We start from the raw sequence: 41146 nt of genomic DNA, 5'->3' as shown, positions 1-41146 counted from the left end.
CGCCGGCCGTGCCCGCGCCCCCGGCGCAGGCGCCCCGGGCGGAGGAGCCGGAGGACGAGGAGCGCCGGCCCAAGGGCACCCCGGTGCGGGTCCCCCCGCCGGACTTCAACCCCTTCGCCCCGCAGCCGACCACCGAGGACGCGCCGGCCGAGGAGGCCGACGCCGAGGACGCGCAGCCGCCCGCGCCGCAGAACAGCCCCTTCGGCTGAGCCGGCGTCCGGGGCGGCCACCCGGCCGCCCCGGACCCGTTCTCCCCGCGCACTTCCCGCCCGTTCCCCTACCTGGCCCCCTGCCCGCCGGCCCCGCGCCCCGCCCCTCGTCGGCATGCACACGGCGCCAACTGGTACAGACCTATTGCCAGTTGCCGACCGGCTCCCTACCCTCGGGAAGCACCGGATCCTCCGCGGCACCCCCGACGGCCCGAGGCTCCGCTCCGCGCCGCCCCACGGCCGGAGCGCCGCACGCCGCTCCACGCACCTGACACCTGCACCTGACACCTCCCCACAGGTACGGGGCGATCCGGCCTGCCCGGAGGCCCCAGGACAGGAGCCACATCCATGCGCCGACGTCGGATCAGAATGCCGCTGCTGGCGGCCGGGACGCTGCTCGTCCCGCTGCTCGCCGTGTCCCTTCCCAGCACCACCGCCCACGCCGCCGGCTCCCCCACCGCGACCTTCACCAAGGGCAGTGACTGGGGCAGCGGGTACGGGGGCGGCTACACCATCACCAACGGCTCCACCACCGCGCTCAACGGCTGGACCCTGGAGTTCGACCTCCCGCCGAACAACACGGTGGCCTCGCTCTGGAACGCCACGTACACCACCGCGGGCTCGCACGTCACCGTCAAGAACCCGGGCTGGGCGAGCAGCCTGCCGCCGGGCGCCTCGTACAACCTCGGCTTCAACATCGCCTACTCGGGTGCCTACCAGGCGCCGCTCAACTGCAAGTTGAACGGCAAGCCGTGCGACGGCAGCGGGGACGACACCGTCGCGCCGACCGTGCCGGGCGGCCTCTTGGTCACCGGCAGCACGGACACCACGGTCGACCTGGACTGGACCGACAGCACCGACAACGTCAAGGTCACCGGCTACGAGGTGTTCCGGGACGGCGTGAAGGTCGCCACGACGAACGGCACGACCACGGCCGCCACCGTCGAGGGCCTGACCGCCTCCACCACCTACCAGTTCACCGTGAAGGCCTTCGACGAGGCGGGCAACCGCTCGGCCGCGGCCGGCCCGGTCGCCGGCACCACCAAGGGCACCGAGCCGGACACCGAGGCGCCGACCAAGCCCGGCACGCCCGTGGCCGCCGGCGTCGACGCCACCGGCGTCACCCTGACCTGGACCCCGAGCACCGACAACCGCAAGGTCACCGCGTACGACGTCTACAAGGGCGGCGCGCTGGCCGTCACGGTCACCGAGCCCACCGCGTACGTCGGCAGCCTGACGCCCGACACCGAGTACGCGTTCACCGTGCGGGCCCGCGACGGGGCCGGGAACACCTCGGTGTCCTCCGACCCGCTGACGGTGCGGACCAAGGACGGCAGCACCCCCGCGCTGAAGATCGGCTACTTCACCCAGTGGTCCATCTACGCCCGCGGCTACAGCGTGAAGAAGCTCGACACCTCGGGCTCCGCGGCCCGGCTGACGCATCTGAACTACGCGTTCGCCAACATCCACCCGAACACCAAGCAGTGCTTCATCACCAACAAGGCGGCAGGACCGGACAACGACCCGAACGCGGGTGACGGCGCCGGTGACGCCTGGGCCGACTTCGGCAAGGGCTGGGACGCCGGCAACTCGGTGGCCGGCACCACCGACACCTGGGACCAGAAGCTGGCCGGCAACTTCAACCAGCTGAAGCAGCTCAAGGCCAAGTACCCCAACCTCAAGATCCAGATCTCGCTGGGCGGTTGGTCCTACAGCAAGTGGTTCTCCGACGCGGCGCTCACCGACGCCTCCCGCAAGGCGCTGGTCAGCTCCTGCATCGACATGTACATCAAGGGCAACCTGCCGGTCATCGACGGCCGCGGCGGCGCGGGCAGCGCGGCAGGGATCTTCGACGGCGTCGACCTCGACTGGGAGTGGCCGAACTCCGAGGGCCACACCGGCAACATCATCCGGCCCCAGGACAAGGCCAACTACACCCTGCTGGCGCAGGAGTTCCGCCGCCAGCTGGACGCGCTCGGCGCCACCACCGGCAAGCACTACACGCTGAGCGCCTTCCTGCCGGCCGACCCCGCCAAGATCACCGCGGGCATCGACGTCCCCGGGCTGTTCGGCGCCTTCGACTTCGCCACCATCCAGGGCTACGACTACCACGGCGGCTGGGAGAACGTCACCAACCACCAGTCCGGCATCAAGGTCGCGGCCGGTGACCCCAACACCCCGGACCGGCAGTTCAGCTCCGAGATCGCCATCAACGCCTACGTCAACGGCGGCGCCCCGAAGAGCAAGCTGACCCTGGGCATCCCGTTCTACGGACGCGGCTGGACGGGCGTGCCGCGCGGCACCACCAACGGTCTCTTCCAGACCGGCACCGGACCGGCGCCGGGCAGCTACGAGGCCGGGTTCGAGGACTACCACAAGCTCAAGACCATGGCCACGAGCGGCGGTTACACCCTCTACCGGGACCCGGTGGCCGGCCACGCGTACATCTACAACGGGACCGTCTTCTACACCTACGACGACCCGACCGAGATCGCCCGCAAGACCGCCTGGATCAAGTCCCAGGGGCTGGCCGGCGCGATGATCTGGGCCTTCGACGGGGACACCCCCAACGGCGAGCTGATGGCCGCGGTGGACAACGGCCTGAAGTGACCCACCGTACGGGCGGGGGCGACGCGCCCCCGCCCGTACCGCCCGTACCGCCCGTACCGCCCGTACCGCCCGACCGTCGCGCGGGCCGACCGCTCAGCCCGCGCGACGGGCCAGGTGCACCACGTCCGGGACCCCGCGGGCGACCGGGATCTCCAGGGTGACCACGTCCGAGAAGCCCGCCGCGCGCAGCGCCTCCTCGAACTCCGGGGACGGCTGCGCGCTCCACACCGCCAGCACCCCGCCCGCCCGGAGCCGGTACCGGAGCACGGCCAGGCCGTCGGCGCCGTACAGGCCGGCGTTGGAGTCGGTGACCGTCCAGTCCGGGCCGTTGTCGATGTCCAGGCAGAGCGCGTCGTAGCGCTCGCCGTCCGCGCCGGCCAGGTACTCCAGCAGGTCGGTGTGGAGCACCTCGACCCGGGTGTCGTCCAGCGCGCCCGCCGAGAAGGCCGCGAGCGGCCCGGCCCGGTGCCAGTCGATGATCGCGTTCTCGCGCTCGACGACGGCGATCCTCCCCCAGCGCGGCTCGGCCGCCGCGTACGCCAGCGAGAAGCCGACACCCAGGCCGCCGATCAGCACCGAGGGCCGCCCGGCCGCCGCGCCCAGCGCGTCCAGGGCCGCCTGGATCAGCAGCCGCTCGGAGCGGCCGTCGGCGGTGTCCATCAGGAAGCAGCCGTTGGCGATGATCTCGAAGTGCTGCCCGCGCCGGCGCAGAACGACCTCGCCGTAGGGGCCCTCCCGCCGGTCGAGCGTGACGACGGTGTCGAAACCGTCCCGTTCGGGCAGTGCGGTGGACATGCGGCGTTCCTTCGGGCGCTCGGGTTCGCGGGGTACCCGCACGACTGTAGCGGAGGTGGCCGCCGGCCCCGCTCAGGCCGTGATCATCACCCCGGCGTACGAGACGCCCGCGACCACCACCCAGGAGCCCAGCCCGAGCAGGGCGAGCCGGCCGCCGGTGCGCATCATCGTGGGCAGGTGGACGGCGCTGCCGAGCCCGAAGAGGGCGGCCGCGAGCAGCAGCTCCTGGGCGTGCCCGGCCAGGTCGAGGGCGGGCTCGGGGAGCAGCCCGGTGGTGCGCAGCGCGATCATCGCCAGGAAGCCGGCCACGAACAGCGGCAGGACCGGCGGCCGGGCGGCCGGGGTGGCGCCGGTGGCGGACGTGGTGGCACCCGCCCGGCGCGAGCGCCGTACGGTGAGCGCGACCCCGGCGACCAGCGGGGCCAGCAGGGCCACCCGCATCAGCTTGACCAGGACGGCCTCGCGCAGCGCGCCCGCGCCGCCGCTCTGCGCGGCGGCGACCACCTGGCCGACGTCGTGGACGCTGGCGCCGACCCAGCGGCCGAAGCCGCTCGCGTCCAGGCCGAGCGGCTGCTGGAGCAGCGGCAGCACGGCGATGGCGAGGGTGCCGCAGAGGGTGACCAGGGCGACGGAGGCGGCGACGTCCTCCTCCTCGCTGCCGGCCGCCTGGCTGACCGCGCCGATCGCCGAGGCGCCGCAGATCGAGTAGCCGGTGGCGACCAGCAGCGGCTGGTCGCCGGGCAGGCCGAGGCGGCGGCCGAGCCAGCAGGTGCCGGCGAAGGTGGCGGTGACCACGGCGAGGACCACGGCGACGGTGCTCCAGCCCAGGCCGAGGACGTCGTCGAGGCCGAGCTTGAGGCCGAGCAGCACGATGCCGATCCGCATCAGCCGCTTGGCGGCGAGCGAGAGGCCGGGCTTGGCGACGCCTCGCACGATCGGGCGCAGGCCCGGCAGGTGGGCGGCGGCCATGCCGAACACCACGGCGGCGGTCATCGCCGGGACGGCGGGCAGCAGCCGGTGGACGGCGAGCGCGGCGCTCACCCCGAGGGCGGCGAGCAGCAGCCCGGGGGTGTTGCCGCGGCCGAACGGCGAGAGGGTGCGGGTGGGGCCGGGCCGCAGCGCCGTGAGGGCGCTCATCGCCGGCCGTCGGCGGCCGGCGGGCCCACCGGGGCGGTCGCGGCGGCGGTGGGGGCCATGGCGGCGGCGGAGGCCGACGCGATGGCGGTGGCGCTGGCGGCGGGTGAGGCGGGCAACCGGTAGACGCGCCGGATGCTGGTACCGAGACGGGAGATGTCCGCGCCGTAGACGTGGATGGAGATCGCGGTCGAGGTACCGGCGTTGCGCACCAGGTGGATGTCCCCGGGCGGGGCGAAGGCCGCGACGGTGCCGGCCGCGGCGACCGCGTGCTCGGTCTCGACCAGACGGGCGGCGCGCCCGTCGGAGACCAGCCGGTAGCGGGTCTCGCTCTCCTGGCCCTCGTGGACGCCGGCCACGCACCAGGAGACGTGGTCGTGGATCGGGGTCAGCTGGCCGGGCAGCCAGACCACCGTGACGATCGAGAAGCTCCCGTCGCCCTCGGCGTGCAGCACGTGCTGGCGGTAGTGCCCCGGGTCACCCTCCCGCTGGGCCGGGGTGAGCAGCTCCGGGTCGCCGAGGTGCGGGGCCAGCCGCTCGCCGACCAGGTAGGCGGTGAGCTCGGGCGGCAGTCCGCGGTCGACGACGGCGCGGATCTCGCCGACGAGGACGGCCATGCGCGCGGTGAGGTGGTCGCCGCCGATCGTCGCTGAGGGTGTCATGGCAGCAGGTTCGGCCCCGGCGACCCATCACGTCCAAGGAGGGTTTTTTCACCCCACCCCCATTCCCGCTTATGGATCGGTGCCCGGGGCGGCGTACAGCGCACGGCGATCACGCGTCGACGTCCACGCGTCGACGTCCAGGCGTGGGCGCCCGGGGGTCCGCGTCCACGGGTCCGCGTTCCCCGGACGGCCCGCCCGGACCCCGTGCGTCAGCAGCCGGTACGGGCGGCCGCCGCCGACCGCAGCTGGTCCAGCACCAGCGCGGTCGCGGGGATCCCGCGGTGCTCGCGCAGCACGTACGCGCTGACCTGGCGCCGCAGGTGCGGCTCCACGGCCCGGCCGGTGACCTTGCGGTGGCACATGAAGGAGAGCACCAGCGCCGGCATCAGCGCGATGCCCACCCCGGCGGCGACCAGGGACTGCACGGCGAGGTTGTCGTCGGTGGAGAACACGATGTCGGGGGCGAAGCCCTCCTCGGCGCACACGTGCAGCAGGTTGGCCCGACAGCGCGGGCAGCCGGCGATCCAGCGCTCCTCGGCGAGGTCCACCAGCCGTACGGCGTGCCGGCGGCCCAGCGGGTGGCCGACCGGGAGCAGCACCGTGAGCAGGTCCTCCATCAGCGGGATGACGTCCAGCTCCGGCGGCACGTCCACGGTGGCGCCGGGGTAGCTGAAGGCCAGCGCGATGTCGCACTCACCGCGCAGCAGGCGCTGGACGGAGTCCGGCGGCTCGGCCTCCAGCAGCTCGACCCGGACCCCGGGGTGCTCGGCCAGCAGCCGGGCCATCGCCTCGGGGATCAGCGTGGCGTTGGCGCTGGGGAAGGCGCAGACCCGGACCCGGCCGGCCCGCAGCCGGGCGAGCGAGGCGAGCTGCTGCTGGGCGGCGGAGAGGCTGCCGAGGATCACCTCGGCGTGCCGGGCGAGCGCCTCGCCGGCCTCGGTGAGCCGCAGTCCGCGTCCGGCCCGGGTGAACAGCGGCACGCCGACGACCCGCTCCAGGGCCTTCATCTGCTGGGTGATGGCCGGTTGCGTGTAGCCGAGCTCGCGGGCGGCGGCGGAGTAGGAGCCGGCCCGGACGACCTCGTGGAAGGTCCGGATGTGCCGTGAGTCGAACACCCGGCAATCATAAGCAGACATTGGGGGCGCGAGGGATTACCCCGCTCGCACCTATGGTTTCGGACGGAGCATCAGCCCCAGGGGGCGCTGCCGCCACGCTCCGGGCGCGGCCCCGGCGGGCCGGGCGGGCCCGGCAGCCTCGGCGACTCCGGCGGCCCGGCGACGTCGGCGGCCGCCTCAGTGTTTGAGGATCTTGGACAGGAAGTCCCGGGCCCGCTCGCTGCGGGGCGAGGCGAAGAACTCCTCGGGTGTCCGGTCCTCGACGATACGCCCGTCGGCCATGAACACCACCCGGTTCGCCGAGGCCTTGGCGAAGCCCATCTCATGGGTGATCACGACCATGGTCATGCCCTCGTGGGCGAGCTGGCGCATGACGTCCAGCACCTCGTTGATCATCTCGGGGTCGAGCGCCGAGGTCGGCTCGTCGAAGAGCAGCGCCTTGGGCTCCATCGCCAGCGCCCGGGCGATGGCGACCCGCTGCTGCTGCCCGCCGGAGAGCTGCGCCGGGTACTTGTCGGCCTGCGAGGCCAGCCCCACCCGGTCCAGCAGTGCCCGGGACCTGGCGTCGGCGTCGGCCCTGGAGCGGCCGCGCACCTTGACCTGGGCCAGCGAGACGTTCTGCAGCACGGTCTTGTGCGCGAACAGGTTGAAGGACTGGAAGACCATCCCGACCTCGGCCCGCAGCCGGGCCAGCCCGCGCCCCTCCTCGGGCAGCGGCTCGCCGTCGATCAGGATGGTGCCGCTCTCGATCGGCTCCAACCGGTTGATCGCCCGGCAGAGCGTGGACTTGCCCGACCCGGACGGCCCGATGACCACGACCACCTCGCCGCGGCCCACGGTCAGCTCGATGTCCTGGAGGACGTGGAGCTGGCCGAAGTGCTTGTTCACCCCGTGCATCTCGATCAGCGGGGTGAACTCCGGGGCGGCCGCGGCCGGCGGCCCGGGCTCGCCGGTCACCGTTCGCGCCGCCCCTTCAGCAGCCAGCCGAGCACGGCGCCGGCCAGCAGGGTGGCCAGCAGGGCGATCCAGAGCGGCGCCGTGACGGTGAAGACCCAGAACTGGATCTGCACCCTGTCGAGGTTGGCGAACAGGAACCACACCGCGAGGATCACGAGGACGGCGATCCCGATGTACCGGGTGGGGATCCCCGCGATCTCGCTCTTCCGGGAGCCGGACGAGCCGTCTGAAATCTTGGTCACACGCGCAGTCTGCGGGCCCGCCGGAGGATTCGCCCGGCCACGCGCCCGGGACTCCCCCGCACGGGCGACCCCCGCACGTGGCGGTCCCGGGCGCACCGGCCGGCGGGGGTCACCGCACAGCGCGCCGGCCCCCGGGAGCCCCCGCGCGCACGCCTCCCGGGCCCGCCGGCCCGCCCGCCGCTACCGCTCGTCCCGCCAGGAGCGCCAGAGCGCCGCGTACGGGCCGCCGGACGCGACCAGCTCGGAGTGGCTGCCGTACTCGCTGATCCGTCCGCCCTCGACCACGGCGATCACGTCCGCGTCGTGCGCGGTGTGCAGCCGGTGCGCGATGGCGATCACCGTCCGGCCCTCCAGCACCCGGGAGAGCGAGCGCTCCAGGTGCCGGGCGGCCCGGGGGTCGAGCAGCGAGGTGGCCTCGTCCAGCACCAGGGTGTGCGGGTCGGCCAGCACCAGCCGGGCCAGGGCCAGTTGCTGCGCCTGCGGCGGGGTCAGCGCGGTACCACCCGAGCCGACCTCGGTGTCCAGCCCCTCCGGCAGCGCGTCCGCCCACTCGTCGGCGTCCACCGCCGCCAGCGCGGCGCGCAGCTCGGTGTCGTCGGCCCCGGGCGCGGCCAGCCGCAGGTTGTCCCGCAGGGTGCCCACGAAGACGTGGTGCTCCTGGTTGACCAGCGCGACCTGGGAGCGCACCCGCTCGGCGGGCATCCGCGACAGGGCCGCCCCGCCGAGGGTGACGCTGCCCCGGCCCGGCGCGTAGATGCCGGCCAGCAGCCGCCCGAGGGTCGACTTGCCGGCCCCGGAGGGCCCGACCAGCGCCACCCGGCTGCCCGGCGCGACGTCCAGGCTGATGCCGTGCAGCACGTCCGAGCCCTCGCGGTAGCCGAAGCGGACGTCCTGGGCCTCCAGCCGGTGGCCGTCCGGGCGGGCGTCCTCGTCGGCGAGCGCCTCGGGCACCTCGCGCACCCCGACCAGCCGGGCCAGCGAGGCCTGGCCGATCTGGAGCTCGTCGTACCACCGCAGGATCAGGTCCACCGGGCCGGTCAGCATCTGGGCGTAGAGCACGCCGGTGGTCAGCTGGCCGACGGTGATCCAGCCCCGGAGGGTGAACAGCCCGCCCAGCACGAGGGTGCCGAGCACGGCCAGGGCGTACACCCCGTCGATGGTCGGGAACCAGACCGAGCGCAGCCAGAGCGTGTACCGCTCCCAGGCGAGCCACTCGGAGAGCTTGCGGTCGGTCAGCCGGATCCGCTCGTCACCCAGCCGCAGCGCCTCGACCGTCCGCCCGGCGTCCACCGTCTCGGCGAGCACGGTGTTGACCGCGGCGTAGCCGGCCGACTCGTTGCGGTACGACTGCGGGGCGCGCCGGAAGTACCAGCGGGAGCTGGCCAGCAGCAGCGGCAGGCCGATCAGCGAGGTGAGCGCGAGCAGCGGCGAGGTGACCACCAGGGCGCCCAGCACCAGCAGCAGCGACACCACGGCGACCGCCAGCTCGGGCACCGCCTCGCGCACCGACTTGTCCAGGCGGTCGATGTCGGTGGTGCCCCGGGAGACCAGGTCGCCGGTGCCGGCGCGCTCCAGCACCCCGGGCGGCAGCGCCACCGAGCGGACCAGGAAGTCCTCCCGGAGGTCGGCCAGCACCCGCTCGCCGAGGACGCTGCCGCGCAGCCGCGACCACCAGGTGAAGGCGGACTGCACCACCAGCGCCAGCAGGTACCAGGCGACGGCCGTGCCGATGGCGGAACCGGCGGTGTCGGTGGCCAGGTCCTCGACCAGGGTGCCGAGCACCCACGGCCCGACCAGCCCGGCCACGGTGGCCACCGAGTGCAGGGCCACCACCGAGGAGAACGCGCCCCGGTGCCGGCGGGCGAGCAGTCCCAGGTACGCGCGCACGGCGGCCGGGGAGCCCACCGGCAGGGTGGTCGCCGGCCCCTGCTCCTGATGGACGGGGGGCTTCATCGGGTCCTCCTCGGTGTTCCCGGTGTTCCGGGTCGGTGATCCGTCCGGCCCGGTCCTGCCCCGGGGCGGTGTTCCGGCGGGATCGATCCCGCGCCGGGCAGGGGCGCCGACGGGATCGTGCCCGCGCCGGGCCGGTGTTCCGGCTGTTCCGACGGGATCGCGCCCGCCCCGGGGCGGCGTGCCCCGGCCGTACGGTGTCCGCCGATCACACGCCCTCCCCCACCGGTGCGGGCTCCTCGTCCCGGGTGACCACGGCGCGGTAGCCGGGCTCGCCGTCCATCAGCTCGCGGTGGCTCCCCGAGGCGGCCACCCGGCCGTCGCTCACCAGCACCACCCGGTCGGCCCGGTCCAGCAGCAGCGGACTGGTGGCCAGCACCACCGTCGTGCGGCCCTCGCGGCTGCGGCGCAGCCCGGAGGCGATCCGGGACTCGGTGTGCGCGTCGACGGCGCTGGTCGGCTCGTCCAGCACCAGCACCGGCGGGTCGGCGAACAGCGAGCGGGCCAGCGCCAGCCGCTGGCGCTGGCCACCGGAGAGCGAGCGGCCGCGCTCGGTGATCCTGGCCCGCATGGCGTCCCCCTCGCAGTCCGGCGAGCCGTCCACCAGGGCCTCCAGCACGTCCTCGGCGCGGGCCGCGGCCAGCGCGTCGGCGGCCGTCACCCGTCCGGAGGCCGGCACGTCGAGCAGCGCGGCCAGGGTGCCGGAGAGCAGCACCGGCTCCTTGTCGTGCACCAGCACCGCGGCCCGCGCCTCGGCCAGCGGCACGGAGTCCAGCTCGGTGCCGCCGAGCCGCACCGAGGGCCGCGGCCGCTCGCCCTCGGCCAGCGGGACGTGCCCGCCGAGCCGCTCGGCGAGCAGGCCGGCGAAGTCCGGGTCGCCGCAGACCACCGCGGTCAGCTCGCCGGCCCGGGCGGTCAGCCCGGTCACCGGGTCGTGCAGGTCGGCCCGCTCGGGCCGGGTCAGCTCCGCCGCGGCGACCGAGGTGGTCCGGGTCAGCGACAGCACCCGGACGGTGCGCGCCGCGGAGACCCGGGCGACGCTCCAGGCGTGCGCGGCCTCGCCGAGGATGCGCAGCGGCGCGGCCAGGAAGGCCGTGGCGCCGTACACGGCGACCAGGGTGCCGACGCCGATCCGCCCGGTGGCGGCCAGGTGCGCGCCGTACCAGGTGACCCCTACCACGAAGAGGCCCGGCAGCAGCACCTGCTGCGCCTGCATCAGGGACCACAGCCGGGCCGAGCGGACGGCGGCGGCGCGGACCTTCTGGGAGGCGACCCGGTAGCGCTCCAGGAAGAGCTCCTCGCCGCCGATGCCGCGCAGCACCCGCAGCCCGGCCACCGTGTCGGCGGCCAGCTCGGTGGCCTTGCCGCCGAGCTGGCGCTGCTCGGAGTAGCGCCGCTCGAAGGGGCCGAGCAGCGGCCACACGGAGGCCGCCAGCACCGGCACGCCGAGCAGCACGGTCAGGCCCAGGAAGGGCTCGGTGAGCAGCACCGCGGCGCTGACCGCCAGCCAGACCAGCACGGCCGCGCGCACCCGGGCGACCAGCTCGACGTACCAGCCGATCTTCTCGACGTCGCCGCTGCTGACGGCGACGATCTCGCCGGTGGCGATCCGGCTGGAGAGCCCGGCGCCGAGCCGGGAGGCCTGCCGGGCGACCAGCTGGCGGACGTGGGTGGCGGCGTGGATCCAGTTCCACACCGCCTGGCGGTGCAGGAGGACGGCACCGAGGGCGGTGAGCGCGGCCAGCGCGAGCGCGGCGCCGCCGGCCCGCAGGACGCCGTCCCCGTCACCGTCGGCGGCGGCCTGGACGCCGAGGCCGATCGGCACCGGCAGGGCCGCCTGGGAGCCCATGTGCAGCAGCGCCCAGCAGGTGGAGAGCACCTGACCGCGCCGCTGGGCGCGTTGCAGCCAGCGCAGGAGGGCGAGCGGGGAGGAGAGGTCGGGGCTGCCGGGATCGGCCAACGGCAGGGCTTTGAGCGGCATGACGCTCCGTTGCGGATGGTACGGGCGGAAGGTGCGTGGGCCCGGCTCGCGGGCACGGCACGACGCCCGGCTCGCGGCGGCGGCCGGGGCGACGGAGGGACGGGACGGAAACGGCCGGCGTGGTCACGGCGGGTGCGGTCAGGACGTCATGGCGTCGAGACTGCCAACGGAGTGTGATCTGCGCAACAGGTTTTCCGGTCGCCGCCGCCCCGCCTGCGGCTGCGCCCCTCCGCTCCCGCGCCCCGCAAGTTTTCTTGTCCGAACGGGAACAAAGACCCGGCCCTGCGGGTTGGCCATTCGGAACCACCGGACGACCTGAAGGGCACCCCTTCTCGTGAGCAACATCCCCAACGTCACCCTGAACAACGGCCTGCGGATCCCGCAGCTCGGCTTCGGTGTGTGGCAGGTCCCGGACGCCGAGGCCACCGCCGCCGTGCGCGCGGCCATCGAGGCGGGGTACCGCTCGATCGACACCGCCGCGATCTATGAGAACGAGGTCGGCACCGGTGCCGCTGTCACCGGGGCGATCGCCGCCGGCGTGCCGCGCGAGGACCTCTACATCACCACCAAGCTGTGGAACTCGGGCCGCGCCGACTGGTCCGGCGAGCAGGGCCGCGACGCGGTCCGCCGTGAGTTCGACGCCTCGCTGGAGAAGCTCGGCCTCGACTACGTCGACCTCTACCTGATCCACTGGCCGCGGCCGGCGCACGGCAGCTACCTCAACGTCTGGAAGGCCTTCGAGGAGCTGCTCGCCGACGGCCGGGTGAAGTCCGTCGGCGTGTCGAACTTCGGCACCGAGCAGCTGCGCCGGGTGCTGGACGAGTCCTCGGTCGTGCCCGTGCTCAACCAGGTCGAGCTGCACCCGTACTTCCCGCAGGAGGAGCTGCGCGCCTTCCACGCCGAGCACGGCATCGCCACCGAGGCGTGGAGCCCGCTGGGCCAGGGCAAGACCCTGCTGGCCGAGCCGGCGCTGGCGCGGATCGCCGAGAAGCACGGCCGTACGGTCGCCCAGGTGGTGCTCCGCTGGCACCTGCAGAGCGGCGTCATCGCGATCCCGAAGTCGGTCACCCCGGCCCGGATCAAGGAGAACCTGGACGTCGCCGGCTTCGAGCTGGACGCGGAGGACCTCGCCGCGATCGCCGGCATCGCCACCGGTGAGCGGATCGGCCCGGACCCGCAGGAGTTCGACTGGAACTGATCTCCGGTCAAACCCGAGGAGGCCGCCGTCCCGCGTGGGACGGCGGCCTCCGAGGGACGCCTTCGTCCACCCGGACCTCCGCGACGGCGGACGCTCGGATGGTGACCGTGCCATGGCGTGACCCTGGCGCAGCCATGGCGAATCGTTTTGGCTGGACTCCGGGCGGAAGCCTAGAGACGAGCCGCCTTGGCGATCAGCGCGAGTGCCGCCTCGTGCTCGACCTCCTCCAGCGGGGACAGCAGCAGCCGCTGGACCTCGGCCACGCCGGCGGCCGAGCGGTGGAGCAGGTCCTGGCCCGCCGGTGAGAGCGAGAGCAGGTTGCGCCGCCCGTCCGAGGGGTCGCGCCGGCGCTGCACCAGACCGCGGCGCACCAGCCGGCTGACCATCTCGGCCATCGTGGCCTTGTCGAGCGAGGCCAGCTCGCCCACCGTGCGCTGGTCGGCGCCCGGCTCCAGCTCCAGCGCGTCGAGCACCGCGTACTGCGGAGCCGTCAGCTCGGCACCCACGTGCTCCGACCAGAGCTTGGTGTGCACCTGCTGGCTGACCCTGATCAGGTAGCCGATCGCCCGCTGGGCGTCCAGCATCGGCCGCGCGTCGGTGAGGACGGCGACCGCGGCGGGCTCCAGCCTGGCTATCTTGGCCATGACCCGCACGATCTCCAGCTGCTCCTCGGCCGTCAGCGGCTCGAAGAGCGTGCGCTGCACTCGGACCACTCCGCCGGTGGCCTCGCGCACCGCCTGTGCGCCGCTCTGCGAGAGAGCGAGCAGTTTGCGCCGGCCGTCGGCCGGGTCGCGGCGCCGAAGCACCAGGCCGCGCCGGACCAGCCGGGCGACCATCTCGGCCATCGTGGCCTTGTCGAGCGAAGCGCGCTCGCCCACCGTGCGCTGGTCGGCGCCCGGCTCGAGGGCGAGTACCAGCAGCACGGCGAACTGCGGAGCCGTGAGGTCGGCTCCGACATGCTCGGACCACAGCCGGGTGTGAACCTGCTGCGCAACGCGAATGAGGTGACCGGGCGACTGCTGCAGTCGCGCGGACACGCGGGTCGTCGGGATCTCCCCCAGCACCATGTATCCGTCCCGATGTCACACCCGGTGTGTGTGGGACACCCGGGTGGGGCAGTAACGGCGAGTGGGCGTCCCGCTGTGAGGGAGGGCGCTCCAGCCGTGCAGCCGGTGGCTGCTGGCGCACACTATACAAACGGCGGGCCCGTGCTGGCAGGCAGGGGCAGATAGTAGACGCAGGTTCGGCAAAGTTGGCATATTTACACGCCCTGCCGACCCGCCGGTAACCCGTTCGCAGCAGAAAGCCGACCGGTCGGTCCTTACCCTCGGTCACCTGCGGCTCTGTCCTCTGGCCGATGAACCTACCCATGAGTAGGGTGTGGCCACCCAGCGGTCCACCCCACCGAGAGAGACGAGAGCGAGCATGACCGAGCAGAACAGCGCCCCCCGGGTCGCGGTCGTCACCGGCGCCGCACGTGGTATCGGCGCCGCCACCGCCGAGCGGCTGGCCGCCGACGGCTTCGCGGTCGCCGTGGTCGACCTGGAGGAGGCGGCCGGCAAGGACACCGTCGACCGGATCACCGCCGCGGGCGGCCGGGCCCTGGCCGTCGGCGCCGACGTGTCCGACGCCGACCAGGTGCAGGCCGCGGTCGACCGGATCGCCGCCGAGCTCGGCGCGCCGGTCGTCCTGGTGAACAACGCGGGCGTCCTGCGCGACAACCTGCTCTTCAAGATGTCCGAGTCCGACTGGGACACGGTCATGAACGTTCACCTCCGCGGCGCCTTCCTGATGACCCGCGCGGTGCAGAAGCACATGGTGGACGCCGGCTTCGGCCGCGTCGTCAACCTGTCCTCCTCCTCCGCCCAGGGCAACCGCGGCCAGGCGAACTACTCCGCCGCCAAGGCCGGACTGCAGGGCTTCACCAAGACGCTCGCCATCGAGCTGGGCAAGTTCGGAATCACCGCCAACGCGGTCGCCCCCGGATTCATCGCCACCGACATGACGGCCGCCACCACCACCCGGGTCGGCATGGAGTTCGACGACTTCAAGCAGGCCGCCGCCTCGCAGATCCCGGTGCAGCGCGTCGGCGTCCCCGAGGACATCGCCCACACCATCTCGTTCCTGGTGAGCGAGGGCGCCGGATTCGTCTCCGGCCAGGTCATCTACGTGGCCGGCGGCCCGCTGGACTGAGCATGCCAACCTACGCAGGGTGACCGGGGTGGACGGCCGGGGCACGGCCGCCCACCCCCCGCACATTTCCGGTACCACCGGAATTCCATTCGACAATCGCCCCGCCATTCGATCGGGAAATGGCCGGGTGACCACCCGGAACGCTTCGCCATAACCCGGAACAAACCCTTCCGCGTAGAATTCGCAATACCTCCCGGAATGGTGCGGCCCGGGTCGGTAGGGTCACCACCGTGCAAGCGCCGAGTGGATCACCGCAAGACCTGAACTCACCGCAGGACCTGAACTCACCGCAGGACCCGACCTCACCGTACGACCCGAGGTCGGCGCAGGACCCGACGTCACCGCAGGGCCCGGACACGCCTCCGGCCGGCGTCCCGTCCCCGCGCCCGGACACCCACAGCACGCGCCCACGCCCGCGCCCCCGCCCCGGCCCCGGCGACCCCGGCTGGCCCCCCATGAGCCGACGGCAGGCCGCGCTGCTGGCCCTCACCTGCTTCGGCTACCTGCTGGTCGTCGCCGGCGTGTTGCTCGACTCCGTGCTGGTGGACCTCGACTGGTGGGTGCGCCTGCGCCGCCCGTACGAGCGGTGGCCCAGCCTGGAGCCGTTCCTGGACAACTGGGTGGTCGCCGGGCAGCGCGGGCCCAGCGCGATCGCCGCCTGCGCCTGGCTGGCCTGGCGCGCCCACCGGCTGGGCCGGCTGCGGCCACTGCTGGTGATGGGCGCGGCGCTGCTGCTGCTCAACATCACGGTGGGCACGGTCAAGATCGTCACCGGCCGGCTCGGGCCGCACTACGCCCACTACGTCGGCTCCCCCGAGCTGTTCTCCGGCGGCACCATCTTCCCGTCCGGGCACACCGCCAACGCCGTGGTGACCTGGGGCGTGCTGGCCTACCTGGCGGTCCGCTGGCGGCGCACCGGCGCTGTGCTGGCCGGCGCCACCGCCTGCTCGATCGGGCTCACCACGGTCTACCTGGGCACCCACTGGGTCACCGACGTGCTGGCCGGCTGGGCCGCCGGGCTGCTGGTGCTGCTCTCGCTGCCGCTGCTGGAGCCCCTGGTCGCCGCCGCCGAACAGCGGATCGCCGAACGCCGGGCGGCCCGCGCCCGCGCCCGGCGGCCCGCCGGTGCCCGGGTCACCCCTCCCAGCTGCGCTCCACCACCCCGTCCCGGACGGCCAGGTTGAGCCGCCCCTCCCGGTGGTCCATGGTCATCATCGCCCCGGGCGGCAGCACCCGCACCGAGGCCCAGCCGTGTGAGCGGGCCGTCTCCTCGGCCCGCTCCACCGGCAGCCCCGCGTAGTCCTCCGCGTCGTGCCCCTCGTGCGCGGCGTCCGCGTCCTGGTGCGCCATCGGCCCTCCCCTGCCGGCCCGGACGTACGGTGGTCCGGACGTACGCTGGAATCGTAGGCCGAGAGGTCCCGTGGAGGTGACCGAGGATGCGCGCCACGACGCCCAGGCGCTGGCGGAGCGGCACCGAACCGGCCACCGCCCGCAGCGATCTCAAGCTGCGCTACCTGCTGTCGCTGACCTTCACCCCGCTGTTCGCCATCGCCACGGCGGTCTTCGCCGTCTGGGCGGCGCGGGCCCCCGACGACGGCGCGCCCAGCAGCGGGACGCTCACCGGGTTCGCGGTCGCCTGCGGACTGCTGACGCTGTTCGCCGTGGTCGACCTGATCGTGGTGATCCGCCGGCGGCAGACCGAGCTCTGACCCCCGTACGGGTGCCCGGGCGGCCGGGGAGGGGAGGCCCGCCCCTCCCCTCCCCCGAGGCTCACCGGCTGCCGACCGCCTGCTTCACCAGCGTCCGCCCGAAGTCCCACATCAGTCCGCTGCCACGGTGGGCGTCGTCCATCACATCGGTGAAGGCCTCCATGAAGCGGTCGACGTCCCGCTCGGTGATGATCAGCGGCGGGATCAGTTTGATCACTTCCAGGTGGTCCCCGGACACCTGGGTGAGGATCCGGTGCCGCTGGAGCAGCGGGACCACCACCATCTGGGCGAACAGCCCCTTGCGGGCCGCCTGCAGCGCCGTCCACCCGGTGCGCAGCTTGAGGGACTTGGGCCGGCCGAACTCGATGCCGATCATCAGACCGCTGCCGCGGACCTCCGCCAGCAGCTCGTACTTGTCGACCAGCGCGGTCAGCCGCTCCTTGAAGTGGTCGCCGACCCGGCGGGCGTTCTCCACCACCCGCTCGTCCCGCATCACCTGGAGGGTGGCCAGGCCGGCCGCCATCGCCTGGGCATTGGAGCCGAAGCTGGCCGAGTGGACCAGGACGCGGTCCATCGAGGAGTAGACCTTCTCGAAGATCCAGCCCTTGCCGATGGTCGCGCCGATCGGCACGTAGCCGCCGGAGAGCGCCTTGGCCGCGCAGACCAGGTCGGGCAGCAGGCCCTCCTCGTACTGGTAGGCGAAGAACTCGCCGGTGCGGCCGATGCCGGTCTGCACCTCGTCGCAGATCAGCAGCGCCTTGTGGTCGTGCAGCAGGTCCTGGGCGGCGCGCAGCCAGCCGGGCGGGGCGGCCTGCACGCCCTTGCCCTGGATCGGCTCGACGATCAGCGCCGCGACGTCGCCCTTCTTGAGCTCCTTGGCCAGTGCGCCGAGGTCGCCGAGCGGGATCGCGGTGTCCGGCAGCAGCGGGTCGAAGCCCTTGCGAAACCCGGCCTCGCCGTTGACCGACAGCGAACCGGTGGTCAGCCCGTGGAAGGCGTGGTCGGCGTAGAGCACCCGCCCCCGGCCGGTGGCGTAGCGGGCGAACTTCAGCGCGGTCTCCACCGCCTCGGTCCCGCTGTTGCCGAAGAAGACCCGGTCGAGGCCGGGCGTGTACGAGAGCAGCCGCTCGGCGAGCAGTCCGGGCAGGGTGGGGCAGTCGAAGCGGACCAGGTCGGGCAGGTCGAGGTCCATCACCTGCTGGACGGCCGAGCGCACCACCGGGTGGTGGCGGCCGAGCGCGAAGATGCCGAAGCCGGCCAGCATGTCCAGGTACTGGTGGCCCTCGGCGTCGTAGAAGTAGGGACCCTCGGCGCGCTCGTAGTACTTGTCGAACCCGATGGTGCGCAGCATCCGGGGCAGCTGCGGATTGAGGTGGCGGCTGTGCAACTCGTAGCGTTCGGCGCCGCGTTCGGCGAGCAGCGCGGCGAGGTCGAATCGGGCTTCGGTGCTGTCGGGGTCAGCCGGCATGGCGCTGGTCCGCTCCTCTGGTCGGTAGCAGGTGCTTGGCGAAGGCCGCGGTCTGGGCGGCGACCCCGGTGCCGGTGAGCCCGGTCTCCTCCAGGATCTCGCCGCGGGAGGCGTGGGCGAGGAACTCCTGCGGGATGCCGAGCACCCGCAGCGGGGTGTCCACCCCGGCGTCGCGCAGGGCCTGGGCGATCGCCGCGCCGACGCCGCCGGTGCGGCCGTTGTCCTCGACGGTGACGACCAGGCGGTGCTCGGCGGCCAGCCGGGGCAGCGAGGCGTCGACCGGCTTCACCCAGCGGGGGTCGACGACGGTGGTGGTGAAGCCCTCGGCGAGCAGCAGCGCGGCGGCGTCCAGGCAGGCCGGCGCGGTGGTGCCGACGGCGACCAGCAGGATCTCCGGCACCGGTCCGCTGCGCAGCAGCACGTCGGTGCCGCCGATCCGGTCGACGGCGGGGACGGCGGGACCGATGTCGGCCTTGGGGAAGCGGATGACGGTCGGTGCGTCGGCGACCTCGACGGCCTCGCGCAGCCGGGCGCGCAGCTGGTCGGCGTCGCGCGGGGCGGCCAGCCGCAGGCCGGGGACGACCTGGAGGATCGACATGTCCCACATGCCGTGGTGGGAGGCGCCGTCCGGCCCGGTCACCCCGGCGCGGTCGAGGACGAAGGTGACGCCCAGCCGGTGCAGGGCGACGTCCATCAGCACCTGGTCGAAGGCGCGGTTGAGGAAGGTCGCGTACACGGCGACGACGGGGTGCAGTCCGCCGGTGGCGAGGCCCGCGGCGCTGGTGACGGCGTGCTGCTCGGCGATGCCGACGTCGAAGATCCGCCCGGGGTACGCCTTGGCGAACTTGGCGAGGCCGACCGGCTGGAGCATGGCGGCGGTGATGGCGACCACGTCGGGCCGGTCGGCGCCGATCGCGAGCATCTCCTCGCCGAACACCGAGGTCCAGGAGGTGCCGCCGCTGGGCGAGATGGGCAGGCAGGTGTACGGGTCGATCGGGCCGACGGCGTGGAAGCGGTCGGCCTCGTCCTGCTCGGCGGGCCGGTAGCCGCGGCCCTTGACGGTGAGGCAGTGCACGATGACCGGGCCGCCGAAGTTGCGGGCCTGGCGCAGGGCCTGTTCGACGGCGGCGATGTCGTGGCCGTCGATCGGGCCGAGGTACTTGAGGCCGAGGTCCTCGAACATGCCCTGCGGGGCGAAGGCGTCCTTGAAGCCCTTCTTGGCACCGTGCAGCGCGTCGAAGATCGGCTGGCCGACGACGGGGGTGCGTTGGAGGGCGCCCTTGCCCCAGGAGAGGAAGCGTTCGTAGCCGCGGGTGGTGCGCAGGGTGGCGAGGTGGTGGGCGAGGCCGCCGACGGTCTTCGCGTAGGAGCGTTCGTTGTCGTTGACGACGATGACCAGCGGCCGGTCCTCGGCGTCGGCGATGTTGTTGAGCGCCTCCCAGGCGAGGCCTCCGGTGAGCGCGCCGTCGCCGATGACCGCGACGGTCCGCCGGTCGTGCTGGCCGAGCAGCTGGGCGGCCTTGGCGAGCCCGTCGGCGTACGACAGGGCGGTGGAGGCGTGCGAGTTCTCCACCAGGTCGTGCTCGGACTCGGCGCGGGACGGGTAGCCGGAAAGCCCGCCGCGGGCCCGTAGCCGGCTGAAGTCCTGCCGTCCGGTGAGGAGCTTGTGGACGTAGCTCTGGTGGCCGGTGTCCCAGACGATCCGGTCGTACGGGGAGTCGAAGACCCGGTGCAGGGCGATGGTGAGCTCCACCACGCCGAGGTTGGGGCCCAGGTGGCCGCCGGTGCGGGTGACGGCGCCGATCAGGAACTCGCGGATCTCTCCGGCGAGTGGCGCGAGGTCGGCGGCCGGGAGTTTGCGCAGGTCGGCCGGGGTCTTCACGCGGGAGAGCAGTGACATGTGTTCACCTCACGACTCGGAGCGGTGGTGCCCCCCTCGGACGGGTCCCCCTCCGGGAGGTCCGGCACGGGCGCGTGGTCCGTGCCGGACCTCGGGTGCGGGCGCCGGTCAGCGGCCCTTCTTGGCGCCCATGGTCTCGGTGAGGGCGCGCAGCGACTCCTTGAGCGAGCCCATGGTGGCGAGCACGGCCGTGGGCTCGTAGCCGCAGTGCGCCATGCAGTTGGCGCAGCGCGGGTCCCTGCCGCGGCCGTACTTGCTCCAGTCGGTCTTCTCGATGAGCTCGCGGTAGGTCGCCACGTAGCCGTCGGCCATCAGGTAGCAGGGGCGCTGCCAGCCGAGCAGCGAGTAGTTGGGGATGCCCCAGGGGGTGCACTCGAAGTCGGCCTTGCCCTCCAGGAAGTCCAGGAAGAGCGGGCTGTGGTTGAGCCGCCAGCGGCTCCGGTTGCCGCCGGCGAAGGACTTGCGGAAGAGCTCGCGGGTCTGGTCGACGCCGAGGAAGTGCTCCTGGTCGGGGGCCTTCTCGTAGGCGTAGGCCGGGGAGATCATCATCTCGTCGACCTTGAGCTCGTCGTTGAGGTAGTCCAGCACCTCGATGACGGTCGCCGGGGTGTCGGTGTTGAAGAAGGTGCTGTTGGTGGTGACCCGGAAGCCGCGCCGCTTGGCCTCCTTGATCGCCTCCACCGCCTCGTCGAAGGTGCCCTCCTTGGCCACCGACTCGTCGTGCCGCTCGCGCATGCCGTCGATGTGCACGGCGAAGGTGAAGTACGGCGAGGGCCGGAACTTGTCGATCTTCTTGCGCAGCAGCAGCGCGTTGGTGCAGAGGAAGACGTACTTGCGGCGCTCCACCAGCTGCCGGACGATCTCGTCGATCTGCGGGTGCATCAGCGGCTCGCCGCCGGCGATCGAGACCATCGGCGCGCCCGACTCCAGGACCGCGCCGACCGCCTGGGCGACCGGCATGCGCTGCTTGAGGATGCCCGCCGGGTGCTGGATCTTCCCGCAGCCCTCGCAGGCGAGGTTGCAGGCGAACAGGGGCTCCAGTTCGACGATGATGGGGAATTTCGTCCGCCGCCGGAGCTTCTGCTGCATGAGGTAGGTGCCGACCCGCACGGTCTGGCGCAACGGCATGGCCATGGCTAGCTCGCCTCCTGGGGGAGCGTCGAGGATGTGGGGTGGTGGAAGGTTCCGGCCGTCGGGCCGGGAGGTCCGGAGAGTGCCCCGTGCCAGGCGACCAGGGCGGGGACGGTGGCCCGCAGGGTCCGCCAGGCCCGCAGGCCGGCGGGCAGCGTGCCGGGCCGGATCAGCTCGCGCTCGGGGGTGTCGACGACCACCCGCAGGACGGCCGACGGCAGTGCCGGGCGCAGTTCGCGCAGGGCGGCCAGCACGGCGGCGGCCTCCATGTCGACGGCGAGCGCGCCCTGCAGGTGCAGGGCCCGCCGTTCGAGCCCGCGCACCACGTGGTCGGCGGTGTGGTGCACGCCGGTGTGGGCGCGCAGCCCGCGGGCGCGCAGGGCCAGGGTGAGCGCCGGTCCGGAGTGGACCGGGAAGAGGTTGCCCTCGGCGTCGCGCACCCCGTCGGCGACGATGACGTCGCCCGGGCTCATCCCGGGCGCCACGGCGGCCCCGAAGCCGGCCACCACGACGGCGCCGTAGCCGCCGGGGGCGGCGGTCAGCAGCTGTCGTACGGTGCGCGCGGCCCGCGGCCGGCCCATGCCGGTGCGGACCAGGGCCGGCGGGCCGCCGGCCGCGCCGCGCCAGTCGCCGCCGCGCAGGGCCCACACCTCGGGGCCCAGGGCGCAGAGCACCAGCAGCGGGGCAGGGTTCATCGGGCCGCCCCGATCGCCGGGCCGCCGACGGCGCCGCGGCCGGTGCCGGGGGCGCCGTGCAGGTAGCGGCCGAGGGCGGTGATGGGGAAGACCAGGCGGTAGAGGTGGTAGTTGATGGAGAAGTCCCAGGGGAACCCGGTGCCGGTGAACTGTGGTTCGTCCCAGGTGCCCTCGGGCAGCTGGGTGCGGACCAGCCAGTCGACGCCGCGCTCCACGGCCGGGTTGGCCCGGCCGTCGGGGCCCTCGCCGGCCGCGAGCAGCGCCATCAGCGCCCACGCGGTCTGCGAGGCGGTGGACTCGCCGCGCCCGGCCCACTGCTCGGGGTCCTCGTAGGAGCGCATGTCCTCGCCCCAGCCGCCGTCCGGGTTCTGGCGGTCCTCCAGCCAGTGCACGGCGCGGCGGATCGCGGGGTGCTCGGCGGGCACGCCGGTCGCGACCAGGGCGGGGAGCACCGAGCCGGTGCCGTAGATGTAGTTGGTGCCCCAGCGACCGAACCAGGAGCCGTCCGCCTCCTGGTTGCGCAGCAGCCACTCCACGCCCCGGCGGGTGCGCGGGTCGCGGGCCTTGCCGACCTCGGCCAGCATCTCCACGACGTGGGCGGTGACGTCGGCCGACGGCGGGTCGACCACCTCGCCGAAGTCGCAGAACGGCAGCTTGTTGGGCAGGGTGCTGGTGTTGTCGACGTCGAAGGCGCCCCAGGCGCCGTTCTTGGACTGCATGCCGAGGTTCCACTCGACGCCCCGGGCGACCGCGCCGGCCACCTTGGCCGGGTCCGGGTGGGCGACCCGGCGCAGCGCGAGCACCACCTCGGCGGTGTCGTCGATGTCGGGGTAGGTGTCGTTCTCGAACTCGAACGCCCAGCCGCCGGGGGCGAGTCCGGGGCGCCGGACGGACCAGTCGCCGTGCCGGGTGATCTCCTCGGCGAGCATCCAGTCGACGGCGGAGACCAGGGCCGGGTGGTCGGCCGGCACTCCGGCGTCGACCAGCGCGACGGTGGCCAGGCAGGTGTCCCAGACCGGGGACTGACAGGCCTCCATCCAGCGCCGGCCGTCCTCGGTGTGCACGGTGAAGCCGTCGAAGGAGGCCAGGCCCGCCCGCATCACCGGGTGGTCCAGCTCGTAGCCCTCCAGGTACAGGGCGATCAGCGAGTAGACGGCGGGCGGCTGGATGCCGCCCCAGCAGCCGTCGGCCTCCTGGCGTTCGACGATCCACCGGCAGGCCTGGGCGACGGCCAGCCGGCGCAGCGGGCGCAGCGCGCGGCGGTGGTAGGCGTGCAGCACCTTGTCGAGCCGTTCGAACAGCCCGTCCCAGGTGGTGGCCGGGGCGAGCGGGCGCACGGGGTAGGGGTCCGCGGGGTCGGTGTGCAGCTCGGTGAGGGGGAACGGCGCCCGGTGCACCGGGCGGTGGGCCGAGACGATGGTCAGCGGCACGATGGTCTGCCGGGCCCAGCAGCCGAAGGCGTAGATGTTCAGCGGGAGCCACTTGGGCAGGAAGATGATCTCGGGCGGCATCTCCGGCAGCCGCTCCCAGGGCCACCAGCCGAAGAGGGCCAGCCAGATCCGGGTGAACACCCGGGCCGCCGCGATGCCGCCCGCCGCCCGGACGTAGGAGGCGGCGGCCAGCATGTGCGGGTCGCCCGGCTCGTCACCGGCGAGCCGGAGCGCGACGTACGCCTCGACGGTGGTCGACAGCTCGGGCGGACCGCCGTGGAAGGTCGACCAGGTGCCGTCCTCCCGTTGCTGGGAGCGGATCCACTCGGCGGTGGCCTTGGTCAGCTCGGCCGTCCGGATGCCGAGGAACTCCCGCAGTAAGAGGTCCTCGGCGTCCATGGTGACGTTGGTCTCCAGGTCGCCCTTCCACCACCCCTCGGAGCTCTGCAGGGAGAGCAGGTGGGTGCTGGCGCGGGCCAGCGCCGCCTCGGCGGAGCGGGGTTGCGCCGTGTGCTGTCCGTCTCCGGTGTGGGTCGGGCGGTCGCCCACCGCGACCGGCTCGGGATCGTACTCAGGGTCGAGCCGGCCGTTCGCGGTTGCTGTCAACGTAACGTCACCTCTCTCGTACCACCACGAATTCGGCGAGTGCGACGAAGTGCTCGCGCACCGCGTCGGGCATGGGGACCTCGTCCAGGGCGGCGAGGGCAGTGCTGTGCTGGCGGCGGGCCTCCTCACGGGTCCAGTCGCGGCCGCCGGCCTCCTCGATCAGCGCGGCGCGGGCGGCGAGTTCGGGCTCGCTCTCCTCGCCGCGGCCCTTCGGGTCGGCCAGCTGCTCCGCGAGCCGGCGGGAGGCGCTGCCGCCCTCGGCGAGCGCGGCGGCGACCGGCAGGGACTTCTTGCGCTGGCGCAGGTCGCCCCAGTGCGGCTTGCCGGTGACCTCGGTGGCGCCCCAGATGCCGAGCAGGTCGTCGACGGCCTGGAAGGCCAGGCCGAGGTGGTGGCCGTAGCGCTGGAGGGCGTCGGAGGTCCGGTCGTCGGCGCCGGCCAGCACCGCGCCGATCGCGGAGGCCGCGGCGAGCAGGGCGCCGGTCTTGCCGCCCTCCATCACCAGGCACTCGTTGACGGTCACGGTGTCGCGCTGTTCGAAGGCGACGTCCATCGCCTGGCCGTCGATGAGCTTGCGGGTGGCGGTGGTGATCAGGCGGACGGCACGCGCGGCGTCGGCGGCGCTCGCCCCGCCGGTCACCCCGGCGTCGAGCAGCACCTCCGTACCGAGCGTCGCCAGCGCGTCGCCCACCAGGATCGCCTGGGCCGGACCGAAGACCGTCCAGGCGGTGGCCCGGTGCCGTCGGGTCTCGTCACCGTCCATCAGATCATCATGGAGCAGGGAGAAGTTGTGCACCAGTTCAACGGAGACGCCGCCGGGAACGCCCACCTCGGGCGGCGCGCCGGCGGCCTGGGCCGACAGCAGGGCCAGCGCCGGGCGGACGGCCTTGCCGCCGTCCCCCCTGGTCGGGGTGCCGTCCCGGTCGATCCAGCCGAAGTGGTAGGCCGCGACGGTGTCCATCGGTGCCGCCAGACGGGCGACGGCCGCGCGCAGCGGCGGGGTGCAGAGCGTACGGGCGCGGGCGAGCAGCTCCGGCACCGAGACCGGTTCGGCGTGCGCCGTTCCTCCGACGGCAGTGCCGGTGCGTGACTCCACGTGCGTTCCCTCTCCCTGGTGGTGCCGGGCCGTGCCGGACGGCCGGGCGGTTGCGATGTCGGTGCGGCCCGCGGGGCGGCCGGGTCTGCGGCCGGGGGCTCTGGCGGGGTCGGCGGGGGCGGTCACCGTGGCCACCGTCCGTCACCCCGGTCCACCGGCCGGCGCAGGCCGCCCGCGGCGAGGGCGGCGTCGGCGGCGGCGTGGCCGCTGCGCACGGCGCCCTCCATGGTCGCGGGCCAGCCGGTGGCCGTCCACGCGCCGGCCAGCAGCAGGCCCGGCACCCGGGTGCGGGGCCCTGGGCGCAGCGCCGCCGTGCCCGGGGCCGGGTCGAAGGTGGCGGTGCGCTCGCGGGTGACGAAGAAGTCCAGCACCTCGGCGCCGGCGGCGGCCGGGAGCAGCCGGGCGAGCTCGGGCAGGTAGCGGCGGCGCAGCTCGGCCACCGGCAGGTCGATCTCGTCCTGGACGGCCGACTGGGAGAGCGCCAGGTACTGCGCGCCGGGGTGGGCCGCGCCGAGCGCGGTACCGGCCAGGCCGGAGTGCGCGGTGCGGTCGAAGACCCACTGGACGGGCGAGCCGAGGGCGGCGAAGAACGGGCGGCGCAGCACCGTGCGGTCGTAGATCACGTGGACGTTGAGGATCGGCGCGGTGCCCAGGTCGGCGGGCCGGTGCGGACCGTCGAGCGCGTCGGACGGCAGCAGGGCCGCCGCGGTGTCCTGGGCGCCGGCCAGCACCACGGTGTCGGCGGCCAGCAGCTCGCCGCCCTCCAGCAGCACGGCGTGCTGCGGCGTGGCCGGCTTGAGCCCGGCGGCGCGGGCCCGCAGCAGCACCCGCACCCCGGCCCGCTCCAGCTCGGCGAGGGCCGCGTCGTGATGGATCCGGCCGAGCGGCACGCCGGCGACGCCGATGTCGGAAGCGCCCGGGTCGGAGAGCAGCCCGGTCTTGAACACCATGGCGGCCAGCGCCAGCGAGACCTGGTCGGCGCGGGCGTTCAGGGTGGCGACGCCGACGAGGTCCCACAGGGCGGCGATGGTGCGCGCGTTCTGGCCGTTGCGGCGCAGCCAGTCGCCGAAGGAGAGGGCGTCCAGCGCCGGGTCGGCGAGGTCCAGCCGGTTCAGGGCGAGCGCGCCGCGCACCACCCGGGCCCGGTCGGCCGGGCCGAGGTGCGGGTACCCGGCGAGGCTGCGGGCCAGGTGCAGCGGGACGGGCAGGGCGTCGCGGCGCAGCCGTCCGAGGGTCCGTACGGGCGCCGCCGGCGGGCCGGCCACGTCGAGGACGGGGACGTCCAGGCGCTCCTGGAGGTCGGCCGGGCGGTCCGCGCCGAGCCGCTCCAGCAGCCCCCGGTAGGCGGTGCAGCAGCGCAGGTACACGTGCTGGCCGTTGTCGACGGTCAGCTCGCCGCGCCGGAAGGAGAAGGCCAGGCCGCCCAGCCGGGGGCGGCCCTCGACCAGGGTGACCCGGTGGTCGGCCTCGGCCAGGCGCAGGGCGGCGGTGATGCCGGCCAGACCTCCGCCGACCACGACGGCGGCCGGGCGCGCGGCGTCGGCTCGCCCGGTCATCGGTCCTCCCCCTCGTGTTCGGTGTGCCGCACGGTGTTGGTCGACGTCGAGGTCAGCACGGCTCCGGCCATGAGTGATTCCCCGCTGACACAGCGTGACAGAAGTGCGGTGAGAATCAAGAACGCCCCCCGGCGAGCCCGGAAAGCGCCACGTACGCCTTCTCCCAGCCCGGCAGGGAGACCCGGCCGCGCAGTACCGACCCTGGGTCGGCGGCGATCCGGCCGAGCAGCCGGTGGTAGATGCCCGCCATCGCGGCGGTGCAGGCGCGGCTGCGGCGGTCGAGTAGCGGCAGCAGCCGCAGGCCCTCCTCGAAGGCGGCCTGGGCCCGGGCGGCCTCGAAGGCGACCAGGCCGGTGAAGTCGGCGCCGGCCGGGGGCCTGGACAGCGCGAAGCCCTGCTCGCAGCCGAACCGCGTCAGGTCCTCGGTGGGCAGGTAGGTGCGCCCGTTCAGGGCGTCCTCGCGCAGGTCGCGCAGGATGTTGGTGAGCTGGAGCGCCAGGCCGAGGGTGTCCGCGTACCGCGCGCCGAGCTCCGGGTCCTGGCAGCCGTACACGCCGAGCGAGAGCCGGCCGATGGCGCCGGCCACGCAGCGGCAGTAGACCTTGAGCTCCTCGTACGTCTGGTACTCGGCGCCCTTGAGGTCCATCTCGACGCCGTCGATCAGCTCGTCGAAGCCGCCGAGCGGGATCGGGAAGCGCCGGGCCGCGTCCGCCAGTGCGACCTTGATCGGGTCGGTGTCGTCCTCGGCGACCGAGCCGGCCCGGATCTCGTCCAGCAGATCGCGGGTGCGCAGCAGTGCCTCGGCCTTGCGGTCGTCCGGCAGGTCGCCGTCCCCGATGTCGTCGACCCGGCGGGCGAGCGCGTACAGGGCCGACATGGCGAGCCGCTTGGGCTCCGGCAGCAGACGGATGCCGTAGCTGAAGTTGCGGGCCTGGAGGCCGGTCACTGCCTCGCAGTACCGGTACGCCGCCATGACCTGCGCCGAGGCCAGTGGTGATGCCGCCACTCGGGCGTTCACCTTCCCTTCGCGAAGATTGCCGCCGCCTTCGCTGCGAGGCGGCGCTTGTCCGGCTTCGCCTGCTGGGCGAGCACGTCGTACCCGGCGGCCTCGATGGCCGACAGGGCCGCGTAGCCGCCCGCGGTGAATCCCGCCAGGAGCAGTCGAAGCCTCCCCCGAACCGTACCCACCAAAGGTGCGCCCCGGTCGAGCAGGGTGCGGGCACGGCGGACCTCGAAGGCGATCAGCTCGCGGACCGGGCCGTCGGCGCTCGGGGCGGCGAGGTCCTCCTCGGTGACCCCGAACCGGGCGAGGTCCTCGGCGGGCAGGTAGATCCGGCCGCGGGCGAGGTCCTCGGCGACGTCCTGGAGGTGCTCGACCACCTGGAGGGCGCTGCAGATCCGGTCGGAGAGCTCGATCCGGTCGGGGGTGGCCTGCCCGGCGATGGCCAGCACCAGCCGCCCGACCGGGTCGGCGGAGAGCGTGCAGTAGCCGATCAGGTCGTCGTACGTGGCGTAGCGGGCGGTGCCCTGGTCGACCCGGTTGGCCTCGATCAGGCGCCGGAACGGCTCCGGGGTGAGCCCGCACCGGTCGACGGGGCCGACCAGGGCGCGCATCAGCGGGTGGCGGGGGCCCTCGGCGGCGGGGCTCAGGGCCCGCTCGAAGACCCGGTCGAGGTCGCCCTCCAGGGCGTCCAGGAGGGCGAGCCGGAAGGCGGTCTCCTCCGTCGGGGTGCGTTCGGCCGATGGGGTGATGATCAGCTCTTCGGGTACGCCGAGCAGGCGGGCGGCGCCCTCCGGGTCGGCGAGGTCCCCGTCGCCCGCGTCGTCCACCAGGCGGGCGAAACCGTAGACGGCCATCAGGTCGTCGCGCCAGGCGGCGGGCAGGAAGAACGGGGCGACCGGGAAGTTCTCCGCAGCCGCCTTCTCCAGCGTCATCCCCGCCGTGCGGTCCGCGGGCTCTGGATCTGGATGGGCACTGGGCTGGGCCGAAGCCGACACTGCTGTCACTCCCCCGTTCTACACCGCTCTGCTGCACCGCTCCGACTCGGACGCGCGTCCGAATCCGGCCGCCACGTCCGGCACACCGCTCCCCCGCTTTCAGCCTGACACCACCGTCCGCGCCGGAGAAGGGTGCCCCGCCCGGCGCGCGGGGGCGCTCACCCGCCCAGCGGCGGGCCACCCGGGGTACGGGCGGGGGCACCCGAACGGCCGGAGGGCCGGTACCGGGTCTCCCGGTACCGGCCCTCCGTACGAGGCCCCACAGGGTGGTGTTACGGGCGCTCTCCGCGCTCGTAGCGGCCGACGACCTCCTCGGTCGGGCCGTCCATGATCAGCTCGCCGGCCTCGATCCAGATGGTCCGCTCGCAGACCTCGCGGATCGAGTTGTTGTCGTGGCTGACCAGGAAGACCGTACCCGCGGCCTTGCGCAGCTCGTTGATCCGCTCCTTGCTGCGCTGCTGGAACGCCTGGTCGCCGGTGGCCAGCGCCTCGTCGATCAGCAGCACGTCGTGGGTCTTGGCCGCCGCGATGGAGAACCGCAGGCGGGCGCCCATGCCGGAGGAGTAGGTGCGCATCGGCAGCGAGATGAAGTCGCCCTTCTCGTTGATGCCCGAGAAGTCGACGATGTCCTGGTAGCGCTCCCGCACCTGGGCCGGGGTCATCCCCATCGCCAGGCAGCCGAGGACCACGTTGCGCTCACCGGTCAGCTCGTTCATCAGCGCGGCGTTGACGCCGAGCAGCGAGGGCTGGCCGTTGGTGTAGATGCCGCCCTTCTCGGTCGGCAGCAGGCCGGCGATGGCCGCCAGCATGGTCGACTTGCCGGAGCCGTTCGAGCCGATGAGGCCGATCGCCTCGCCCTTGTACGCGGTGAAGCTGATGCCGCGCACGGCGTGCACCTCGCGCACGCCGGAGCCGCGCTTGCGGCTGAGGATCCGGCTCATCGCCGAGGTGGCGCTGCCCTTGCCGGAGCCGGCGCCGTGCACCCGGTAGACGATGTGCACGTCGTCGACGACCACGGTGGGCTCGCGGGCGACGTCCGCGTCGTGGAGCCCCAGGTCCTTGCTCAGGTCGATGTCAGCCACGGCCGTACTCCTCCTCAGCCTTCCAGAAGAAGACGAAACCGATGACGAACATGCCGACCGCCCAGCTGATGCCGTACAGCCACTGGTGCGGCGGGAACTGCTGGTGCTGGGCCATGTGCGGGTTGTAGATGACCGGGGCGAGGGCGTGGCGCATCAGGTCCATGTAGACCGAGGCGGGGTTGAGCTCCATCACCTTCTGCCAGAACGGCGGCCAGCCGTTGATCTTGTCCTGGATGCTGAACATCACGCCGGACAGGAACATCCAGGCCCGCATCGCGAACGGGATCAGCTGGGAGATGTCACTGGTCTTGGCGCCGATCCGGGCCATCACCAGGGCGATCCCCGTGTTGAACATCGACTGCAGGATCAGGACCGGGAGCACCGCCAGCCAGGTCACGCCCGGCTCGATGCCGGCGGCCAGGACGACGCCGACCAGCACCACCATCGAGATCAGCAGCTGCTGGAGCTGGATCACGGTGAAGGCGATCGGCAGCGAGGCACGGGGGAAGTGCAGCGCGCGGATCAGCCCGAGGTTGTCGGAGATCGCCCGGGTGCCGGACTGCACCGCGTTCTGGGTGAACTGGAAGACGAAGACGCCGATGCAGAGCCAGGCGACGTAGGTGCCCTCGGGGAAGTTGTCCTTGCTCCGGAGGATCATGCCGAAGACCAGGTAGAACACCGCGCAGTTCAGCAGCGGGGTGACGACCTGCCACAGCTGGCCGAGCTTGGCGTCCGTGTACTGCGCCACCAGGCGGGCGGTGGCGAACGCCCAGATGAAGTGGCGGCGGGCCCAGAGCTGCTTGGTGTAGGCGAACAGGCCGGGCCTTCTGCCGCTGACCGCCAGGCCGTACTTGTCCGCAAGCTGCTTCGGGGTCAGGCCCGCGTCAGCCCCCCTCGGGGCTGAGAGGCTGACGGGTTCACTCACTGTCGACACATTCGTCCTTCACGCGGGACCTCTCGGGCCGCCGGTCGGAGGGGGGTCCGCCGGCCTTTGCGCCGAGGCGATCCACTGGGATCACGGGGGGAGTCCGGCCGGTGGAGGACCACCGGCCGCTGCGATCGGGTGACCGTGGTGACCGGTCGGCCGCCCGGCCGGGTCGGGGACCCGGCAGGGCGTGCCGACGCCTTCGATCACCGTCGCCGGTTCGCTCAGATGATCGGTGGTCGGCCCAGTCTGGTCAGTCGCCACACGGTACGCCATCGCATGGGCCGACGCGCACCGCAGGGCTCGCGCCAGCCCGCCCGGAACCCGCCCCACCAGGCCTTCAGCGCCTCCGGGGAGGGGCGGCGGGCCAGGGTCAGCAGGAACCAGGTTCCCAGATAGAGAGGCACGAGAGGGGCCGGAAGGTTCCGTCGTGCGAGCCACACCCGGTTCCGGGCCACGTTGTGGAAGTACGTGGCGTGCCGGGCGGGCGAGGTGGTCGGGTGGTGCAGCACCACGTCGGCGCGGTAGTCGATCGACCAGCCGGCGTCCAGCGCGCGCCAGGCGAGGTCGGTCTCCTCGTGCGCGTAGAAGAACTCGGCGGGCAGCTGCCCGGCCTCCTCGAACACCGTGCAGCGCACCGCGCTGGCGCCGCCCAGGAAGGTGGTCACCCGGGAGGAGCGCAGCGGGTCGCTGGCCCGCAGCCGGGGGACGTGCCGGCGCTGGGTGACCCCGGTGTCCGGGTCGGCGATCCGGAAGCTGACGATGCCCAGCCCCGGGTCGGCGGTGAAGGCCTCGCGCAGCAGCCGGCCCGAGTCGGTGCCCGGCAGACAGCCGTCGTCGTCCAGGAACAGGACCGCGTCGACGTCCCGGCCGTCCTTGCCGAACAGCTCGATGCCGACGTTGCGGCCACCCGGGATGCCGAGGTTCTCCGGCAGCGCCAGGGCGCGCACGCCGTCCGGCAGCGGGGGCAGCGGGGCGCCGTTGCCGACCACCGCGAGCGCGATCTCCGGGCCCTCCTGGGCGCGGACGGAGTCGATCAGGGCGTTCAGCTCGGCCGGACGGTTGCCCATGGTGATGATCACCGCACCGAGGCGGAAGGTGTCCGCCGCGCGGTCCGTCGCGGTACTCATCGCAGCCTGCTGGAGAGGACGATGCTCAGCAGGTGCAGCACGGTCTGCAGCATGGCGATCGCGGCCAGCACGACCACCGCGAGGCGGGTGAAGAACAGCCCGCCCTGGACGGCGTCCGCGACCCCGGCGGCCAGGATGAACAGCGAGGCCTCGACCGCGCCCACCAGCCGGTGGAACTTGAGGAAGGAGGCCGCCCGGCGGGCCTTGGCCACCGAGGAGGAGCGCGGCACCGAGGCGCTGTCCTCGACCGCGGTCAGGCCGCTGCGGGCGCGGGCCACGTCCACCAGGTCGGTCTCGGACTTGATCAGGATGGCGCCCAGCGCGGCGAGCGTGCCGAGGAAGGCCCACTCCCAGTGCGAGCCGCCGCCCTCGCGGTGCAGCAGGTCGGTGGCGCGCAGGCCGAGGCCGGTCAGCAGGGCCGCCTCGGACATGTAGTGGCCGACCCGGTCCAGGTAGACACCGGTCAGCGAGGTCTGCCGGCGCCAGCGGGCGACCTCGCCGTCCACGCAGTCCAGCAGCAGGTAGACCTGGATGAGCAGGGCGCCCAGGACCGCACCGGCCAGACCCGGGACGACCAGGGCGGCACCGGCGAGGATGCCGGTGAACATCATCAGGTAGGTCAGGCCGTTGGGCGTGATCGCCGTCATGGTGGAGAGCACACGGGTGATCCGCAGCGAGATCTTCCGCATGTAGAGGCGGCCCGCCCAGTGCTCGGCGCTGCGGCGCTGGAGCATGCCCTCGGGGTGGATGACCGCGCGCAGCTCCTCGATGGAGGGGCGGCGGGTGAGGTCCACCGGGGGCCGGGTCGGGCCCCCGGTCGTGCCCTGGGCGGAGGGGTCAGCTGTTGACGGCTTGGACATAGTCGGCGTACGCGTCCCTGATTGCTGATGGGGAGAGGTCGAGGTGCTCAAGAATGGTGAAGCGGCCCGGGCGGGTGTTCGGGGCGTAGTGCACCGCGTCGGTGAACTCCGCCTCGGTGAAGCCGATCTGAGCCGCGGTCACCGGCAGGCCGTGGCGTGCCAGGCACTCCACGATCAGACCGGTCAGCTCACGCTCGCCCCGCAGGAAGCTGGCGAAGGCGGCCCCGAGGCCGACCTGCTCGCCGTGCTGGGCGGACCGCTTGGGATACAGCACGTCCAGGGCATGCGAGATCTCGTGGCAGGCACCGGACGAGGGTCTGGTGCTGCCGGCGATGTTCATCGCGATGCCGGACAGTACCAGGGCTTCCGCCAGGGCCGTAAGGAGGTCCTGGTCCTGCAGGGAGCCCGGGTGGCGCAGCACGTTCTCGCCCGCCGTCCGGGCCATCGCGACGGCCAGTCCGTCCACCGGTTCGCCGGTCTCGCGGTGGGACAGCTCCCAGTCCGCGCAGGCCGAGATGTTGGAGAGGACGTCGCCGACGCCGGACGCGACGAAGCGCGGCGGCGCCTCGCGGACCACGTCCAGGTCGACCAGGACCCCGATCGGGCCGGGCACCCCGTAGGAACCCCGGCCGGCGTCGTTGTCGAGGGTGGAGACCGGCGAGCAGATGCCGTCGTGGGCGAGGTTGGTGGCCACCGCGACGATCGGCAGGCCCACCCGCGCGGCAGCGTACTTGGCCACGTCGATGACCTTGCCGCCGCCGAGGCCCACCACGGCGTCGTAGTGCCCGCCGCGCATCGCGTCCGCCAGCCGTACCGCGCTGTCGAGGCCGCCGTCGTCGACGTTGAACCAGTCGGCGCCCGGCAGGGCCGGCTCCAGGCGGCGGCGCAGCACCGTGCCGGAGCCGTTGCTGATCGCCACCGCGATCCGCCCGGCGGCCGAGAGCCGCTGGTCGGCGAGGATGCCGGCCAGCGAGTCCAGCGCCCCGGGGCGGATCTCGGCGAAGAGCGGGGAGGGGACGAGCCGGGTCAGTACTGGCACGCGATCTCCCGCGCCCGGGCCAGGTCCTCGTGGTTGTCGACCTCGACCCAGGAGACCTCGCCGATCGGCTGGACGTCGACGCGCAGGCCGCGGTCGACCATCTCCTGGTAGCCGTCCTCGTAGTACAGCTGCGGGTCGCGCTCGTAGGTGGCGCGCAGGGCGGAGGTGAGGTCCTCGGCGGCGGACGGGTTGATCACGGTGACGCCGATGTACTCGCCGGTCGCCTCGGCCGGGTCCATCAGCTTGGTGATGCGGCGCACGCCGAGGGCGGGGTCGACGACGACCTTCATCTCCTCGTCGGCGAGCTTCTTCACGGTGTCCAGGGCGAGCAGCACGCCCGGGGCCCGGCCGGCCTCGATGAGGGCGCGGTTGCCCTCCAGCATCGTGCGCTGGACGGAGGCCGGGTGGACGGTGTCGCCGTTCGCCAGCAGCAGGCCCTCGGCGAAGAGGTCACGCGCGCACCACAGGGAGTAGGCGTTGTTCCACTCCTCGGCGCGGTCGTTCTCGACCAGGGTCAGCCGGACGCCGTACTCGCGCTCCAGGGCCTCCTTGCGGTCGTACACGGCCTCCTTGCGGTAGCCGACCACGATCGCGGCCTCGCGCAGCCCGACCTCGGCGAAGTTCCCCAGCGTGAGGTCCAGGACGGTCCGTTCCCCGTCGACCGGCACCAGCGCCTTGGGCAGCGTGTCGGTGTACGGGCGCAGCCGGCGGCCGGCGCCGGCTGCCAGAACGAGGCCGATCATGTGGTGGCTCCTGATCCGTCGTGCTGAGAGCTCGCCGCGCTCGTCGCCCGGGTGTGCCGGGGTGGCGCGCCGATGGCCCCGCAGATGCGGGCACCGTGTCGTATGTGATGGTAGGCGACCTCGGCGACCGGCCCGAACGCGGCCGGGGGTGGTCGCGGGTGCCGGTGAGGGGTGCGGGGCGGGGTGGCCTTGGGCGGGGATCTCGGGCGTGGGCGGGGCGTGGGGCACGCTGTCGGCTTGGTGTGGGGCACTCTGCCGGAGCTTCTCGAACGGATCCCGAACGGATCCCGAACATTCCTGCTAATCCAACGCCCGGAATCGGCCGGGAATCGTCATGATCCGCCCCGTTGTGCGTCGGACCCGTACGGTCCCCCACCCATACGGCAGACTGGAGCCCGCAGTCGCCGGAGCCCGCGGGGCCCGGCGGCACCGGTGATCCAGCCGCTCCCGAAAGAGGCCTCATGCCGCAGCAGAGCCTGCCGACCGACCCCGACCACTTCACCTCCGAGATCGACACCGGTCTCGACGTGGAGACGGATGTGACGGCCGACCCGGGCGCGGCCGGCTCCTCCACCGCCGGCGAGATCCTGCTGGAGCTGGTCGACGACGAGGGCAACACCATCGGCACCGCCGAGAAGCTCTGGGCCCACCAGCAGCCCGGCCGGCTGCACCGCGCCTTCTCGGTGTTCCTCTTCGACCGCCAGGGCCGGCTGCTGCTCCAGCGCCGGGCGCTCGGCAAGTACCACTCCCCGGGCGTCTGGTCCAACACCTGCTGCGGCCACCCCTACCCCGACGAGCCGCCGTTCGTCGCGGCCGCCCGCCGCACCGGCGAGGAGCTGGGCGTCGCCCCCGCGCTGCTCTGCGAGGCCGGCACCGTCCGCTACGACCTGCCCGACGAGGCCTCCGGCCTGATCGAGCGCGAGTGGAACCACCTCTTCGTCGGCCTGGTCACCGCCCCGGTCCGGCCGGAGCCGCAGGAGGTGGACGACTTCGCCTTCGTCAGCGCGGAGGAGCTGCGCGAGCTGCGCGCCGAGCGGCCCTTCTCGGTGTGGTTCGAGACCGTCTTCGAGGCGGCCCTGCCGGGCATCCGCGAGATCGCCGGCAACGACTGGTAGCCGCTCTCTCCATCGGTGGCCGCTCCCACCGCCGGTGGCCGCCCGCTACCGGCGGGTGGGCAGGGGGACGGGCAGCGAGGCCCAGATGACCTTGCCGCCCTCCCCCGTCCGTTCCACGTCGCACACCCCGCCGGCCTGCAGGGTCACGCTCTTCACCAGCAGCAGCCCGCGCCCGCCGGTCCGGCCGGTGTCGGTCTCCTGCGCCTTCGGCCGGTACGGGTCGCCGTCCTCGACCGACACCCGCACCCAGCCGTCCGTGATGATCAGCTCCGTGGTGACCCGGGGCGACTTGTCGGCGGCGTGCGTGACCGCGTTGCCCACCAGCTCCGAGACGATCAGCAGAACGTCGTCCACCAGCTCCTGGTACCGCACGCCGGCCATGCCCTGCGCCAGCAGCCGGTCCCGCACCGCGTGCCTGGTCCGCGGCACCGACGCCTGCTCCACCGGCTCGGCGAACCGCCACACACCCTCGCCCGGACCGTCCGGCCGTCTCCGGACGGCCTCGGCCGCCCCGCTGAACTGCTCCACGTCCCAGCCGCCCTTCCGTCCGCGACCGTGGGGACCAGACGCTCCGCTCAAGGCTCCCCGGGCGATCCCTCGGCGCTCCCTCGGTCCACCGAGGCTAGGAGAGCAACCCCCGCCACCGCCGTACCGTCGACAACTTGCCCGTGTCGGACCACTCCCGACCGAACCGGATCGCCCCGCACCCCCAACCCGACCGGAACGTTCACCGGAACCACCACTTCCCTTCCCGCCGGCCCCGCTCCTCACCTGGCCCTCCCCCCTCCGGAAAGGCCGGGAGAAACGCAGGTGAGAAGCACTCCAGAACCCTGGTAATGTTCTCTCTGTCGCCGAGGGGAACAGGAAAGCCCCGGAGCACACACCCCGTCCGGGTGGCGGAATGGCAGACGCGCTAGCTTGAGGTGCTAGTGCCCTTTATCGGGCGTGGGGGTTCAAGTCCCCCCTCGGACACAGAGAATGCGGGTCGGGAGAAATCCCGGCCCGCATTTCGCGTTGTGCGCGCCCGTGCGGCCCGCCGAGGGCGCCCGGCCCGCAGGGCGGACCGGGCGGCCGACAGGCCGGGGCGCTCCCGGTCAGGCCTTCTTGACCACGCTCGACTTGAGCTGCATCGCGCCGAAGCCCTCGACGCGGCAGTCGATGTCATGGCCGTCGACGCCGTCGACCAGGCGGATGTTGCGCACCTTGGTGCCGGCCTTGATGCCCGAGGCGCTGCCCTTGACCTTCAGGGCCTTGATCACGGTCACCGTGTCGCCGTCGGCCAGGACGTTGCCCACCGCGTCCTTGATCACCCGCTCGCCCGCGGCGGCCGCGCCGCTCGCGCCGGCCGCGGCGGGGTCCCACTCGTGGCCGCACTCGGGGCAGACCATCAGGGCGTTCATCTCATAGGTGTACTCGCCGGAGCACTGCGGGCACGGAGGAAGGTTCTCGTTCACGGGACCAGGGTAGTTCGCGCCCGGAACCCGGCCAGGACCTACGTTGGGAGGGTGGACGGCGGGCCGGTGCGGCTGTTGCTCTGCGGTGACGTGATGCTCGGCCGCGGGGTGGACCGGATCCTGCCGTGGCCCGGGGAGAGCGGGTTGCGGGAGGAGTCGGTCCGGGACGCGCTCGGGTACGTGACGGCGGCGGAGGCGGTGAACGGGCCGATCGGCTGGCCGGTGGACTTCGCGTGGCCGTGGGGCGAGGCGCTGGGGCTGATCGAGGCGGCCGGGGTCGACGTCCGGGTGCTGAACCTGGAGACGGCCGTGACCCTCGGCGGCGACTTCGCGCCGGGCAAGGCCGTGCACTACCGGATGAACCCGGCCAACCTGCCGTGCCTGGCGGCGGTGCGGCCCGACGTCTGCGTGCTCGCCAACAACCACGTCCTGGACTTCGGCCGCCGGGGGCTGGCGGACACCCTGGACGCGCTGGACGCCGCCGGGCTGGTCGCCGTGGGGGCCGGGGTGGACCTGGCCGCGGCACGGCGGCCGGCCCCGGTGCCGTTGGCGGGCGGCGGGCGGGTGGTCGTGCTCGCGCTGGGGACGGCGTCCAGCGGGATCCCGCCCGGGTGGGCCGCGGAGGCGGGGCGCGGCGGCGTCCACCTGGTGTCGGAGGCCTCGGCGGCCGACGCCGCGCGGGTCGTCGAGCAGGTGCGCCGGGTGCGGCGGCCGGGCGACGTGGTGGTCGTGTCGGTCCACTGGGGATCCAACTGGGGCTACCGGGTGCCCCGGGCCCAGGTCCGTTTCGCCCACGCGCTGGTCGACGGGGGCGTCGACGTGGTGCACGGGCACTCGTCCCACCATCCGCGGCCGATCGAGGTCTACCGCGGGCGGCCGGTCCTGTACGGCTGCGGCGACCTGGTGGACGACTACGAGGGCATCCGGGGCTACGAGGAGTACCGGGACGACCTGCGGCTGCTCTACCTCGTCACGGTGGAGCGGGGCACCGGGGCGCTGTCCGACGTCCGGATGGTGCCGCTGCGGGCCCGGCGGATGCGGCTGTGGCGCGCCCCGGAGGAGGACCGCGCGTGGCTGCGGGCGGTGCTCGACCGGGTCGGCCGCGATTTCGGTACCCGGGTCGACGCCGCGGCGGACGGCACGCTCGCCCTGCGGTGGGGGTGACGAGCCCTCAGTGAACCCTCACGGGCCCTCAGCGGGTCGGCGGTGGGCCCGCGGTGGAGCGGCGGTGGGCGGTCAACGCGCCGTCCAGACCGGGCAGGTCGGCTGGTGCCAGCGGGTCTGGACGACGGTGCCGCCGAGGGTGCGGTGCCGGGTGGTGGAGGTGGGGCAGCAGCCCGCGGGCACCGGGGCGGGTGCGGCCGGGGCGGGTGTCGGGGTGGCCGCCGCCGGGGCGGCGGGACCGCGGCGCGGGCGGTGGCGACGAGGGCGACGGCCCCGGTGGTCGTGCGGGTTCCGGTGATCGCGGCCGTGCTCGCGCGGGGATGCGGTGGTCATGCGCCGGAGGCTGCCCGGTACGGGTGGGACGCATGCCTAACCCACTCGAACGGGTGATTTTCACCCCGGTGACGCCCCGGCGCGCGCCCGGGCCGCCTCGTCGGCCCGGGCGCGGCGGCGCTGGAGGAACTCGCCGGTGATGAAGGCGATGACCACGGAGACGATGATCAGGGGCATGGTCTCCGGCGCGTCCACGCCCATCAGGGCGGCGGCCAGGACGGCGCTGGTCACCGGCAGCCGGGTGACGGCCGCGGCCGACGCGGCGAGCCCGGTGGCCAGGCCCGGGCCGGTGCCGAGACCCGGCAGCGGACCGCAGGCCACCCCGATCGCCCCGCCGATCAGGATCGCCGGGAAGATCGGACCACCGCGGAGGCTGCCGAGCGAGAAGCCCCAGGCCGCCGCCTTGAACACCGCCAGCGCGATGAGCGCGCCGGTCGGCCAGGCGGCGGGGTCGGCGGCCAGTTCGGCGAGGGTGATCTGCCCGGAGAGCGCGTCCTCCACCGGCGAGCGGCCGGTGGTCAGCGCGTAGGCGATCTGGCAGACGGCGACCGCGAGCGCGCAGAGCACGATGCGGACGATGGTCCGGCCCGGCGGCTGCCCGTCGGTGAAGCCCTTGGTCACCCGGCCGAGCCGGCGGCCGGCCACGCAGACCACGGTGACCAGGATCGCCATCGGGATGCCCCAGACGAAGTCGCCGGGGTCGGGGGCGCCGGCCTTCGGCACCTGGGGCAGCGAGAGGGCGCCGATGCTCAGTCCGGTCCAGGTGCCGAAGCCGGTGAAGACCAGCGCGCCGACGCCGCTGGCCAGCAAGCAGGGCAGGATCAGCGCGACCAGCTGGGGCCCGCCGAGCCCGGCGGCCTCGATCATCATCACGGCGGCGACCAGCGGGTTCCCGAAGATGGTGGAGATCGCCGCCGAGGAGCCCGCCGCCGCCAGCACCGGTGCCAGCTGCGGCGTACTGGCCCGCCGGGCGGAGGTCACGGCCAGCAGGGCCAGCCCGCCGCCCATCGCCATCAGCGGTGCCTCCGGGCCGAGCGCCGCGCCGAGCGGCAGACAGGCGAGCGCGGCCAGGATCACCCCTGGGACGGCCTTCGGCGGGGTGGGCGGGCCGCCGAGACCGTCCACCGGGACGTGGCCGCCGCGGCCCGGCAGGTAGACGATCACCGGTGCGGTCAGCAGGCCGGCGAGCAGCAGCGTGGGCAGCGGCCACCACCAGGGCGCCTCGTCGTAGCCGGCGGCGTTCGGCAGGCTCTCCCAGATCCAGTGCTGGAGCTGGTGCTCCAGCCCGACGAAGCCGAAGGCGACCAGCGACACCGGGATGCCGACCAGCCCGGCGATCAGCAGCAGCCCCAGATAGCCCTTGCTCAGCAGCAGCTCGCCCACCTGAGGGTTGCCGGCGGGTCCGGTCCTCGGCTGCTCGGGCATGCGCGCTCCCCGCGGTCGGTCGGCGCGGGCGCCGTCCCGCCCCCGCTCATCGGACCGAGTCTCACCCGGCGGGCGGTGCGGTGCCCGGCAACCCCGGGCCCCCGCTCGGCGCGTCCGGCCCCTTGTTGCGCCGTCCGGGTGAGGAGGGCACGGCCCGGGGAACGCGTGGGGCCCGGATCCCCTCGTACGGGATCCGGGCCCCACCGCCGCCCTGGGGAAGACCTGGCCCGTCAGCCGACGGGCCGGCTCTCCCCGAGGGCACTCTCGATGCCCTGGACCATCCGCCACAGCGGCGCCCGGCGGCTGGCGACCAGCACCACGACGTCGTCGCCGTCCTCGTCCGCCCGGTCCTCCTCGGTCCGGTCGCTCCAGGTGCCGGTGACGAACGCCATCGCGGCGTCCACCTCCGCCACCCAGTCGCTCTCCCCGCCGGTCCGCAGCCAGGTCCGCAGCGCGTGGTTGTGCGCCGAGACCACGGCGGCCGCGATGACGTCGGCCCGCAGCGGGCCGTCCGGCCGCTCCTCGAAGCGGCCGCGCAGGTAGTGCGCGAGGGTGTGCTCGTACCGCCAGACCACCGACAGCTCGTACGCGCGCAGGCCGGGGACCTTGCGGGTGAGCCGGTAGCGCTGGACGGAGAAGGACGGCTGCTCGGCGTACATCCGCAGGACCAGGCGGGCGGCGTCGCAGGCGTGCTTGACCGGGTCCTCCTCGCCGGTGCCGGACTCCAGGAACTCCGTCATCTCGGCGAGGCTGCGCTCGTGGTCGGGGAAGACCACGTCCTCCTTGGCCGGGAAGTAGCGGAAGAAGGAGCGGCGGCCGACCCCGGCGAGGGAGACGATGTCGTCGATCGTCGTCTGCTCGAAACCGCGTTCCAGGAAGAGCTCGAAGGCGGCCGCGACCAGCGCCTCGCGCATGGCCGGCTTCGACGGCCCGTCGTTCATGGGCTGGTCCTGTTCTTCCTTCTCGCTCATTCCCCGGAACATAGCACCGGCTTCGAACAGCCGAACGGCGGGCGCGCTACGGGAGGTTGCGGGCCATCACGATGCGCTGGATCTGGTTGGTGCCCTCGTAGATCTGGGTGATCTTCGCGTCCCGCATCATCCGCTCCAGCGGGTAGTCCCGGGTGTACCCGTACCCGCCCAGCAGCTGCACCGCGTCCGTGGTGATCTCCATCGCCGCGTCCGACGCGTAGCACTTCGCCGCCGCCCCGAAGAACGTCAGGTCCGCGTCCGAACGCTGCG

The 41146-nt window shown here is 73.6% G+C and carries 37 protein-coding genes, 1 tRNA gene and 2 pseudogenes; 9 read left to right on the top strand and 31 right to left on the bottom strand.

Features of this window, described 5'->3' with window-relative positions; translation table 11 throughout:
• Window positions 1-209 (top strand): annotated as a pseudogene (locus ACWEQL_RS20875) (hypothetical protein); the annotation flags it as partial.
• 348 nt (window positions 210-557) lie between these two features.
• Complete coding sequence (locus ACWEQL_RS20870; protein WP_452151762.1) at window positions 558-2819, top strand: glycosyl hydrolase family 18 protein; 2262 nt, start codon at window positions 558-560, stop codon at window positions 2817-2819.
• 93 nt (window positions 2820-2912) lie between these two features.
• Here ACWEQL_RS20870 and ACWEQL_RS20865 read toward each other — a convergent pair whose 3' ends face one another.
• The 8 genes and pseudogenes from ACWEQL_RS20865 to ACWEQL_RS20830 form a co-directional block, all read right to left on the bottom strand.
• Window positions 2913-3614 (bottom strand): spermidine synthase, encoded by a 702-nt coding sequence (locus ACWEQL_RS20865; protein WP_452151761.1) that lies wholly within the window; start codon window positions 3612-3614, stop codon window positions 2913-2915.
• A gap of 72 nt (window positions 3615-3686) precedes the next feature.
• Entirely contained in the window at window positions 3687-4751 is a 1065-nt protein-coding gene (locus ACWEQL_RS20860) for a YeiH family protein (RefSeq protein WP_452151760.1), read from the bottom strand.
• A 107-nt stretch (window positions 4752-4858) separates the two neighbouring features.
• Window positions 4859-5410 (bottom strand): annotated as a pseudogene (locus ACWEQL_RS20855) (cysteine dioxygenase); the annotation flags it as partial.
• A 209-nt stretch (window positions 5411-5619) separates the two neighbouring features.
• Window positions 5620-6525, bottom strand: coding sequence for a LysR family transcriptional regulator (locus ACWEQL_RS20850; RefSeq protein WP_452151759.1), 906 nt, complete (start codon window positions 6523-6525; stop codon window positions 5620-5622).
• Window positions 6526-6702: 177 nt separating this feature from the next.
• Complete coding sequence (locus ACWEQL_RS20845) at window positions 6703-7422, bottom strand: amino acid ABC transporter ATP-binding protein (RefSeq protein ID WP_452151767.1); 720 nt, start codon at window positions 7420-7422, stop codon at window positions 6703-6705.
• 56 nt (window positions 7423-7478) lie between these two features.
• Window positions 7479-7724 carry a lipopolysaccharide assembly protein LapA domain-containing protein gene (locus ACWEQL_RS20840; protein ID WP_452151758.1) on the bottom strand — a complete coding sequence of 82 codons (246 nt, stop codon included), beginning with the start codon at window positions 7722-7724 and terminating at the stop codon, window positions 7479-7481.
• Between the two features lie 180 nt (window positions 7725-7904).
• Window positions 7905-9677, bottom strand: coding sequence for an ABC transporter ATP-binding protein (locus ACWEQL_RS20835; RefSeq protein ID WP_452151757.1), 1773 nt, complete (start codon window positions 9675-9677; stop codon window positions 7905-7907).
• Between the two features lie 205 nt (window positions 9678-9882).
• Entirely contained in the window at window positions 9883-11655 is a 1773-nt protein-coding gene (locus ACWEQL_RS20830) for an ABC transporter transmembrane domain-containing protein (protein WP_452151756.1), read from the bottom strand.
• A 334-nt stretch (window positions 11656-11989) separates the two neighbouring features.
• Between ACWEQL_RS20830 and ACWEQL_RS20825 the strand changes: the two genes are divergently transcribed.
• On the top strand, window positions 11990-12853 hold the full coding sequence (locus tag ACWEQL_RS20825; RefSeq protein ID WP_452151755.1) for an aldo/keto reductase: 864 nt from the start codon (window positions 11990-11992) through the stop codon (window positions 12851-12853).
• 170 nt (window positions 12854-13023) lie between these two features.
• Here ACWEQL_RS20825 and ACWEQL_RS20820 read toward each other — a convergent pair whose 3' ends face one another.
• A complete protein-coding gene (locus tag ACWEQL_RS20820; protein WP_452151754.1) occupies window positions 13024-13890 on the bottom strand; it encodes a MarR family winged helix-turn-helix transcriptional regulator in 867 nt (288 codons plus the stop codon).
• A 388-nt stretch (window positions 13891-14278) separates the two neighbouring features.
• Between ACWEQL_RS20820 and fabG the strand changes: the two genes are divergently transcribed.
• Window positions 14279-15046, top strand: coding sequence for a 3-oxoacyl-ACP reductase FabG (gene fabG, locus ACWEQL_RS20815; protein ID WP_452151753.1), 768 nt, complete (start codon window positions 14279-14281; stop codon window positions 15044-15046).
• A gap of 455 nt (window positions 15047-15501) precedes the next feature.
• Complete coding sequence (locus ACWEQL_RS20810) at window positions 15502-16230, top strand: phosphatase PAP2 family protein (protein ID WP_452151752.1); 729 nt, start codon at window positions 15502-15504, stop codon at window positions 16228-16230.
• On the opposite strand, the gene ACWEQL_RS20805 is transcribed toward ACWEQL_RS20810, so the two are convergent.
• Window positions 16181-16396, bottom strand: coding sequence for an I78 family peptidase inhibitor (locus ACWEQL_RS20805; protein ID WP_452151751.1), 216 nt, complete (start codon window positions 16394-16396; stop codon window positions 16181-16183). The genes ACWEQL_RS20810 and ACWEQL_RS20805 overlap by 50 nt on opposite strands.
• Before the next feature lie 86 nt (window positions 16397-16482).
• Here ACWEQL_RS20805 and ACWEQL_RS20800 point away from each other — a divergent pair, with 86 nt between their 5' ends.
• On the top strand, window positions 16483-16755 hold the full coding sequence (locus ACWEQL_RS20800; protein ID WP_452151750.1) for a DUF6343 family protein: 273 nt from the start codon (window positions 16483-16485) through the stop codon (window positions 16753-16755).
• 61 nt (window positions 16756-16816) lie between these two features.
• On the opposite strand, the gene ACWEQL_RS20795 is transcribed toward ACWEQL_RS20800, so the two are convergent.
• The 15 genes from ACWEQL_RS20795 to ACWEQL_RS20725 all read right to left on the bottom strand — a co-directional run bounded on the left by ACWEQL_RS20795 (window position 16817) and on the right by ACWEQL_RS20725 (window position 34414).
• Window positions 16817-18223, bottom strand: a complete 1407-nt coding sequence (locus ACWEQL_RS20795; protein ID WP_452151749.1) for an aspartate aminotransferase family protein — start codon at window positions 18221-18223, stop codon at window positions 16817-16819.
• On the bottom strand, window positions 18213-20123 hold the full coding sequence (gene dxs / locus ACWEQL_RS20790; protein ID WP_452151748.1) for a 1-deoxy-D-xylulose-5-phosphate synthase: 1911 nt from the start codon (window positions 20121-20123) through the stop codon (window positions 18213-18215). The genes ACWEQL_RS20795 and dxs overlap by 11 nt, the downstream gene beginning before the upstream one ends.
• 108 nt (window positions 20124-20231) lie before the next feature.
• On the bottom strand, window positions 20232-21257 hold the full coding sequence (hpnH, locus tag ACWEQL_RS20785) for an adenosyl-hopene transferase HpnH (RefSeq protein WP_452151747.1): 1026 nt from the start codon (window positions 21255-21257) through the stop codon (window positions 20232-20234).
• A 2-nt stretch (window positions 21258-21259) separates the two neighbouring features.
• Window positions 21260-21949 carry a 5'-methylthioadenosine/S-adenosylhomocysteine nucleosidase family protein gene (locus ACWEQL_RS20780; protein WP_452151746.1) on the bottom strand — a complete coding sequence of 230 codons (690 nt, stop codon included), beginning with the start codon at window positions 21947-21949 and terminating at the stop codon, window positions 21260-21262.
• The gene (gene shc / locus ACWEQL_RS20775; RefSeq protein ID WP_452151745.1) at window positions 21946-23985 is read right to left on the bottom strand and encodes a squalene--hopene cyclase; all 2040 of its coding nucleotides are present in this window, start codon (window positions 23983-23985) and stop codon (window positions 21946-21948) included. The genes ACWEQL_RS20780 and shc overlap by 4 nt, the downstream gene beginning before the upstream one ends.
• Window positions 23986-23992: 7 nt before the next feature.
• On the bottom strand, window positions 23993-25081 hold the full coding sequence (locus ACWEQL_RS20770; RefSeq protein WP_452151744.1) for a polyprenyl synthetase family protein: 1089 nt from the start codon (window positions 25079-25081) through the stop codon (window positions 23993-23995).
• A gap of 122 nt (window positions 25082-25203) precedes the next feature.
• Window positions 25204-26637 (bottom strand): hydroxysqualene dehydroxylase HpnE, encoded by a 1434-nt coding sequence (gene hpnE / locus ACWEQL_RS20765; RefSeq protein ID WP_452151743.1) that lies wholly within the window; start codon window positions 26635-26637, stop codon window positions 25204-25206.
• Window positions 26638-26752: 115 nt separating this feature from the next.
• Window positions 26753-27610, bottom strand: a complete 858-nt coding sequence (gene hpnD, locus ACWEQL_RS20760) for a presqualene diphosphate synthase HpnD (RefSeq protein ID WP_452151766.1) — start codon at window positions 27608-27610, stop codon at window positions 26753-26755.
• Between the two features lie 41 nt (window positions 27611-27651).
• A complete protein-coding gene (gene hpnC / locus ACWEQL_RS20755) occupies window positions 27652-28572 on the bottom strand; it encodes a squalene synthase HpnC (protein WP_452151742.1) in 921 nt (306 codons plus the stop codon).
• Between the two features lie 335 nt (window positions 28573-28907).
• Window positions 28908-29708, bottom strand: a complete 801-nt coding sequence (locus ACWEQL_RS20750) for an ABC transporter ATP-binding protein (RefSeq protein ID WP_452151765.1) — start codon at window positions 29706-29708, stop codon at window positions 28908-28910.
• Between the two features lies 1 nt (window position 29709).
• On the bottom strand, window positions 29710-30651 hold the full coding sequence (locus tag ACWEQL_RS20745; RefSeq protein WP_452151741.1) for an ABC transporter permease: 942 nt from the start codon (window positions 30649-30651) through the stop codon (window positions 29710-29712).
• 215 nt (window positions 30652-30866) lie between these two features.
• Entirely contained in the window at window positions 30867-31772 is a 906-nt protein-coding gene (locus tag ACWEQL_RS20740) for a glycosyltransferase family 2 protein (RefSeq protein WP_452151740.1), read from the bottom strand.
• Window positions 31769-32506, bottom strand: a complete 738-nt coding sequence (locus tag ACWEQL_RS20735) for a CDP-alcohol phosphatidyltransferase family protein (RefSeq protein WP_452151764.1) — start codon at window positions 32504-32506, stop codon at window positions 31769-31771. The genes ACWEQL_RS20740 and ACWEQL_RS20735 overlap by 4 nt, the downstream gene beginning before the upstream one ends.
• Before the next feature lie 103 nt (window positions 32507-32609).
• Window positions 32610-33671, bottom strand: a complete 1062-nt coding sequence (locus ACWEQL_RS20730) for an iron-containing alcohol dehydrogenase family protein (protein ID WP_452151739.1) — start codon at window positions 33669-33671, stop codon at window positions 32610-32612.
• On the bottom strand, window positions 33659-34414 hold the full coding sequence (locus tag ACWEQL_RS20725; protein WP_452151738.1) for a phosphocholine cytidylyltransferase family protein: 756 nt from the start codon (window positions 34412-34414) through the stop codon (window positions 33659-33661). Before ACWEQL_RS20725 ends, ACWEQL_RS20730 begins: the two co-directional genes overlap by 13 nt.
• Before the next feature lie 461 nt (window positions 34415-34875).
• On the opposite strand from ACWEQL_RS20725, the gene idi reads away from it, so the two are divergent.
• Window positions 34876-35529, top strand: a complete 654-nt coding sequence (idi, locus tag ACWEQL_RS20720; RefSeq protein ID WP_452151737.1) for an isopentenyl-diphosphate Delta-isomerase — start codon at window positions 34876-34878, stop codon at window positions 35527-35529.
• A 45-nt stretch (window positions 35530-35574) separates the two neighbouring features.
• On the opposite strand, the gene ACWEQL_RS20715 is transcribed toward idi, so the two are convergent.
• Window positions 35575-36057 carry an ATP-binding protein gene (locus ACWEQL_RS20715; protein WP_452151736.1) on the bottom strand — a complete coding sequence of 161 codons (483 nt, stop codon included), beginning with the start codon at window positions 36055-36057 and terminating at the stop codon, window positions 35575-35577.
• Window positions 36058-36416: 359 nt separating this feature from the next.
• Between ACWEQL_RS20715 and ACWEQL_RS20710 the strand changes: the two genes are divergently transcribed.
• A tRNA-Leu gene (locus tag ACWEQL_RS20710) sits at window positions 36417-36501 on the top strand.
• Between the two features lie 122 nt (window positions 36502-36623).
• Here ACWEQL_RS20710 and ACWEQL_RS20705 read toward each other — a convergent pair.
• Window positions 36624-36983, bottom strand: a complete 360-nt coding sequence (locus tag ACWEQL_RS20705; protein WP_452151735.1) for a zinc ribbon domain-containing protein YjdM — start codon at window positions 36981-36983, stop codon at window positions 36624-36626.
• A 51-nt stretch (window positions 36984-37034) separates the two neighbouring features.
• On the opposite strand from ACWEQL_RS20705, the gene ACWEQL_RS20700 reads away from it, so the two are divergent.
• Complete coding sequence (locus ACWEQL_RS20700; RefSeq protein ID WP_452151734.1) at window positions 37035-38147, top strand: CapA family protein; 1113 nt, start codon at window positions 37035-37037, stop codon at window positions 38145-38147.
• A 72-nt stretch (window positions 38148-38219) separates the two neighbouring features.
• Here ACWEQL_RS20700 and ACWEQL_RS20695 read toward each other — a convergent pair whose 3' ends face one another.
• The 4 genes from ACWEQL_RS20695 to ACWEQL_RS20680 all read right to left on the bottom strand — a co-directional run.
• Window positions 38220-38480: a hypothetical protein gene (locus ACWEQL_RS20695; RefSeq protein ID WP_452151733.1), complete on the bottom strand. Its 261-nt coding sequence runs from the start codon at window positions 38478-38480 to the stop codon at window positions 38220-38222.
• 60 nt (window positions 38481-38540) lie between these two features.
• On the bottom strand, window positions 38541-39905 hold the full coding sequence (locus ACWEQL_RS20690) for a chloride channel protein (RefSeq protein ID WP_452151732.1): 1365 nt from the start codon (window positions 39903-39905) through the stop codon (window positions 38541-38543).
• Between the two features lie 230 nt (window positions 39906-40135).
• Window positions 40136-40819 carry a TetR family transcriptional regulator gene (locus tag ACWEQL_RS20685; RefSeq protein WP_452151763.1) on the bottom strand — a complete coding sequence of 228 codons (684 nt, stop codon included), beginning with the start codon at window positions 40817-40819 and terminating at the stop codon, window positions 40136-40138.
• Window positions 40820-40922: 103 nt separating this feature from the next.
• On the bottom strand, window positions 40923-41146 hold a 224-nt coding region (locus ACWEQL_RS20680), incomplete at its 5' end, for an acyl-CoA dehydrogenase family protein (RefSeq protein ID WP_452151731.1).

The organism is Kitasatospora sp. NPDC004240, from assembly GCF_053603215.1.
The sequence above is the reverse complement of the archived record's forward strand: the minus strand, read 5'-3'. Positions and strand labels throughout refer to the sequence as shown.

Excerpts from the sequence above, each read along its gene's own strand:
- ACWEQL_RS20870 (WP_452151762.1), top strand. The coding sequence starts at position 558 with ATGCGCCGACGTCGGATCAGAATGCCGCTGCTGGCGGCCGGGACGCTG.
- ACWEQL_RS20865 (WP_452151761.1), bottom strand. The coding sequence starts at position 3,614 with ATGTCCACCGCACTGCCCGAACGGGACGGTTTCGACACCGTCGTCACG.
- ACWEQL_RS20860 (WP_452151760.1), bottom strand. The coding sequence starts at position 4,751 with ATGAGCGCCCTCACGGCGCTGCGGCCCGGCCCCACCCGCACCCTCTCG.
- ACWEQL_RS20845 (WP_452151767.1), bottom strand. The coding sequence starts at position 7,422 with ATGCACGGGGTGAACAAGCACTTCGGCCAGCTCCACGTCCTCCAGGAC.
- ACWEQL_RS20835 (WP_452151757.1), bottom strand. The coding sequence starts at position 9,677 with ATGAAGCCCCCCGTCCATCAGGAGCAGGGGCCGGCGACCACCCTGCCG.
- ACWEQL_RS20830 (WP_452151756.1), bottom strand. The coding sequence starts at position 11,655 with ATGCCGCTCAAAGCCCTGCCGTTGGCCGATCCCGGCAGCCCCGACCTC.
- fabG (WP_452151753.1), top strand. The coding sequence starts at position 14,279 with ATGACCGAGCAGAACAGCGCCCCCCGGGTCGCGGTCGTCACCGGCGCC.
- ACWEQL_RS20810 (WP_452151752.1), top strand. The coding sequence starts at position 15,502 with ATGAGCCGACGGCAGGCCGCGCTGCTGGCCCTCACCTGCTTCGGCTAC.
- ACWEQL_RS20805 (WP_452151751.1), bottom strand. The coding sequence starts at position 16,396 with ATGGCGCACCAGGACGCGGACGCCGCGCACGAGGGGCACGACGCGGAG.
- ACWEQL_RS20800 (WP_452151750.1), top strand. The coding sequence starts at position 16,483 with ATGCGCGCCACGACGCCCAGGCGCTGGCGGAGCGGCACCGAACCGGCC.
- ACWEQL_RS20795 (WP_452151749.1), bottom strand. The coding sequence starts at position 18,223 with ATGCCGGCTGACCCCGACAGCACCGAAGCCCGATTCGACCTCGCCGCG.
- dxs (WP_452151748.1), bottom strand. The coding sequence starts at position 20,123 with ATGTCACTGCTCTCCCGCGTGAAGACCCCGGCCGACCTGCGCAAACTC.
- hpnH (WP_452151747.1), bottom strand. The coding sequence starts at position 21,257 with ATGGCCATGCCGTTGCGCCAGACCGTGCGGGTCGGCACCTACCTCATG.
- ACWEQL_RS20780 (WP_452151746.1), bottom strand. The coding sequence starts at position 21,949 with ATGAACCCTGCCCCGCTGCTGGTGCTCTGCGCCCTGGGCCCCGAGGTG.
- hpnE (WP_452151743.1), bottom strand. The coding sequence starts at position 26,637 with ATGACCGGGCGAGCCGACGCCGCGCGCCCGGCCGCCGTCGTGGTCGGC.
- hpnD (WP_452151766.1), bottom strand. The coding sequence starts at position 27,610 with ATGGCGGCGTACCGGTACTGCGAGGCAGTGACCGGCCTCCAGGCCCGC.
- hpnC (WP_452151742.1), bottom strand. The coding sequence starts at position 28,572 with ATGACGCTGGAGAAGGCGGCTGCGGAGAACTTCCCGGTCGCCCCGTTC.
- ACWEQL_RS20740 (WP_452151740.1), bottom strand. The coding sequence starts at position 31,772 with ATGAGTACCGCGACGGACCGCGCGGCGGACACCTTCCGCCTCGGTGCG.
- ACWEQL_RS20735 (WP_452151764.1), bottom strand. The coding sequence starts at position 32,506 with ATGCTCCAGCGCCGCAGCGCCGAGCACTGGGCGGGCCGCCTCTACATG.
- ACWEQL_RS20725 (WP_452151738.1), bottom strand. The coding sequence starts at position 34,414 with ATGATCGGCCTCGTTCTGGCAGCCGGCGCCGGCCGCCGGCTGCGCCCG.
- idi (WP_452151737.1), top strand. The coding sequence starts at position 34,876 with ATGCCGCAGCAGAGCCTGCCGACCGACCCCGACCACTTCACCTCCGAG.
- ACWEQL_RS20695 (WP_452151733.1), bottom strand. The coding sequence starts at position 38,480 with ATGACCACCGCATCCCCGCGCGAGCACGGCCGCGATCACCGGAACCCG.
- ACWEQL_RS20690 (WP_452151732.1), bottom strand. The coding sequence starts at position 39,905 with ATGCCCGAGCAGCCGAGGACCGGACCCGCCGGCAACCCTCAGGTGGGC.
- ACWEQL_RS20685 (WP_452151763.1), bottom strand. The coding sequence starts at position 40,819 with ATGCGCGAGGCGCTGGTCGCGGCCGCCTTCGAGCTCTTCCTGGAACGC.